The sequence below is a fragment of the Chryseobacterium flavum genome (assembly GCF_003385595.1).
In the GTDB taxonomy this organism is placed as follows: domain Bacteria; phylum Bacteroidota; class Bacteroidia; order Flavobacteriales; family Weeksellaceae; genus Chryseobacterium; species Chryseobacterium flavum.
In genome coordinates, this window is record NZ_QNUE01000004.1 from 288,358 (window position 1) to 342,489 (window position 54,132).

Sequence of the window (54,132 nt, forward strand, 5' to 3'; positions counted from 1 at the left end):
ATACAAAGGTCATATACACTGTTTCCCAGGCTCCTTTTGCCAAAAGAGAAATTACCGCATCACTAAGCATATCCTTTTACTGTATTTTGAATTTTATTCTGATTTAAATAATAGATCACCTGTTCGTTTTTTTCAGCTTCTCCCTGTAGCTGAAGTAAAAGCCTTCCGAAATTCGAGTTTCCAAGATATTCCACATCAGCTTTTAAAAGTTTGTATGGGATATTATATTGGGAATATAAGGTTGAAAGAAGCTCTTCAACACTGATATTTTCATTAAGTTCTATTTCGATCAACGGAAATAAACCCTCTTTAGGCTCTTTCTGAAGTCTGGCATTGAGTTCCTGTGGCAGAGTCATAATGTCTGAATTTATAAATTGTCGGATTACAGGATTTTCTTTATCCGAAATAATCTCGCTTAAAGTTCCTTTTGCTAATAATTTTCCTTTGTCTATGACGGCAACATGATTGCATACCGCTTTAATAACCTCCATTTCATGGGTAATCAGGAGAATGGTAATCCCTAATCTCTGATTAATATCCCTTAAAAGCTGTAAAATAGATTGGGTAGTAGCAGGATCCAGGGCACTTGTAGCCTCGTCACATAATAAAAGATGAGGATCGTTAGCCAGAGCCCGGGCAATTGCCACTCTTTGTTTCTGGCCACCTGACAGACTTCTGGGATAGTCATTTGCCTTATCTTCAAGCCCTACAATTTTCAGTAATTCATTGACCTTGGCCTTAATTTTTTCTTTACCATAGCGGTCGAGTTCCAAAGGAAGCGCTACATTATCAAAAACAGTTCTGGAGGAAAGCAGATTGAAATGCTGGAAGATCATTCCGATTTTTTTACGCTCTTCTGCAAGCTGCTTTGAGCTGAGTGTAGTGAACTCCTTTTTATTGATAATAATCTGTCCTTCATCCGGTCTTTCCAACAGGTTCACCGTACGGATCAGGGTACTTTTTCCGGCACCGGAAAACCCGATAATCCCTACAATATCCCCTTTATCTATAGTAAGGCTCACATCATCAAGTGCCTTAAAGGACTGTCCCTTCTGATGGAATGTTTTTGATATATTTCTGATTTCTATCATTCTGATGTTTTACGATTTAAATAGGCTGATATCTTTTGCCTGTTTTATTAAAAAACCTTCTTACTCTTCTTAATTTAACCTTTGATCTTTTTGAAAGCCTGAAATACCTGGTGACATTGGTCAGCAGTACTCCCAGCAATATGATGGATAAACCATAGAGCTGACTTCCGTTGATACTTTGATTGGCCACAATCCAGCCTGCAATAACCGTTACAATAGGGTTGATGTAGGTATGGGTGCTTACCAGAGCCGCCGGTTTCACAGACAAGAGCCAAATGTACGACAAATAAGCGATTATCGATCCAAAGAAGATCAAAAACAGAACTCCGGACCATGCCGATAACGGAACCGCAGAAACTGAAAAACCAGCCCATTCTTTTCTGAAAAAAGCAATAAGGAAAGATACTAATCCTGCTACAATAAGCTGTTGCGCAATATTCATAAAAGTAGACTGGGAAGCCGGATTTTTCTTTGAATATAAAGAGCCAAGTACCCATGTGATAGAACTTAATCCCAAAACAACAAATGCTGTAATACGCAGATTTCCGTCAACAGCTGCATGAACTGCATTAGAATGTACACTGCCTTTTAAAAAGAGAACTAATCCTATAAATCCTATAATCAAGCCTATTGGAATAAATTTATCTGAAAAATAATACTTCCAGTTTTTACGGTCAATTGCAATAAACCAGAAAGGACCTGTTGCGATGGAAATAGCAGCTTCAGATGCTGTTACATATTGTTCCCCCCAGGCAACAAGACCTGTTCCCCCTGTTAGAATAAGGGTGCCGGTAATAGCATTCTTTTTCCAGTTGACCATAGAATTTGCTTTTTCTCCTTTAGAAAGAAGATATCCGATCATCAGTATTCCTGCAACCAGAAATCTGAGCCCCGAAAGAATGAATGGCGGGAAACCCTTTAAGCCAAATGATATAGCTAAAAACGTAATCCCCCATATTACATAAATGTTTGTAAATGCCAATGGAATCAGCCATTTGTTTTTAGTAGTACTCATCAGTATATTTTTAATGTTGTTTTGTTATTAATAAAAAAGACTCTACACTGTTGTAGAGCCTTTAAAAAATATGTCATATAAAAGTAAGGTCATCCACAGTATTCATGTTGTACAGGCATACAGATACACATCATATTTTTGATGGTATGTTTCTTCATTGAATTATTTCTTAATTCTGCCTTCATTTTATTTTATTTCCTGAATACGTTTGCAAATATATAATATAATTTTTATTAGTCCACTAAAAAAGTAGGCTTTTTGAATATTAATTTATTGTTAATATATTAATGCGTTGAAAATCATAGCTTTAAAAATTTTTTTGTTTAAAATATTTTTCTCATTTTTTTTTGATTATACCGACAATGAAAATAAAATATCCATTTCTTTCATGTTGTCAAAAAGATAAAATAAATTCAATTTTTTAAGAATTGTGTAATAGGTGCTGATTCGTAAAATAAAATGATTTTAAATATTTTTAGTTTTAATACAGGATTTATTAACTCTCTGAAATACCCTTTAAGTTTACGTTTTTAAAATTTAAAATCAAATTTAACAATATTTATGACTAGTCATTGATGATTAGTCATTATATTTGAACATACATTTTATCTAATTTAAAAACATTTATTATGAAACGTTTTGAAAACAAAGTAGCTTTTATTACAGGAGGAAACTCAGGAATTGGTAAAGCGGTGGCAGTATTAATGGCAAGGGAGGGAGCAAAAATCGTTATTGCCGATATCAAAGAAAATAAAGAAACCCTGGAAGAAGTACTGAAAGAAGGAACAGATGCAAGATTTATTGCATGTGATGTATCCAGGGCTGAGGAGGTAGAAAAAGCGGTTAATGAAACTATTAAAGAATTTGGAAGTCTTGATGTGGCAGTGAATAATGCCGGGATCGTAGATGCTTCTCCTATCCATGAGAAATCAATAGATGAATGGCAAAAAGTAATTAATATCAACCTGAATGGTGTATTTTATGGAATGAAATATCAGATTACCCAGATGCGAAAACAGAAAAGCGGTGGTGCTGTAGTAAATATAGGTTCAATTATGAGTCAGGTTGCTGAATTTGGAATAGCATCATATGCTTCATCAAAGCATGGCTTGGTAGGGCTTACAAAAGTAGCTGCTTTGGAAAACGGGACCAATAATATCCGTGTCAATTCCATAGGTCCCGGATATATAGAAACTCCTTTATTGATGGACAATGCTGCACAAAGCGAAGAGTACAGATCTTATATGGAATCTAAACATGCAATGAAAAGATTAGGAAAACCTGAAGAAATTGCAAAAGCTGTCTTATTTTTGGCTTCTGAAGATGCAAGTTTCTGCACGGGAGCTTATCTCCCTGTAGATGGAGGCTATCTGATACAGTAATTAAATAATACAGAATGAAAGAATCAAAAACGGAGTCACTTCCACTTCGGAGACAGCTGGGAATTGCCATGGTAGAAACTTATAATAATGTCTATGAAAGATCCCAGGAATTTTTTGCAATGTACGGGCTTACCTCCCAGCAATATAATGTGCTTTCTATCCTGCATGATGCAGGAAAGCCTTTGTCTACTTCGGATATATTAAAAGAGATGCTGGAAAAGAATGCCGGAGTTTCCAGATTGGTAGACCGTTTGATTATCAAGCAACTTGTGGAGAAAAATGTCAATACTGGAGACAAGCGCCTTATAGATGTACACCTTACGGAAAAAGGGGAAGCTTTATACAAAAAAGTTAACCAGAACCTTTCAGGTGTAGATCATGTATACAGTGTGCTTACAGATGAAGAAGTGAATGTACTTATTGGTCTTTTGAAAAAGATGAAAAAAGAGTAGCTGTAAAAAACAGGTTGTATCTAAACAAAGATGAATACAGGGCTTGTTATGAATCTATTGTTTTTAACTCTTTTATTATTAAAAAATTCAGCGCTCAGCTGAATTTTTTTATTTATTAAACTAGTTAAATGCATAGGATTTTTGTTCACTGTAATTTAGCATAAAAATTAAAAGACATGGACAATAGAATATTAGGTCTGCATCATATTACAGCAATAGCAGACAATGCCAAAAGAAATTTAGATTTTTATACAAAAGTTTTAGGAGTAAGACTGGTAAAGAAAACAGTGAATTTCGATGATCCGGGAACGTACCACTTCTATTTCGGAAATGAAAACGGAACACCGGGAACAATCCTTACTTTCTTTCCGTGGGAAGGAATTGGTAAGGGAACCAATGGGAGCGGGATGGCTACCCACATCGGCTATTCAGTGCCGAAAGGAAGCCTTGAATTCTGGAAAAACCGTTTGAAGGCTTTTAATGTAGAAGTAGAAGAGGGTGAAGTATTTGGAGAAAAGATGATTTCTTTTACGGATCCGGACGGCCTTCAGTTACAGTTTATAGAACCATCAGGTGATGACAACAGAAAAGTTTGGACAACAGATGATATCAAGGACGAAAATGCACTGAAAGGATTCCATAACGTTACTTTAACTTTAAGGAAAGCAGAGCCTACAATCAAAGTCCTGACCGATATTTTAGGGTATGATCTGAAAAAACAGGAGGGAGAAAGATACAGATTGGCTACTGATGCTATTGATACCGCTAATCTGGTAGATATTATTGAAAATGATACCGTTCCTGCGGGAAGAAATGCAGCCGGTACCAACCATCATATTGCCTTCAGAGTAAAAGATGATAATGTTCTGATGGAATATCGTGAGAAAGTCCTCTCTGCCGGGTTGAGTATCACTCCGAAAATCAACAGAGATTATTTCTATTCATTGTACTTCCGTGAGCCGGGGGGTGTTTTATTTGAAATAGCTACCGATAATCCGGGATTTACAGTAGATGAGCCTTTGAATGAGTTGGGAAAAAATCTGAAACTTCCTGTTCAATATGAAGGAATGCGCGGGAAAATAGAAGAAGTACTGCCGAACTTATCATAGATCATCATCCAGGTCCGATAAAGATGCTAATTTTGAATTAAGAATTAAAAACAATAAAAATGGAAAAAACAGAAATAGTTTTAGAAGGGAGAAAAGGAGAAATCCAGCTTTTCTCAGACGATCATAAAGCAGGTAAAATGGATATTTCAGTTATTGGAAAAAAACTGACCGTTTACCATACAGAGGTGAGTCCGGAATACGAAGGGAGAGGTTTTGCAAAGATTTTACTGGAAAGACTGGTGTCTTATGCAAGAGAAAACGATTTAAAGATTCTGCCGCTATGTCCATATGTTCACGCTCAGTTCAAACGTCATCCGGAGGAATATAATGATGTCTGGTTAAAGGAAGAACTGTAGCTAATAGAATTGAGAGTGTAAGGCATTAAGCTTATCTGTCTTTTGCCTTTACTTTCATTATCCATGTAACCAATTACAAGAACACTTAACAATTTCAACATTATGAACCTTATCACAGGACTGCATCACGTTACGGCAATTACCGGCAATGCACAGGAAAATATAGACTTTTATACCGGCGTTTTAGGACTTCGTTTGGTCAAAAAAACAGTCAATTTCGATTATTCAGATGTTTATCATTTTTATTTCGGTGACGAATACGGAACACCGGGAACAATAATGACTACTTTTCCGTATGGTAAAGATCTGATCAATGGCAGACATGGGAAAGGAATGCTCAATACTACGGCTTTTTCAGTTTCCATAGATGCGCTGGATTATTGGACAAACCGTCTGGAACAGTTTAATATTCCTTTTAAGCAGCCTCAGCAAAGATTTTCTGATGAAGTTTTCATTTATTTTGAAGATTTTGACGGATTGGGACTGGAATTGGTTTTTAATGATAAGGATGAAAGAAAAGGATATTATAATGGTTATATTCCTAAAGATTACGCGATCAAGGGAATCCATCACGTAGAAATCTGGCAGGATGCCTATGAAAGAACGGCTGCCCTACTCACGACTCAGATGGATCATAAAGTAATCAAAGAAAGCCCGGACAGACTTAGGCTGGGAACAGAAAATATGCCGGGGAAATATGTAGATCTGCTTTCTGCTCCTAATGCCTTAAAAGGATTGGCGGGAAGAGGTACTGTTCACCACGTAGCCTTTGCTACTCCCGACGCAGCATCGCAGCTTGAAATGATAAAGAGATTAAATGCATACGGACTGGAACATACTGAAGTGAAAGACAGAAAATATTTCACCTCCGTATATTTTAAAGAGCCGGGAGGTGTTTTGTTTGAGATTGCCACTTCAGGTCCGGGTTTCGATGTAGACGAAGAAGCAGAGTTTTTAGGACAGGATCTGATGTTACCGCAACAATTTGAAAAAAGAAGAGAGCGTCTTACGGAAGTTCTTCCGGCAATTAATTATCCAACAGAAAAGTTCAGATAGAAATAATGAGTCATATTCTAAATATAAAAACAGCAGGTATACCATTAAATCAGGCAGAAAAAGCTTTGATCATGATTCATGGTCGTGGAGGAAGTGCTCAGGATATTTTAAGTTTATCCCAGCATCTGAATGTAAAAGATTATGCGCTGTTAGCACCGCAGGCCCTGAATCATACCTGGTATCCCTATTCATTTATGGCACCGGTAGATCAGAATGAACCCTGGCTTTCTTCAGCTCTGGAAATGGTGGCAGAAACAGTAAAAGCGGCAGTAGATGCAGGAATTAAACCAGAAAATATATATTTCTTTGGTTTTTCTCAGGGAGCTTGTCTTGCCCTGGAGTTTTTAGCCCGTAATGCTCAGAAGTTTGGAGGTGCAGCGGCCATTATCGGAGGAGTGATAGGAGATAAGATCAACCGTGAAAATTATAAAGGTGACTTTGCAGGAACTCCTGTTTTCCTGGGAACCAGCAACCCGGATTTTCATGTTCCGGTAGAAAGGGTATATGCTACAGCCAATATTTTAAGAGAAATGAATGCTGAGGTAACAGAAAAAGTATATGCCAATTTCGGACATTCCATCAATACAGAGGAAATTGAATTGGCTAACTCAATTATATTTAAATAGGTATTTTAACCGCAAAAGTCACAAAAGATATAATCAGGTATATTACGATGTCTGAAAATAAAACTTTGTGACTTTTGTGGCTAGCCATAACATTTAGGATCTAAAATTCTTATTTTAAAAACAAACGCAATGAACATCACACGCATATTCAGTGACGAAAGAGGAGAAACTCATTTTGAAAATATAGAAATTCCTCTTGTTGATCAGGGAGATATAGGTTTTCTTTCGGAAACTTTTGAAGTTAAAAAATTACAGTTCAGAAAAGTACCGGCAGACTATGATTTCGATTTTCATTGTGCTCCGCAGAAGCAATATATTGCTCTTTTAGACGGAGGTGTGGAAATAGAAACCTCACAGGGAGATAAAAGAGAATTCCAGACAGGAGAGATCCTTCTCGTAGAAGATGTTACCGGAAAAGGACACAAGACAAAAAATCTCATAAAAAAAGAAAGAACTTCATTGTTTATTTATATTTAAAGATACAAGTTGCAGTAAATTCCTGACCATTCTATTTTCTAACTTCTAAAATTATGCACGAACAACTACTTTTAATACTGGGGCTTTTATTACTCGTCATGATGCTGGTGATGCTGGCACAGCGGATTAAAATTGCTTATCCTATTTTTCTGGTGCTTGCCGGATTAGGGATCAGTATGATTCCCGGCGTACCTGTTTTAAAACTGGATCCGGAGATTATATTTCTAATTTTTTTACCACCTCTTTTATATGAAGCGGCCTGGTATACCTCATGGAATGATTTCTGGAAATGGAAACGTACCATTAGTCTGCTTGCTTTTGGTCTCGTATTTCTGACTTCCCTGGTGGTTGCCTATACTTCGCAGATGCTGATCCCGGGATTCACTCTGGCATTGGGCTTTTTATTGGGGGGAATTGTTTCTCCTCCGGATGCGGTTGCTGCCACTACCGTTTTGAAAGGACTGAAAGTTCCCAAACGTACCATTGCTATACTGGAAGGGGAAAGCCTGATTAATGATGCCTCTTCACTGATTGTTTTCAGGTTTGCGCTGGCTGCTGTGATGACGGGAGCTTTTTCAATGCATGAAGCAACAGGGCAGTTTTTTCTGGTAGCAGGAATGGGAATTGTAGTAGGAATCGCCGGAGCTCATATTTTCTATGCTATTCACCGGTTTTTGCCTACAACACCGGCGATTGATGCTGCTATTACGGTAATTACCCCTTATATCCTGTTTCTTTCCGCAGAACATTTTCATTTTTCGGGGGTAATGGCAGTGGTGAGCGGAGGATTATTTATGTCTTTCCGTGCGCATGAAATCTTCAAAACCGGAACCACAAGAATTAATATGACAGGGGTCTGGAACACCCTGATTTTCGTAATGAACGCCTTGGTTTTTGTACTGATAGGTCTTGAACTTCCCGATATTATCAATGGACTGGGTGAAACTTCATTAATAGAAGGAATAAAATATGGATTAATTATAAGCCTGATTGTTATTGCAGTACGTCTGTTGTGGATTTACCCCGTAGCTCATCTTCCCAGATGGCTCAGTGAAAAAGCCCGCCGGGATCCAAGCCCGGGATGGAAAAACCCTTTAATTATAGGCTGGGCAGGTATGAGGGGAGTGGTTTCACTGGCAACTGCCCTTTCAATTCCGGTTATGATGAATGAACAGTCAGAATTTCCAATGAGAAATCTGATCATTTTTATCACATTTGTCGTGATTTTTGTGACATTGGTATTTCAGGGGTTGACATTGCCTTTAATTATTAAACTGACAAAAATCGGGGAAATAGACCCTATTCTTCCTTCCCATGAACAGCAGGCCGGAATCCAGATGAGACTGGACAGACTTGCCGTTCATAAACTTGATAAAGAATACCATGAAGCAGTGAACAGTAATAACCTGCTTGAAAATCTTAAAAAAACTTTGGAAAGTGATATTAAACTTCATCAGAATCATTTAAGCTCTATTGAGATGTGTACCAACAGGCAAAATGATATGGCAGAATACCATAAAGTGATGCTGGACATAATTGCCTTACAGAGAAAAGAACTTTTTAAAATGAAACGTGAAAAGCTCTTCAGTGATGATGAGATCAGAAAAGCAGAATCGCAGCTGGATCTGAATGAACTGAAAATTACAGGAAACAAACATTTGTAGGAGTTATACATACAAGTTGGTGAGGGTATTAAAAGTGCCATTATTGAGATTTGGGATACAGGTTTGAACGTACAAAAGATTATGACTTTACGAATTCTTTTTTCTTTTACCTTTTCACAACAACCATAAACATTGAACAAAATGAAAACATTACATTTTTTAGTGATTGGAAAGAACCAGGAAATTCTTGATACTTTAAAAAAAATTATAGAAAATAATGAAGGCTGGACAGCAGAAATACAAAGTGATGAAAACTTCTGCTATGATTATATAAAAAATAATACGGTGGACATAGTCCTTTTAAGCTCCGGCTTAGAAGATGATTTTGAGAAAGATATAAAAATATTTTGTGCCGGTCTGGATAAAGAAGTTAAAGTAATTGATCATTATGGAGGAGGAAGCGGACTTTTAAAGAACGAAGTTTACAGTCTTTTTCCTAATTTGCAGAGGTAAACTCTGCATTATGTTTGAAAATATCATCAGAAATATTACCCGGTTCATCTCCATCACTCCGGAAGAAGAGAAAGTTTTTACAGATCTGCTGGTCTGTCAGTCGTTTCCCAAGAAAACAGTGTTACTGAGGGAAGGAGAGATTTGCCAGTTTGAAGGGTATATTCAGAAAGGATGCCTGAGAATGTATTGTCTGGATGATGATGGCACAGAAGTTACCCTTCTTTTTGCTATTGAAGACTGGTGGATCAGCGATATCGCATCATTCCAGGAACAGAAGCCTTCTAAAGTTTTTATCGAAACACTGGAAGATTCGGAAATCTATATGCTGAACCCGGCAACAAAAGAGAAATTACTGCAGGAAGTTCCAAAATTCGAAAGAGTTTTCAGAATGTTGGTCCAAAGGAATCTTACTACCCTGCAAAGCAGATTGGTAGATACCATTTCCAAAACGGCATCCGACAGATATCTGGAATTTATCAAAGTATACCCTTCCATTCCGCCAAGGGTAGCACAATATTATATCGCTTCCTACCTTGGGGTTTCAAAAGAATTTGTGAGCACCATCAGAAAACGTCTTGCCTCAAAAGAAAAGTAAGCTTCAGGTCTTAAACTCTCTTCTTAGTTTTGTTAACTCAAAGATCAACAGTAATAAAACAGTGAGATTCCTACAGAATGACATACTGTATGGATAGAAAAGCGTATTATTTGTCATTCCGTAGGAATCTAAGTATAGCCATTCTTAAACTAACGATCCCAAAAACTGCCAAGTCTTGAACTTTCACAAACGTGTTACTTTTATTCTATAACAGAGTGTAAATAACGACCTGAGAAAATGGAGCGTTAAAAAAAATGACTCTGTGAACGTTAAGAAAACTCGTATGTTTGAGTGCGGACGAAATCGTGATGATAAATATATATTGCTTCCGCACGAGTTTAGAGTTTTTAGAGAACAGATTTCATTTTTAGCGGAAGTTTCTAAGTATTGAACTTTTGGTTCATTTTGCTTCAAGGCAAAAGAACAGGAAAATATTTAATCATTAAAATTATATAATCAAACTCCCGGATACAAAAATTTCCTGAATTTTTTTGCTTTACAGTCATTTATTAAACTAGTTAAATGTGCAGGGTTTCTGATCTCTCTAAATTTGTCCTGTCAAACAAGAACAAACAACAATCTGATATGGACAGAAAAGATTTTTTAAAGAAAGGATTATTGGGGACAGGGATGTTTGTGGCCTCGGCTTCTCTGGCGAGCGCTATGAAAAATGAGATTGACGAGATCGAACCATTAGAACCGATCGGATACAATCATCTTCCCAATACAGAATCAAAAATAAAAGAAAACTCTGTCATCCACAGAGCAGACTCAAGAGGAAAAGCAGATCACGGATGGCTGTTGAGCAACCATACTTTCAGTTTTGCTAATTACTATAATCCTGAAAGAATGCATTTTGGGGTACTGAGAGTCCTGAATGACGATAAAGTGGAAGCAGGAAGAGGTTTCGGAACTCACCCTCACGACAATATGGAGATCATCAGTATTCCTTTGGAGGGCGATCTTGAACATAAAGACAGCATGGGAAATACAGCGGTGATCAGAAGCGGAGATATTCAGGTGATGAGTGCCGGAACAGGAATTATGCACAGTGAGTTCAATAAAAACAGCGATAAGCTTGTAAAATTCCTCCAGATCTGGATTTACCCGAAAAAAAGAAATGTGACACCAAGATATGACCAGATTACTTTAGACAAAACAAAAGGTCATAATGAATTTCAACAGATTCTTTCTCCCAATGCAGATGATGAAGGGGTATGGATACACCAGGATGCATGGTTTCATATAGGAACCTTTGACCAGAATAAAGAAACATTGTATCAGATCAGAAAAAAAGGAAATGGAGTGTATGCTTTCATTCTTAAGGGAAGTGCGGAAATAGGCGGAGAAACTTTGGAAGAGCGTGATGGGTTTGGAGTCTGGGACATCCGGGATATCAATATCAAAACTCTTAAAGAAGATACGGAAATTCTTTTGATGGAAGTGCCTATGACTCTTTAATATTTAATATGACTGAAAGTCTTTTGAATGGCTGATGTCATTTCAAAATAAAAGAAATAATGAACTTAGTTTCATTAATATTGTTGATTTCAGCCTCCTTTTATAGGGGGCTTTTTTGTATAAAATTTATAATTGTATATTAACAGTCCATTTATTTAGATGCAACGGGTTAAATATTTTTTAAAATTCTGAGATGCAAAGAACTGATAGATATTCCAATACTTTATATTTTTAGAATATAGTTTTTGTTTTTTCTTTCCTTAAGCTCCCGCCCTCAATTGATTTGTAATGTCAAAAAAAATCCCGATTTTTGCACTCCTTCAATAAACCAGAGTTCATGAAATTATGTATTGCCGAGAAACCCAGTGTTGCCAGAGATATCGCCAAAGTATTGGGCGCTACCACGCCTAAGCAGGGCTATATGGAAGGAAACGGCTATTGCGTGACATGGACGTTCGGACATCTTTGCACCCTGAAAGAACCTCACGATTACAGTCCCCAGTTCAAATCCTGGAATCTTTTTTCACTGCCGATTATTCCTAACAGTTTTGGAATCAAGCTGATCCCGAATAAAGGGGTGGAAACCCAGTTTAAAGTTATTGAAAAATTAGTAGAAGAATGTGATGAAGTCATTAACTGCGGGGATGCCGGGCAGGAAGGAGAACTTATTCAGCGCTGGGTATTGCAGAAAGCAAAATGTAACAAACCGGTTCAGCGTTTATGGATTTCTTCATTGACGGAAGATGCGATCAGGGAGGGTTTTGCAAGCCTGAAACCTGCGGAGGATTATAAAAATCTGTATCTGGCCGGAAACGCCAGAGCGATAGGAGATTGGTTACTGGGAATCAATGCGACGAGGCTTTTTACCAAGAAATTTGGAGGAAATAAAGCTGTTCTTTCCATTGGAAGGGTTCAGACTCCCACACTGGCAATGCTGGTTCAGCGTCAGAAAGAAATTGATGCCTTTACCACAGAAGAATACTGGGAGCTGAAAACCAGATATCGGGACGTCCTTTTCAGTGCAGCGATTGATCGTTTAAAAACATTGGAACGTGCAGAAAAAGGGCTTGAATACCTTAAAGTAAATCCATTCGAAATTGTTTCTTTCGAGATTAAAGAAGGAAAAGAAAAGAATCCACGGCTTTTTGATCTGACAGGACTTCAGGTGGAAGCCAATAAAAAATACGGATACTCTGCGGAAAATACATTGAATTATGTGCAAAGTCTTTATGAAAAGAAACATGTCACCTATCCGCGTGTTGATACCACTTATTTATCAGATAGTTTATATCCGAAAATAGCTGGGATTCTTCAAAAGATGTATCCTTATCAGGACCTGATTGCCCCGTTGCTTGAAGCTCCGATTCCAAAATCAAAAGCTGTTTTCGACGATACCAAAGTAACCGATCACCATGCTATCATTCCTACAGAAATTCCGCCTTCTCAGAATCTGAGCAGGGAAGAAAAGCTGATTTATGACCTGATTGCAAAACGTTTCATTGCAGTGTTCTACCCGGAATGTAAAATTTCAAATACATTGGTAGAAGGAAAAGTAGGAACCATTCCTTTCAAAACAAGTGGAAGGCAGGTTCTTGAAGCAGGATGGAGAGCCGTTTATGCTAAAGAACCCAAAGAAGAAAACACCGATAAGGAAAAAGAAAAAGAGGAAGAACAGACCATTCCTGAATTTATTGTAGGAGAAACCGGCCCACACGATCCAATGATCCATCAGGGAAAAACCACTCCTCCAAAACCATATACCGAAGCAACATTGCTGAGAGCTATGGAAACGGCCGGAAAACAGGTTGAAGATGAGGAGCTGCGTGAGATGCTGAAAAACAATGGTATCGGAAGACCTTCCACCCGTGCCAACATCATTGAAACCCTTTTCAAAAGGAAATACATCGAGAAGAAAAGAAAAAATCTGATTGCTACCCAAACCGGAATCCAGCTGATTGATACCATTGAGGACGAACTGTTAAAAAGTCCTGAACTGACAGGAGAATGGGAATCTAAACTCCGTAAAATTGAAAAAGGCGAGTATGAAGCCAATCTTTTCAAAGAAGAACTGATCCAGATGGTTACAGAGCTTACGGAAAAAGTAGTATACGGAAAAGGAAAAGTAATTACCCTTCAGGAAGAGGAAAAAGAGGTGAAGGAAAAGAAAAAAAGAGAACCTGCACAGAAAAAAGAACTACAGTCCTGGGAAGAAACAAAATGTCCGAAATGTAAAGAGCATAACCTGATCAAAGGAAAAACCGCAGTTGGATGTTCTGATTTCAAAAACTGCGGCTTTAAAATTACTTTTGAGATTTTTGGTAAAAAACTATCGGATAAACAGCTTTTAGACCTGGTTTTAAAGGGAAAAACATCCAGGCTGAAAGGGTTTACTACTCATCCGGGAGAACTTACAGAAGGTGTTTTGACTTTGAATGATGATTTTCAGGTACAACTTAGCTAGTGAATAGTAAATTATTCTGAAATTATCCTATCGGTATAAGTTTAATATATTGCTTTATAGTTGTGAAATTTCAACATTGGCTCTTTTCTGCTTGAAAAACTGAAAAACTGATCCAACGATAAAAAGCAGGAAAACAATCAGCAGAGTCTGCCCAATTATCGGGTCTTTGATATCTTTGGCTAAAGGATGTTCTATCGGAATCCTTGTGAAAGTCTCATTAATAGTAGGAACTAAAGATAGAAAAAAGCTGAATGACAATAAAAAATTCTCAAAATACCTGGCTCTACCGACTCCCTGTTTTCTTGAGAAAAGAAAGTACGCAACAGAGATTAAACCGATGATAAACAATGAGAATACATGACCAGCGTTGAAACCTCCGTTTTTTGAGATGCCCAATGCGGTAAGTGATGTAATGGCAGTGGCATAAAAGTAAACTTTTCCTGATAATTGTGCCAGATTGATTTTACCATATCTGATAAATCCTGTAACAGCCCCGATAAGGGCAGCGATACCAATAATGGTATGAAAAATTCCTAAACCTGATAAACTCATATTGATATTATTTAAAAATTAATACATTCAGTTTCAGAAGCAGGTATATTTTTATTCCCTGAAACTATGGTACAAATTTGCAACAGAAACAAAAAAATGATTTTGTGATTTGGTTCAAGTATTTAAGAGTTTGGTTCAACTCTTATTGAAATAAAAAATGTAGGGTTTCAGTTATTTTTCTTTCCGTTCCTGACGATATGCAGATGGGGAGATATTATATTTATCGCTGAAGTTTTTTGTAAAGGTGGCAAGATCATTAAAACCGCATTCATATGCTATATCGGTAATACGTTCATCTGATATCAGCAGCAATTCGGCGGATTTTTCCAGCTTTTTGTTTCTGATATAGCTGGCAGGAGTATCATTGTAGAGTTTTGCAAATTCCCTTTTGAAAGATGATAGACTGAGATTGCTTTGTTCTGCAAGCTGTTCTATGGTGAGCTGTGAAAATAAATTGGCTTCAATGATCTGCTTAAAGGAGTAAGTGGCTGGAGAGAAAAGCTGTGACAGAATCACTTGAATTGAACCCGCATTCTGTGACTGGGCGAGCAATAGCATGATCTCCTTTAGTTTAAGAATTAATATGTCCTCATTAATGAGCGAAGGATTTTCAAAATAAAAAAGCAATCCTTCCACATATTTTTGAATCAGAAAATCATTATTGATTTTCTCGCTTGATTTGTTTGAAACCGTATGTTCCGGTTTTTGTAATAATAAAGGTAATTCTCTGTCATAGATTCTTTTCAGGATGTCCGGATAGAAAGTAACGATAACGATCTGACAGTTATCTTCTGATCTTGAATGCTGAATATGCTTTCCGGAGCTGATACAGTTCAGAAACAGGGAATAATTCGTAGAAATATCAAACTCCTGCTCATCCGTTTTATATTGGAATTGTCCGTTAATGACATATAGAAAACAGGCTTGCTCCGAAACCGGAAAATCATATCTGAATGGACCTTTCAGATCAATTCTCTGTATCAGGGTCTTTCCAAACAATTCGTATTTTTTGTAATCATTCAGCATAATGAAGGAAATTTGTTTTTAAATATAAAAGTTTTCTGCCTGGATTTTTACTCTTTTGATGTTCCCTATTTAAATGAATGTTTAAATTTACATATAAATTGAATTTCATGACACCAGAAAAAAAGAAACTTATCACAGACAGTTTTAACCGTTCGGAAACTTTACAATTTTATAAAGCTGAACTGCTGGAAGTAGAAACTGATTTTATATCAATGAAAATCCCTAAAATGGAAATGATGACCAGAAAAGCTGGAATGTTCAATGGAGCAATGATTGCTTCCTTAGTGGATGTTTCTTCAGGATACGCAGCTGTGAGCCATTATCCTGAAGATTGTTATGTAGTGACGGTTGAATTAAAGGTGAATTATCTTCGTCCTGCAATGGGAGATGCCCTGGTTTCAAAATCTTATGTCATCAAAGGCGGAGGAAAAATAGTTGTGGTGAGAACGGAAATCTATGTTCAGACTGAAGGTTCAGACTCAGAAAGTCATGTAGCGACTTCATTAGTGACCATGATGAAAATAAAATAAGACATTAAGGTAAATACAAGACAAAATATCCTTAAATAAAGGGTTTCAAAGAATTATTTTTTTCCGGAATGGAATGGCTTTTGCTCCTTATACTCCATAAACATTAAAAAATAACTCAATGAACTTAATTATCCGATTATTTGTAACAGCAATTGTAGCTTATCTTTTAACTAAAATCTTACCGGGAGTACACTTTGAAGGATTTTCATCTGCCATTATTTTTGCTATTGTGCTTGGGGTTCTTAACATATTTGTAAAACCTATCTTAAGCCTGTTTGGACTTCCGTTAACGATCCTTACTTTAGGATTCTTTGCTTTGGTGATTAATGCCGGAATCATCCTGATTGCAGACTATTTCATAGACAGCATGGTAGTAGATGGTTTCTGGTGGGCATTTATCTTCAGTATATTATTGTCAATCGTAACTTCTCTGGCGAATTCAATGTTCTCAGATGGAGATTAATTGATGTATCAATACAATTCATAAATTCCGGCCGTATCTTCAGCCGGAATTTTTTTTAGAAATTAAGGTATTGCATACCGGAATAAGCTTTCAAAAATCTTTTTTCCTGTACCATATCAACTTTATTGTTAATTATGTCGGTAATTTTTATTTTAAATATTAACTTTGGCAATCTTTGAATTTAATAAAAAGGAATTATGGATCATTTGATTTTATAGTTCTGCTAAAAAATGAATATCAACATATGAAACTTAAGTACAGTCTGCTGGCTCTGGCAGCTCCGCTTTTAATGAACGCACAACAACTCATGACCCCTGAAATTCTCTGGACTTTGAAAAAAGTAGGAGTACAGGCGGTTTCTCCGGATCAGGCTTCCCTTATCTACAAAGTAGGGCAGGTAGATCTGAAAACAGAAAAAACAAAAAACGAGAACTATTTTCTGAATGTTCTTAATCATCAGTCTTCCAAAATTGATTTCGGTAAAAAAGCTCTGATCCAGTGGGATAAAAACGGGATCTATGCACAGGAAGGGGATAAAATTTATCTTTCAAAGGATGCCGGAAAAACATGGTCTGAATTCTATATCATTGGCGAAGCAGATAATATTGTTATTTCTCCGGACGGGAAGAAAATTGCTTTCAGTAAGCAGGTCTTGGTAGAGAAATTAATGGGGAAGGATAAATACACCGATACTCCTAAAACAACCGCACAGGTGTATACAGACCTGAATCACAGGCATTGGGATTACTTCAATGAAGGAAAATACAACCATGTATTTGTAGTGAGTACTTCCGATAAAGTAGAAGCAGCTAAAGATCTTCTGGAAGGGAAAACATGGGATTCTCCCCAGAGACCTTTCGGAGGGGCGGAAGATTTTATCTGGAGCCCGGATTCTGCACAGCTTTTGTATGTAACAAAACCTAAGAGCGGTAAAGAATATGCAACAAGCACCAATACCGATATCTTTGCTTATGATCTTGCTTCGGGAACAACAAAAAATCTGACCGAATCCAACAAAGGATATGATGTTAATCCGAAATTCAGTCCGGATGGTAAATCATTGATCTGGCAAAGTATGGCCAGAGATGGATATGAAGCAGATAAAAATGATGTGAAGATCATGGACTGGAAATCAGGAAAGACAACCAACCTTACTGCAGGCTGGGATGACAGTGTTTCAGGAGATGTACTCTGGAGCGGAGATTCAAAGACCATCTATTTTACTGCGGCATACAGAGGAACAAAACAGCTTTTCTCATTAGATCCGAAATCAGCAAAAGTACAACAGATCACTAAAGGAGATTTTGATGTCAATGAGATCTTTACAGACAATAAAACATCACTTTTAGTAGGAAGAACAGATGTAAACCATGCTACAGAATTATTCTCTGTAAACATTAAAAACGGAGAAATGAAGCAGGTTACTGAAGCTAACAAAGATACTTACGCTAAGCTGGCTCAGGGAAAATCTGAACTTAAAATGGTAAAAACTTCTGACGGTAAAGAAATGGGGGTATGGTTCCATTACCCGCCAAATTTTGATCCGAATAAGAAATATCCTACATTGGTGTATTGCCAGGGAGGACCTCAATCTGCATTAACACAGTATTTCAGCACAAGATGGAATTTCGCATTAATGACTGCCAACGGTTATATTGTGGTTGCACCAAACAGAAGAGGTATGCCGGGCTGGGGAACAAAGTGGAACGAGGAGATTTCACGAGACTGGGGCGGACAGCCAATGAGAGATTATCTGGCAGCTACAGATTATGCGAAAACTTTACCTTATGTAGATGGAGACAGAGTAGCGGCAGTAGGTGCAAGCTATGGAGGATACAGTGTATTCATGCTGGCAGGGATTCATGAAAACAGATTCAAAACATTCATTGCTCATGACGGATTATTTGATATGAAATCATGGTACCTGACAACGGAAGAGCTTTGGTTTGCCAACTGGGATATCGGCTCTCCATGGGAAAAACCACAGCCAAAAGCTTATACAGAATTCAATCCAAGTAATTTTGTGGAAAAATGGAACAAGCCAATTATGATCGTACAGGGAGGAATTGATTTCCGTGTTCCTTACGAGCAGGGGCAGGAAGCTTTCCAGGCTGCAAAATTAAGAGGATTAAAATCTAAGCTGGTGTACTTCCCGAACGAAAATCACTGGGTACTTCATCCGCAAAACGGATTGGTATGGCAGAGAGAATTCTTCGATTGGCTGAAGGAAACTTTATAGATTAAATAGAATAAAATATCATAGGAGCGGACTTAAAGTCCGCTTTTTTTATGATAAAAATCCAATGGTCTGAACAGGAGTATAATTAAAATCCGCATAATCTGCGAGGAATAAAATTTATATATTTGAATATGCAAAACCGTATTTCATCATTTCCACCCATTATTGATGCCCAATCTGAAATTATAATTTTAGGATCAATTCCCGGAGTGAAATCATTGGAAAAACAGCAATATTATGCCCATCCGCAAAACAAATTCTGGAAAATCATTTTTGAATTACTGAGTGAAGAATTTACTGATAATTATCCGCAAAGAATAGAAACCATTAAAAAACATCACATCGCACTCTGGGATGTAATCGATTCCTGTGAGAGAAAAGGAAGTCTGGATTCTGAAATCAGAAATGAAGAAGCTAACCGGATTGCCGAGCTTCTGGAAAAGCATCCGAATATCAAAGCCATTTTCTGCAATGGTGGGAAATCCTATAAAAACCTGCAAAAGTTATTAGGGAAAAACTATAAAATCCCCATCGTTTTACTCCCGTCCACAAGCCCGCTTCATACGGTTTCTTTTGAAAAGAAGCTGGAAGAGTGGAAGAAAATTCTTGACTTTCTGAAATGAAGGTTTTACAGATCTTTTTGAGGCAGCATATTTTTATTATTGTGTTTTTAACACTTTAGGGCACTTAAGAAAACTTAAATAACGCTGAATAAAAATGTACACTTAAGATAAAATCAAAAAAATTAAACTTAAGTGTACATTTTATATGTAAGGCTTGTTATTTAAATTGCTAAACTGTTTAATTCTTCATAAATTATTAAACACCTAAATATTCTCTCAATCCTTTCAACAGCTCCAGTTGGTTCTTCGTCCGGTCTAAATTATGCTCAGGATATTTTGTGGAATAATAAATACTTCCATTCAGATAATCCGTTAAAAAACGAAGTTCCTGGATATAAATGGCAACCTGTGCTGCGTAATCCAGATTCCCGGACTCTTCAGGAGTAAGCTTTTCCTTTAAATGGAACAGGAATCCTTCTTTTACGGTTGCATACATTTCAGGGTTGAAATTGTTTCTGGCATTTCCGTCATCTTCATGAGTTGTATTGGTATAAGACTGTATCATCGTTCCAAAATCATACAAAACAGTAGACATCATTACCGTATCCAGATCAATTACCGCTAATGGATTGTGATTCTGATCAAAAAGGATATTACTGATTTTTACATCTGCATGAATGATTCTTTTGGGGATCAGATTGTTTTTCTCCATTCCAATCCATTGATCGGGCAAGGACAGAAACTGGTTGGTGATTTCTATTTCAGTCTTTGCATTTTCTTTTAAATGAGCAGCTGCATTTTTTAGGGAGCTTTTATAATCAGCAATTCTTTTTTCAAAATTGAGAAAATCAGGAATCGGATCTTTAATGACTGGCAGTTTATCAGTATTTACGGTGTTAAGGAAATAACCAAATGTTTTGGCAGCTTCAAAAGCTGTCTGTAACGATGGAGCGGAAAGGAAAGTAACACTGTTTTCTATGAAATTGAGCATACGCCACGGATGGCCATCTGCATCTTCTATCAGAATCTTATGGGTAAGTGAAGGAATAGGTTCAATAATCTGAAACTGATAATTACCTGACCTGAGAATTTCATTGATCATTAAGTGATTATTGATGATCACTTCCGGCTGCCTGAAAACATGATTATTAATTTTCTGCAGGATAAATTTTTTACCCTGATCTTTATCCTCCAGAAGATAAGTTGTATTGATCAGCCCGTCAGTAACAGGTGTGAGATCATAATGATCTGTGCCGATAAATTCAAAAACAATATCTTTTAAGTCCATAAATTTTCCGGATATCTGTTGTTGCTGATTTCTGAAATCAGAAAATCCTTAATATTCTTCTTATCGTCGGCATACGTTACCCCCATCCATTGAGAAGGAGAAGCTTTTACCTTTACTTTTACCCTATCTTCCTTTATCATTCTCTGCACCGCAGAAGGAATATAAAATTCCTGTTTCGGAAGAGGGTCAGACTCGATGAAATCATAGAAATAAGCTTCCAGATAGCAGAAAATATGAGGATGGAAAATAAAAAAGTTCATGGAAACCAATTCATCAGGGTCCAGTTTAATATTTTTCCCGTTTTCAATGTAAACAATAGAATTATTTATTCTTTGAATAGAAGTCTGCTCCTCTATACTGATCAGATAATTTTCTGAATCCAGTGTACATATTCCTCTTGCTACCGCTCCGTTACCACTTAATGTTGTTCCCACAGGGTAGGCAATCATTCCCAACTGTGTATCTGAAATATGATGATGATTAATTTCATGAGCAGCTAACTGATAGGCTTCCTTTCCGTAGAAATCATCAGCATTGATCATGATGAAAGGTTCCTGTATTGCATATTTGGCACAAAGAACAGCGTGAGCGGTTCCCCATGGCTTTTCACGGTCCGGATAATCAAAACCTTCCAGTGAAATAGGAATGCTGTCTATTTCCTGATATACCCAATGCAGTTCAAAGTTCTTATTCTCTGAAATACTGTTAAGCCTTTCAATATAACTTTCAGGAATCAGCTTGTTGACAATAATAACCACTTTCCGGAAACCGGCTTCCAGCGCATCAAAGATAGAATACTCCAGAATCGGTGAACCGTTATCAAGTATCCCGTCTACCTGTTTGAGACCTTTGTACCGGGTGCCCAATCCGCCTGCTAATATAAGTAATGTCTTCTTAGAACTCATCAGTCATTCCGAATACAGGTTTACGGGTTTTCCATTTTCCATTGGTGAAATCAGGGATATCAACCACCTGGCCACCTTTGGCAATGGATTCTTCACTCAGTGGCGTAATTGAATACCATAAGGCAAGATCATACACATCCATCGGGAACTCTATATTTCTCTTAATGCACTCTATAAAAGTATTCATCACAAAGAAATCCATTCCTCCATGACCTGCACCTGCCGCAGTACTTTCAAATTTCTTCCACATAGGATGGTCATATTCTTTCATCCACTTTTCAGTATTTTCCCAACGGTGGCTATGGTTCATTGTTTTCTCAAAATAAATATGTCCCTGGTTGAAGTCCCCCCATCCGAAATCCTGCCACAATCCTTCAGTTCCCTGAACCCTGAATCCAAGATCATAAGGTCTCTGTAAACTTGTATCATGCGTAAGAAGGATGGTTTCCCCGTTCGCACAGGCAATCTGTGTAGTGACAATATCTCCCTGGTTGAACTTAACTTTTGCATTCGGATGATTTTCTCCTCCTTTGGCATGTTCGACGATATATTTATGTAAGCCTACAGATTTTGAGGAAAATGAGGAAAGTTTAGTTAAACGGTTTCCGCGGTTAATATCCATCATCATTGCTACAGGACCTAATCCATGTGTAGGATAAAGTTCTCCGTTGCGTTTTACATAATGTTCGGTTCTCCATTTTGCCTCACTGAAGCCCTTTTCTCCAAATTCAGCACCGGAATTGTATGGATTAATTCCGTCATTGAAAAGAACACCCCTCAGGTCATGCTGATAACCGCCTCTTCCGTGTACTAATTCACCGAACATTCCCTTACGGACCATATTCAGGATGGCCATAATATCCCTTCGGTAACATACATTCTCCATCATAAAGATAGGAACTTTTGTTTCTTCATACACCTTTACAAATTCCCAGCAGTCCTGAAGCTTTATAGCCCCGGAAACTTCCATGCCAACAATTTTTTTTGCACGCATGGCTTCCACCCCCTGTGTAAGGTGCCATTCCCAAGGCGTTGCAATCACAACAGCATCTATTGTTTTTAACTTTAAAAGATTCCGATAGTCATATTCCCCGTTGGAAAACTCCTGAGCTGCGGGCTTATTATTGTCTTTTAAGATTTTTTGGGAAGCAGCAAGCATTCTTTTCTCAGGATCTGCAAATGCTACAATCTCTACATCATTACGTTTTGCCAGTAATTTTACATGTTCCTGACCACGGAGACCTACACCGATAAAACCGACACGAACTTTTTTATCTGACTTAAAATCATTTGAATAGGCAAATAAAGAATTGGGAAGAACCAATGCACCAAAACCTGCTAAAGCAGCTGTTTTAATGAAATTTCTTCGTGAAGTGCTGTTGTCCATTTATTTTTTTTCTAAATATATTAAAACTTTTGTAAACGGCGATGGAATGGAATATCTGAGTTGTGAATTGAAGATTGAATAACGATTGAGAAGATCATTATTTTACTTTCTTATATGCAAGTAAAATTAAAAACTGACTCAGTTGCCTAAGTCAGTTTTTTATGAAATAATCTGGATAGTCAGAACTGCTATTTTTCCATATAATATACCTCTTCATAAGGCTGAATCAGTACCCATCCGTGACCTGAAAACTTCATCTGGAATTCCTCGCCGCTTCCTCTTCCGATAAGACTTTTAAAAGAAACGTTGGTTTTCAGTTCCGGGCTTAGGTTTCCGGACCAAGCAACAGTAGCATTAGGATCTGTAAATACAGGAGTTTCAGGAGTTACCAATAGAGTCAACGGATCTCCGTGAGTAGTAATGGCAATATGTCCTGTTCCTGAAAGCTTTACCTGAAAAAGACCTCCGGACATCATTCCTGCAATACTTTTCAGCATGGTAATATCACTTTTTACACTTTGTTCGTGGGCCAGAACATCATTTCCGTTCACGCAGACAGATTCATTATTCAGATATAAAATACGGACTTTCTTCCCGGAATCAGCTACATACAGTTTTCCTGTTCCTTCCGCTTTCATCAGCTTACTGCCTTCACCACTGATGGCTTTCTTCAAAAGATTGCCAATTCCTCCTGAAAGCATTCCCTGTCTTTCAAAATTGATATTCCCCACATAGCTTACCATACTTCCTCTTTTTGTCCAAACCGCCTGATTATTAAGATTGATTTCCAGAAGATGTTTGGTTTCCAGCTCAAAGTAATCCCTTTGTTGTGGATTCTCTTTTGTTTCATTGATAAATGCTTCTATTGAATACTTACTCATAATTATATTTTTAAGGTGTTATTTTTTGTATTATTACTTTAGTTTGTCGAGTTTATACTCTCTTTTGTTACTTTTAGGATTAAGATCCACAAATTCGTACGCTTCAAAACCGGCAAGTCTTGCTCTGAACATTTCAGCTGCTTTTTCTACCGACCAGTCTTTTGGGTAATGGAACCCTCCGAATTCCACATTGAAAATTTCTGCTTTAAAATCATGAGAAAACTCATCATCACCGGCATAAGTCAGTGCTATTTTACCGGTCCATGTAATATCATACCGGTTGTTATCTTTTTTTGAAAAACGGATCTGATGTCCTGCACAGCTGTCATGTCCAAGCAAATAAATATTGAAGGCAAAATCATCCATATCAAAATGTTGTCCGGACGGAAGGTCGTTGCTGAAAAGATCATTTTTGATAACAGCATCGAAATCCAGCTTTTCATCCAGACTGTTAATTCTGATTCCTTTTCCTTCACCCCAATAATTGGAAGATAGAGTACAGGCATGGTAATTTTCCCAGACTATTCTGGAGTCCCAGTCAGGCAGGTCTTCATCATCTTCTTCGCTGTTTTCATCATCATTTGCATAATAATTTTCCGTTTTTAAATGAAAATCAAACCAGATATACCCATTGTCATCGATCCGTCCGTTCCAGTTGAAAGTTTCAATTTTATGACCATCAGGATACGGATTATCAAGGAAATATATTTTGCTTACGGAGTCCATACTGAATTTAGTTTTTCCAAAAATACTATTTTTAAGCTTTGAAAACAGCCCGTAAAATCACGGTTTTTAATAAGACTGTAAATAATACTTGACAAAGGGGGCTTCAATGTCGTATATTTGCACTCCGAAAATTACACCTTGTAATTTCAATAATTTTTAAACCGTAATTTAAAAAATGAAAACATCAGATTTTAATTTTGATCTTCCTGCGGAATTATTAGCAGAACACCCATCAGAGCACAGAGACGAAGCGAGATTAATGGTACTTGATAGAAAAACAGAAACTATCGAGCATAAATTATTCAAAGATGTAGTAGATTATTTTGATGAGGATGATTTGTTTATCTTTAATAATACCAAAGTTTTCCCGGCACGTCTTTATGGAAATAAAGAAAAAACAGGTGCTAAAATTGAGGTTTTCCTTTTAAGAGAACTTGATAAAGAAACCAGAGTATGGGATGTTCTGGTAGATCCTGCAAGAAAAATCAGAATTGGAAATAAATTATTCTTCACTGAAGACGAATCTTTAGTTGCTGAGGTTATTGATAATACTACTTCAAGAGGAAGAACATTGAGATTCTTATTTGATGGTTCGTATGAAGAATTCAGAGCTAAATTAAAAGAATTAGGAGAAACTCCGCTTCCAAAATACATCAAAAGAGCTGTAGAGCCGGAAGATGCAGAAAGATATCAGACGATCTATGCAAAAGTAGAAGGAGCCGTTGCTGCCCCTACAGCAGGTCTTCACTTCTCCAAGCACTTAATGAAAAGACTGGAGATCAAAGGGATCAATTTTGCAGAAGTTACACTTCACGTAGGATTGGGAACTTTCAACCCAATTGAAGTAGAAGATCTGTCTAAACACAAAATGGAATCTGAAGAGATCATCATTGATGAAAAAAATGCTGCCATTATCAACAAAGCAGTAGAAGCTCACAGAAGAGTTTGTGCAGTAGGTACTACAACTATGAGAGCATTGGAAACTTCTGTTTCTTCAAACAAGAAAATCTCTGCTTTCAACGGATGGACCAATAAATTCATTTATCCACCTCATGAATTTGGAGTTGCCAATTCAATGATCACCAACTTCCACACACCGAAGTCTACTTTGATCATGATGATTGCTGCATTTGCCGGAAGAGATTTTGTAATGCATGCTTATGAAGAAGCTGTAAAAGAAAAGTATAAATTCTATTCTTACGGGGATGCAATGTTAATTCTATAAAAAAAGTAAAAGAGTCAGGTTAAAAATAATATAAGTAGAATGAGACAAAATGATTTACTTATCAGAACTTTTACGCTTTAGGAGAAGCAAGAGAAAGTCATTTCTGGCTTCGGGTTTTAGAAGAACTGAATGGTTATGATTCTGAAGAATTTAAAGCTTATTGACTGAAAGTAACGAGTTAAAAACATTTTGGCTGCAATAGTTAACAATACTAAATTTTAAGCTTTTCACTTTTAACCTGGCTCTTTAATATTATGAAAGATATCCGTACATTATCATTAGACCAGCTTAAAGATTACTTTGTATCTTTAGGAGAAAAGCCGTTTCGTGCGAAGCAGGTCTATGACTGGCTATGGAGCAAAAACCTCCATTCGATTGATGAAATGACGAATCTTTCGAAATCCCTTCGTGAAAAAATTTCCGAAGAATATACCATTAATCCTGTTTCCGTAGATCTTCTTCAAAGAAGCTCTGACGGAACCATCAAAAACGGAGTGAAGCTTCATGACGGGCTGATGGTGGAATCTGTTCTTATTCCAACAGAAACAAGAACAACAGCCTGTGTATCTTCGCAGGTAGGATGTTCATTAAACTGCGAATTCTGTGCAACAGCAAGACTGAAAAGGATGAGAAACCTTGAAGTTGCAGAAATCGTGGATCAGGTAGCCCTGATCGACAGTCAAAGCAGAATGTATTTTGACCGGCCGCTTTCCAATATTGTATTTATGGGAATGGGAGAGCCGATGATGAACTACAAGAATGTAGTGGAAGCGATCAGAAAGATCACCCAGCCGGAAGGACTGGGAATGTCTCCAAGGAGAATTACCGTTTCTACATCCGGTATTCCCAAAATGATCAAAATGCTGGCTGATGATGAACTTCGTGTAAAACTGGCCCTATCCCTGCACTCCGCTATTGAGTCAAAACGTAATGAGATCATGCCTTTTTCGGATAAATTTCCATTGACAGATATTATGGAAGCGCTTCAGTACTGGTATCAGAAGACCGGTTCAGTGATTACCTTCGAATATTGTGTATGGAAAGGAATCAATGACGGAGATGAAGATATTAAAGCTTTGATCAGATACTGCAAGCAGGTGCCTTCCAAAGTGAACCTTATTCAATATAATCCGATTGGAGACGGGAAATATGACCAGTGTAACAAACAGGCAGAAGAAGATTATATCCGTCAGCTTGAAAATGCGGGAATTACCGTAATGGTAAGAAGAAGCCGCGGCGGGGATATAGACGCAGCATGCGGGCAGCTGGCCAACAAAACCGCAGATTAAAATTTCCTTAAAAAAAGTTAACGTTTTCCCAAAATCATTGCTTAAAACCATACCTTTGCACAAATTATTGTGTGATGATGGACTTTTTTATGAACGAGGATGGGTTAGAAAGTGTATACGCATGGGCAATTCCGTTGCATGCTACCGTTATTTTAGCTGAAATGATTTACAGTCATGTTTCAGAGGCTAAATTATACAGCGGTAAGGATGTAGCGACCAATGTTTATCTGGCACTGATGAACTTTGGCCTTGACCTTATCATGAAGGCCTTTGCCATGGGAGTTATGTTCTTTTTTTACCATCACAGGCTATTTACATGGGATTTTACCATCTGGTACTGGCTGATCTGTTTTGTAATCACGGATTTTGCATACTATGTCCTGCACTATGTTGATCATCGCTCCAGAGCATTCTGGGCAGTTCATATTACCCATCATAATTCAGAATTCTTTAATCTGACCACCGGTTTCAGAAGCCCTGTTTTGCAACCGCTTTACAGGTATTTATATTTTTCCCCACTGGCATTTCTCGGATTCAATCCCTGGCATATTATGGTGGTATATGCGATCGGGCAGGTCTATGGAACCTGGGTGCATACGCAAACCGTAAAAAGTATGGGATTCCTGGAACATATTCTGGTAACCCCTTCCCATCACCGCGTACATCATGCCTGCAATATAAAATATCTGGATAAAAATATGGGAATGTGCCTGATCATCTGGGACAAGATTTTCGGAACCTTCGAAAAAGAAGATCCAAACGTTCCTGTTAAATATGGAATTTATCCAAAAATGCCTGACAATAAACCGGACACAGTGCTTTTATATGAATGGAGAAAAATCTGGAAAGATATTAAACAGCCGGGACTGAAGTTTACCGACCGGATCAATTATATTTTCAATTCTCCGGGATGGAGGCATGACGGGACAGGAAAGACTGTCAGACAATATCAGAAAGAGTATTTTGCAAAACAGGCTAAAAAGAAAGAGCAGCAAAATCAAAAAGAACAGAAAATTGCTTAACGCTAAGTTAATTTTAATAAAAATCTATAAGGAAGGACGGGCGGTAAGCCCGTTTTTCTGCTTTTATAAAGAAGACCGGAGTAATGGGAGCCTTTCCACAGATCCTGTATTCCGTTTGAAAGTTCTATTTTTACCGTATGAAAAAATTTTTTCTGCTTTTAACTCTTATAACTTGTGGATTTTCATTTTCACAACAAACTGATTTTCTGAAAATAAAAAAATACAAAATCAGTAATCTCAATGATGAAATCAAAGAAACCTCAGGGCTGAATATCCTGAACGGAAAATTATATACATTCAATGACAGTGGTAATACGCCTGAACTATTTGAGATCAGCAAAACTACAGGAAAGGTTTTAAATATCTTAAAAACAGATGCTAAAAATACGGATTGGGAGGCCCTCACTAATGACGGAAGTCATTTTTATATTGGTGATTTTGGTAATAATGACGGAAGCAGGAGACATCTTAAGATTTATAAGATTCCCTTTATTAATGACAGTCTGAAAAATAATCAGATCCGTGAAATCCTTTTTCACTATCCTGAACAGACGGATTATATTTCCCATTACTGGAAGACAGATTTTGATGCTGAAGCGATGGTGTACGCGAACGGAAAAATTCACCTTTTTACAAAAGAATGGATCTCAAAAGCTACAGCACATTATGTGATTGATCCTGATATTTATGATAAACAGGATGCTGTAAAAACGGAAGCTTTTGATACGGGTTTTATGGTGACGGATGCTGCTTATTTTGAAAATAAGCTGTATTTGGTAGGGTATACGAAGAAGACAGAAGTTTTTCTGAATATTTTTGCAGAGACCAGTCCGGGGATTTTTTTTAAAGATGCCCCAAAACATTACTATCTTGGCAGTTCGCTCTCAATAGGACAGATCGAGGGAATAGCGGTGGACGATAGCGGAATTTATATCTCAGGGGAAAAATTCAGGTCTCCGCTGGGGAGTACAAAACCGGCATTTTATTTTATCCCGAAAGAAAAACTCAGAGATTAATTTTTCTTAAAATTGAGCGAAAAAAATTATCTTTGTGAGAATTAATAATTATTCACCCAGCATTCGCAGATTGTGGCAAATACAGTAGAAGAGATTAAACGACCGATCAACGAGGAAATGAAACTTTTTGAACAGAAGTTTTATGAATCAATGCAGAGTAAAGTGCCTTTATTAGATAAAGTAACCCGCTTTATTGTCACAACCAAAGGAAAACAGATGCGTCCTATGTTTGTATTTCTTTGTGCCAAGCTGGTAGGGGAGGTTAATGAAAAGACTTACCGTGGCGCCTCCATGATCGAGCTGATCCATACGGCTACTCTGGTACATGATGATGTGGTAGATGAAAGTTTTAAACGTCGTAATTTCTTCTCTATCAATGCTCTGTGGAAGAATAAAATTGCTGTTCTGGTAGGGGATTACCTGTTGTCAAAATCAGTATTGTTATCTACTGACCATAAAGATTATGATCTGCTTGGTGTGATTTCAAGAACCATTCGTGAAATGTCTGAAGGAGAGCTTCTCCAACTGGAAAAAGCCAGAAAGCTGGATATCACGGAAGATGTTTATTATGAGATTATCCGCCAGAAAACAGCGACTCTGATTGCTGCATGTTGTGAAATCGGAGTTCTTTCCAATAATGCAGGTGAAACCCTGGCAAAAAAAATGCAGGACTTCGGAACATACACCGGAATGGCTTTTCAGATTAAAGATGATCTTTTTGATTACCTGAGTTCCAATGTCATCGGTAAGCCGGTGGGAATAGATATTAAGGAACAGAAAATGACCCTTCCCTTGATCCATACCCTCAAAATGGCGAACGATAAGGACAGGAAATACTACTTTGATACCATTAAACGTTATAATAATAACCCTAAAAGGGTAAAAGAGCTGATTGAGTTTGTAAAGAGTTCCGGGGGATTGGATTATGCCATTAAGGTGATGAAAGACTTTCAGCAGAAAGCGAAAGATATTTTAAATGAATTTCCGGATTCTGAAGCCAGAAAATCTTTACATATTATGCTGGATTATGTAATTGAGCGAAAATTTTAAATCAAATTATTCTCACGGTTACAATAATAACGGCTAATACTATACAAAATAAGGCGATTAAAAATAAATAATCCGCAATAGTCTCAAATCTGCTTTCTCTCTTTTCTTCTTTTGTTCTGATCGCCAGGAATGAAAAGAAACAGCTGCATGCAAAAAGCAGGCATGCAAGTCCGGCGAATTCGTCTAAATATGTATTATGACTGATTTTAGTGATTTTTAAAGAGGTAATAATAATCAATGAAAATCCTAAAAGATTGCTGGATGCATTAAGAATATGAGGTGACTTTTTTTCCATCTTTACAATTTTTTTCAAAATAAAGCACAATTTTTTTTATTATCAAATTTTTAAAAAAGATTATTAAAAATTAAAATTAATTTAAAAAGTGTATATTAGCAAAATACTTGAAGAATAAAAACTTTTATACTTAGCTATGCAAACAACCTATATTGAAACACAGCAAATATCCTTTCAAGATTTTAAAAATCAGATACTTGGCGATTACAAGTTAGGAAGGATCTCTCGTGAAATGTCTTATCTTGGAAGAAGAGAAGTCCTCACAGGAAAAGCTAAATTCGGAATTTTTGGGGATGGTAAGGAACTTCCTCAGCTTGCAATGGCGAAAGTTTTCAGAAATGGAGACTTCCGTTCAGGATATTACAGGGATCAGACTTTTGCATTAGCAGTAGATGCATTGACCGTTGAGAGCTTCTTTGCCCAGCTGTATGCAGATACAAGTGTGGAAAGGGAACCTGCTTCAGCCGGAAGACAGATGAACGGGCACTTTGCCACAAGAAGTTTAAATGAAGACGGAAGCTGGAAAGACCTTACAGCACAGAAAAATATCTCTTCAGATATTTCTCCTACGGCAGGACAAATGCCAAGGTTATTGGGATTGGCCCAGGCTTCTAAGATTTATAAAAGTGTAAAATTTGAAGGTTCCGAGAAATTTTCAAAAGAAGGTAATGAAATTGCTTTTGGAACTATTGGTGACGCTTCTACAGCAGAAGGTCATTTCTGGGAGACCCTGAATGCAGCCTGTGCACTTCAGGTACCTATGATTGTGTCCATCTGGGATGACGGGTACGGAATTTCGGTTCCTACTAAAAACCAGAGAGCAAAAGCTGATATCAGCGAAATGTTAAGTGGTTTCCAGAGAAAAGATGGCGAAAACCAGGGATGTGAGATCATCCAGGTAAAAGCATGGGATTATCCCGCACTGTTGGATGCTTATGCAAAAGCTGAGCATTTTGCAAGGACAGAAAGCGTTCCTGTGGTGGTTCATGTAGTGGAAGTTACCCAGCCTCAGGGGCATTCTACATCCGGATCCCACGAAAGATATAAAAATGAAGAGCGTCTTGCCTGGGAAACTCAATTTGACGGACTGGTGAAATTCAAAGAATGGATCCTGAATTATTCTATTGAAATTGAAGGAAAAGAAGAAGTAATCGCTACTGCTGAAGAACTGGCGGCTATTGATGAAGAGGCAAAGAAAATTGCAAAAGCCGGACAGAAAACAGCATGGGATAACTATCAGAAAACGATTACTGATTTAGTACAGACCATTTTACCTTTAGTAGAGAACCTTAAAGGTCAGAATACTGAAGTGGAAACATATATTACCCAATTTAATAAGCTGGTTTCCAAAGCTAAAAAAGATGTCTTTCATCTGGCAAGAAAAGCTTTATTGGCAACAAGAGGAACGAATTCTGCTGAAAGAAACCAATTAATGCAGAAATACAATGAGGTTTTTGAAATTGAAAAAGATAATTACTCTTCCCATTTATATTCACAGTCCCAATGGAAAGCCGAGAATGTAAAAGAAATCAAACCGGTCTATTCAGACAGTTCGGAAGATGTGGACGGAAGGGTAGTCGTAAGAAATAATTTTGATAAAATTTTCGAGAAATATCCTGAAACCTTAGTGTTTGGTGAAGATGCCGGAAATATCGGTGATGTAAACCAGGGGCTTGAGGGGATGCAGGAAAAATACGGTGCATTGCGTGTTGCAGATACCGGAATCCGTGAAGCAACCATTCTTGGACAGGGAATCGGGATGGCGATGAGAGGACTGAGACCTATCGCTGAAATCCAGTACTTAGATTATGTTCTTTACTGCCTGCAGGGGATGAGTGATGATCTGGCTACTGTACAATACCGAACAAAAGGAGGCCAGAAAGCTCCGGTAATTATCAGAACAAGAGGCCACAGGCTGGAAGGAATCTGGCATTCAGGTTCTCCAATGGCAGGTATTCTTAACCTTTCAAAAGGAATTCTGGTACTGGTACCAAGAAACCTGACCAAAGCTGCCGGATTCTATAACACAATGCTTCAGACAGATGAACCTGCGATCATCGTAGAATGCCTGAACGGATACCGACTGAAGGAAAAACAACCGGATAATTTAGGTGAATTCACCGTACCGGTAGGAAAGATTGAAGTTACAAAAGAAGGGACAGATGTTACGTTGGTGACCTACGGTTCTACCTGGAGAATTGTAACAGAAGCTGCCAATGAACTTGAAAAGCTGGGGATTTCTGCCGAAGTGATTGATATTCAGTCATTGATTCCTTTCGATTTATCTCACGAAATTGCTGAAAGTGTTAAGAAGACAAACAGATTGGTAGTAATTGATGAAGATGTAGAAGGTGGAACAACAGGATTTATCCTGCAACAGATTCTGGAAAAGCAAAAAGCATTCAGATATCTTGACTCGGATCCTTTAACGATTTCTGCAAATGATCACAGACCGGCATATGCAAGTGATGGTGATTATTTCAGTAAGCCATCTACAGATGATATGGTAGAAAAGATCTATGCCATGTTTAATGAAACAAATCCTCAGAAGTATCCTGCGATATTCTAATTGGGATTTTAGATAAATTTTGAAACCGCTTCCTTTTGGGAGCGGTTTTTTTGTTTAAATTAGTGATATGAATTTAAACTTTAGAAAAGTTGAAACTAGTAATTGGGAAGATTATGTTGTGTATCTTGATAACGTTGAAGTTGGATTAGCATCTGATAATTGGGGTGGTCAAGGTAGAGAGTTTAACATTTCATTTAATAGTAAAATTTTTGAAATCTCAGATAAATACACAATTTCTGATTTTTTTAAAGAAAATGTAGGAATATTTACAATATCAATAAACTTTGAAATTTTTAATAATTTAAGTTGGACTGATCAAGGCAGAACTTCGTTATGGTTTAAAGATAACAATAAAATTTTATTTTCTGTACTTCCAAATTTTATAAAATGGAATAAACCTTATGATATTATAACTTTTATCAAAAGGCTAAAATTAGTCTTAATTCCGTATGGATTTTCAGTTGTTTTTATTGATAATAATGATTTTTTAGATGAAGGCTTTAATATTTATTCTGATCTAGATTTAAATAAAAATATTAATCAGGAGTATCAAAATTTTCTTTCAATAATTGATACTGAAATTAAAAATATATTTGAAAACTCAAATTTAATAGGTGTTGATTCTATAATTAATAAATTTTCCTTTCCTCCTGAAATAAGACAAGCATGTGAACAATATTTAATTTATTTTTCAAAGTTTTTAGAAGACTATGGAATAGAAATAACGTCAATATTAGAAGCAAGGAATGATGATACTTTTTTCTCAATAAAACCTAAAAATTCAAATGAAGCATTATGTAATATTCGTAATTTGTTAAACTTTTATTTGTCACTTCCAGATACTCAAAACTTAGAAATAATAACTAAGGATTATAATGATATTAGTGTTCAACAACTCTTATCAAATATTTATCATTTAAAATCCCAATTAGTTTTAGCGCATTCAATAATTGAATCTAAAAATGCTACTATTGAAAGTTTGAAATTTAGCAATTTTCAAAAACAAACTTATATTGAACAAAATTTGAAAAATGAAGAAAAAACGTTGGATGGTCTAGTTACAATTCAAGAATTTGAATATAGTGGTTTAAAGTTTAATTTACCTGAAATTTTTAGAAGATTAAAAAGAGTGTTTACTAAATAATTAAATACTTAAGTAATAAGGCAATAACAATATAGCTTTTATAGAATTATTCCTCTTCCACCAAAGAAACCCTCAATCTATTCAAAGTATTCATCAGGGTAATGCTTGCCGTCAGCTCCACAATTTCTCTTTCTGTAAAATGCTTTATAAGTTTTGCTTTAGTGTCTTCCCAATCATCTTTGCTGTAAGTGAGAGCTTCTACCCATACTAAAAACAAGCTTTTGCAGCTCATTGAAGGCATTGGTATGGAGCCTGTTAATAATATCCTGTTCAATGCCGAAATCAGAAAGTTCTTTCGCATGATAACTGCAACAATACGCATAACCGGTACCCCTAAGTTCAACCAAGGCAATTAATTTTTCATCAATTTCGGATCTTCTGATGCTGTTGTGGGCTCTGTATAGATTTCCAATTGTTTTTTGCAATGTCTTTGTAATTCATAATGAAATTTTTCTGAAAATTTGCATCAAAAACGCTCCAGAACCTATATACTTACTTTTCCGTAATACACTTACCTTTTTGAAAGTGCAAGCAAAAAGTTATAAAACATTGACAGCCTTCTTATTTTTCACATCCTCATTCAAAAAAGTGCAATCTTTATCGGTATGCACTCCTTTCACCTGATATTTGGCTTCCCACTCTTCCAGTAAATATAAAATCGGTAACAAAGCCAGTCCTTTTTCTGTAAGAGAATATTCAACCCGTGGGGGCAGCTCTTTAAACTCTTCACGAATCACAAGTCCATCACTTTCCATTTCCCTGAGCTGATCCGTAAGTACCTTCCTGGAAATAACATTAATACGCACGGCCAGTTCTCCAAAACGCAGTTTCCGGTCTTTTATTACCAATACAATGATAGGTTTCCATTTGCTTCCCAGGGCAGCCATTGCTTTCCCCAAGGGACAGCTGTATTGCATTAATTCATTCTTTTTCATAAGAAGTTATTTATTGTTGGCCGTATAGAATCTGGTTTCATACGTTACTTTGATGTTACTAATGTAAGTTACTGCGAAGTTACCACTATTTTTTTAATAAAAGATACAAAAACAAACTATTATTAGTTACTTTGTGTAACAAATATAAACATCACGTACAAAATGAGCACATCATCATTATTTCAACCGTTTCAATATAAAAATTTACAGCTTAAAAACAGAATCGTAATGGCTCCTATGACCAGAGCACAGTCTGACAATGGAGTTCCTACACAGAATATTGCAGATTATTACGGAAGAAGAGCTGCTTCAGAAGTAGGATTGATTCTTTCCGAAGGAACCGTGATCAACAGGCCTGGATCAAAAAATATGCAGAATATTCCGGATTTCTATGGAACAGAAGCTTTAAATGGCTGGAAAAATGTAATTGATACTGTACATCATAACGGAGGCAAAATGGGACCTCAGATCTGGCATGTAGGAGATACAAGAATGTCAGAAGACTATCCTTTGGTTCCAATGGAAAAAGCTTCAACCATGACTATTGAAGATATCCAGGATACCATTGCACAGTTTGCAGCCTCTGCAAAATCAGCAAAAGATCTTGGTTTTGACTGTATTGAGATCCATGGAGCACATGGATACCTTATCGATCAGTTCTTCTGGGAAGTAACCAATATAAGGACAGATGAATATGGAGGTAAAACATTAAAAGAGAGAAGCAGATTTGCTGTGGATGTTGTTAAGGCGATCAGAGCAGCAGTAGGCGAAGATTTTACCATTATTATCCGTCTTTCCCAGTGGAAACAGCAGGATTATAAAACAAAACTGGCTTTTACTCCAGAAGAAATGGAAGACTGGTTATTGCCTTTAAAAGAAGCTGGCGTAGATATTTTCCACTGTTCACAACGCCGTTTCTGGGAGCCTGAATTTGAAGGTTCAGATTTAAACTTTGCAGGATGGGCTAAAAAAATTACTGGTCAGCCTACTATTACAGTGGGATCAGTAGGGCTGAACGGCGACTTCCTGAATTCTTTTGCAGGTCAGGGAACAGAGAAATCAGATCTTACAGAGCTGATCAGAAGATTGGATCATGAAGAGTTTGATCTTGTTGCTGTAGGGCGTGCTATTCTGCAGGACTACCAATGGGTAAAGAAGATCAAAGAAGGAAATATGGAAGAGCTTCTTGATTTTTCGGCGGAAAGTATGGGCGTATTATTTTAAGTGACCATTGAATAGCGGTTTACTTCACGGTTGATCTGAAAACAGGCAATAACTGTTGGAGTAATAGATATTCCTGATCACAATTCCATAATTCACTTTATTTTATATTTAATTTTTTCACCTATTTATTAAAAACCCGGCTTTCAAATTTCTGAAAGCCGGGTTTATTTTATGGACATTCCATGGTATCCAGAATACATTTCCACCGGGAAGGGAAGCCATTACTGCCGGGGATATAGCATGGTGTAGTGCCTTCAGGGCAGTCCGGCGCATTACCGCCATTAATGTTTTTCAATTCCCGTTTGGTTAATTTTTTCAGATTTTTCATAGGTAATAATTTGTTGATGATGACAAATATACTATTTTTTTTATGTGGTATATCGTATCTTAAAAATAAGCCCATTCCGGAATTCCGGAATGGGCTTTAACAGATTTAAATATCTAAACTGCCAGGCTGTGGATGGCAGAAATGATTGATGTTATAAACCAATATTTTTTGTTGGTTTCAGTTGTTTCAGAATACTTTTTGGAATGGCATTCTTATGAACCAGGATCGCTGTTGATTTGTATTCAACATAAGGTCTTGTTACATAAATATATCCTGCAAAATCATTGGTTACTCCCCATGAATTTTTAACCATATAATATTCTTTACCGGTCTGGTCTTTTGCCAAACCTACGATGTGCATACCATGGTCATCTGTTGTTGAAAGATTGTTAAGCGCTTTCTGACGCATATCTTCAGTAATGGTCTTATCTTTTTTAGGTTCTGTAAATAAAGTTTGTTTATTTTCAGCATTGATTTGTTCAAGATCCATATCCGGTACATAAGCCACCCCGTTTTTGTAGGAGAAATAGGGTTCGGAAACGTCCGTTGCCCAACCTACAGAATATCCTTTATTTACAGCGTTGTCAATAATTGCCGTAAGATCTTTCATCGGAACATTCCAGTCAGAATCATGGCTCCAGTTATCAGGAATCGGAACTACAAATTTCTGAAAATACGGGTAATCTTTATAGGAAGATAATTCTACGTAATCTTCAGGATTGATTCCTACCACTTCTTTAGCAAATGTTTTTGGAGTATAGTTTTTTCCTTCATAAGTAAAGTTAGCAGGTACTTTTCCTAAATATTCATCAAGAATCGCATCTACAGAATCCATCCAGTTGTCAGTAAGTTTTCCTTTTGAAGAAGCCTGAACAAGACTGTCAAGAACCGGTTTCAGTTTCCCCTGCATTTCTTTGAAGTTATTCGTAGTCTGTCCGGCTTTTAATCCTGTATACACATCCTGAGGAACTGCGCCGTATTTCCTGTACATATTGATTACATCGTGAAGTTCTCCTCCGTCACCCCAGCTGATGGCCCCATTATTCAGAACATATAATTTCGCTTTATCATGGTACGAGTTTCTTGCTGTAAAAATTTCAGCAAGATCTACAGGTTTTTTGCCCATTCTCTGCATTTCTGATTCAAGGAAAGAGTTTCCTGAATAGCTCCAGCAGGTTCCTGATGAACCCTGATTCTTTACAGAGGTTGCACCCACGTCCTTTAACGTTGTGAACTGAAAATTAGCATTTTGTGATTGGTTGTTTTTTAACTTGTTGATTAAGTCATCTTGGGCAAACATCATACTTCCTGCAGACAAAACAAAAAGTAATGATGCCATTTTCGCATTTTTCATTACTATAAAAAGATTATTTATATTAAGAGTCGTTGATAATAGAGATTTGTTACAGGGGGAAAGGTTAAATTTGGAATGCAAAAAATATGATAAGGTAAATCGTAAAAAGATTATATACTAATTTGCAAATTGTCTTTTTGCTAAAAAAAGTGATAATGTTTCCAACCCTCACAAAAATTTCTGCATCTATACTCATATAACTCCTGACTATGGAACGAGAATTATTACTGGAATGTCAACGTAACGACCGCAATGCACAGCGGAAGGTTTATGAGAAAATGGCGGGCAGACTGTATTCGGTCTGCAGACGCTATCTGAAAAACGATGAAGATATAGAAGAAGTATTGGCAGATACGTTCTATAAAATCTTCACGAAAATTACCCAGCTTCATAATCCTGGTACTTTTGAGGCCTGGGCAAGAAAGATTGCCGTTAATGAATGTCTTCAGAAGCTAAGGACGGGTAAAGCTTTATTTATTTCATTAGAAGAAAACCTTATCCATCCCGCAGAAGGAACTGCTGAGAACATCTCTTTTGAAAAAGATATTCTTAATCTGCTGAATTTTCTCCCCGAAGGCTGCCGGGCAATATTCAATCTTTTTGCTATTGAGGGATATCCTCACAAGGAAATAGCAGCCATGCTTTCCATCAGTGAAGGGACCTCCAAATCCCAGCTCAGCTTTGCACGGAAAAAATTACAGGAACTTTTGGTAAATCAAAACATTTAAACTTTTACGACAATGGAAAATAATCATATTGATCAACAATTCAGTGAAGCTTCCAGGCTTTCAGATGAACCGACGGTTTTTCCGGGTTTTGAAAAAGTTTGGGAAAAGATCGAAGAGAAGCTGGATCAGAAAAAAGAAAAAAGGAGAATTGTCCCATTTTGGCTCCCTTATGGAGTAGCTGCCAGTCTTATGGTAGGTTCGGGAGCTTTTTATTTTCTGAATAAGGAAGAGACATTACAGAGTAATTCATCAATGTTAACAGGTAGTATTATTAAAGAAACTGTACCGGATAATCATATTGCCCAAATTGATCATATAACGAAAGAAAATATCCGGAAAGAGAAACAGAAAATAGAACCTGCGACAGAGAAGGTGGCTGTTAATACGAATAAAGTTTCTGTTACCTCTTCCGATATTCTGCAGCCTGTTGCGTTGCCGTTAAACAGGTCTTCGTCTCCGGAATTTAATCCGGTAATTAATGAGTATCAGATACAAACTGATAAAAACAGCTCTCAAGAAAATGATACCCATGAGCGCACACAGGAAATTGAAGAAGTTGTGATGACTGCATTTGGAATTAAAAAAACAGCATCTTCTGTTACGGGTGCTGCAACGATATCCGGTTCCGGAAATATGGCTTCTCAGTCTGTAGCTTCAGCATTACAGGGAAGTGTTGCCGGCATACAGATAACTCCTGCATCAGGAATAAGCGGCAAAAGAAGAAATGAAATTAAAAATACCTCAGACCATCTGAATAAAGGATACTTTAACCGGAATGAAGGGCAGGTGATAATCAGGGGTGTAGCCTCTGTAAGACCGGAAAATCAGCCATTGTACGTTATCAACGGAGAAGTGGTTCCGGATGGTGTTTTCAGGAGCCTCGATCCCGGTAACATTGAAGATGTGAAGGTATTAAAAGATACTTCAGCTGCCGCCATATATGGGAGCCGTGGAGCGAACGGAGTTATTGTAGTGAAGACCAAAAAGCTTTCAGGGAAGGAAAAGAGAAAAATGAAGCGGCTTCAGGAAGAAATCAGCAGGCAAAAGCAGGTTTTTCCTATATCCGATAATGAGAGCTATGATGCTTTTGTTGAAAACCCGTTTGAACTTACCAATAATCAGCCGTTATCCACCTTCTCCATTGATGTTGACAACGCTTCTTATTCAAATATCAGGAGGATGATCAATAACGGCCAGCCGGTGGATAAAAACGCGGTCCGTATTGAAGAAATGGTTAATTATTTCAAATATGATTATCCTCAGCCTCAAAACGGGGTTCCGTTTTCAATCAGTACCGAATACAATGAAGCTCCCTGGAATCCCGGTCATAAGTTATTAAAGATAGGTCTTCAGGGAAAAAATATTCCGACAGACCATCTTCCGGCATCCAATTTTATTTTCCTTATTGATGTCTCCGGTTCGATGGATGCCCCCAATAAACTGCCGTTACTGAAATCTTCATTCAGGGTGTTGCTGAATCAGATGAGGTCAAAGGATAAAGTGGGAATAGTAGTATATGCCGGAAGCGCAGGAATGGTTCTGCCGCCTACATCAGCAGGAGAGAAGGAAAAAATTATCCAGGCTCTGGACCGTCTTCAGGCAGGAGGAAGTACGGCTGGAGGGGCTGGAATTGAGCTGGCTTATAAGCTGGCACAGGAGCATTTTGTAAAAGCCGGAAATAACCGTGTCATTATTGCAACGGACGGGGATTTTAATGTAGGAATGTCTTCTGCATCAGACCTCAAAACTCTTATTGAAGAAAAAAGAAAATCAGGAGTTTTTCTTACCTGTTTGGGGTTCGGAATGGGAAATTATAAGGATAATACCCTGGAAACCCTTGCTGATAAAGGAAACGGAAACTATGCCTATATCGATAATCTGCAGGAAGCCAATAAATTTCTGGGGAAAGAGTTTACCGGAAGTATGTATACCATAGCCAAGGATGTGAAGATTCAGATTGAGTTTAATCCTGAATTTGTACAATCCTACCGGTTAATCGGTTATGAGAACAGAAAACTGGAAAATGAGGATTTTGTTAATGATAAAATAGATGCGGGAGAATTGGGCAGCGGGCATACCGTTACAGCCTTGTATGAAATTATTCCCGCAGGAACAAGATCAGAATTTCTTTCAAAAGATAGTGAACTTAAATATTCCCGGGTATTTTCCTCCAACCAGTCTGGTGATGAGCTGGCAACGGTAAAATTCAGATACAAGAAACCGGATGAAGATACGAGCCGGGAGCTCATTCACGTTGTTAAAAATGCTGATCAAAAGATTTCTTCAGCAAGCAGGGATTTTAAGTTTGCTTCTTCTGTAGCCTGGTTCGGCCTGGTTTTAAGGAATTCAAACCTGATTAAAGGAAAAGATTTACGTGTTATTGAAAATCTTGCCAAAGAAGGGAAAGGTAATGATGAAGATGGATACCGGTCTGAGTTTCTGCGGCTGATAGAAACGTATAAAACGGGTCAAAAATAATCTAAAAAAGAAATTTCTCCGGAAATTTCTTTTTTTTGCCCCTGCCGGAATTTTCAGCGTTTATAATAAGTTGTAATCTGATCGTAAACACGACAAGTTCTGTCGCTTTGAGGGATTATCTTTGCCTATGTTAATCAAAATATACCTGCCACATGATTTATGATGAATCATCAGATATAAAATAAAATAATTCTTTCCCCTGTGAACTGAAAATCTTATTTTTGTGGTATTATAATAACTGTGCCTAAATTAAACACTGACATGAAGAATTTTACTATGGAGCATTCTGCTCTTTTTATTTCGAATCCGGATATTGATCATCTCTTTGATATCCTTTCCCCAAAACTCACAAAACCATAAAAACTTGTACAATTTGTATGCAGGTTGTACAATATTATGATTTTTGCGGAAGAATTATATAAATGTGTATGTAAAATTACAAATGAAATACACATAAAAACCTATTTATTTCATTTTTAAATTTTTATTTTTCAAAAAAATTCAAATGCCTATGAAAAAAATTTATCTAGGTGCATTGACGTTATGCACAGCCCTGGGTATGTCAGCCCAGGAAACGATCTGGCAGAAAGACATTAAATCTTCCACGCAGGATTTTTTGAGCCAGGTGACCACGACCATTGACCAGCAGTATTTAATTACAGGAAGCAGCATTCAAAGCGATAAGCTTCAGGCTCCGGGAAGTAAGCAGAATAACGGCTATGACTTCCACCTGGTGAAACTAAACCAGCAGGGAGAACAAGTCTGGGAGAAATACTTCTCCGGCCAGAACCATGACTATTTATCTGCAACAGTAGCCACGCAGGATGGTGGATTCTTAATTTCAGGAACCTCCTATTCGGGGAAAGGCCTGGATAAGAAAGAAGCTTCCAAAGGTGGTTCAGATATCTGGCTGATCCGTTTGAATGAATTCGGGGATGAACTCTGGCAGAAGACCCTGGGCACATCTTCAGATGAAGAAGCCAGGGCAGTGATCCAGACTACTGACTTAGGCTTTTTTGTAGCAGGAAACGTACACAACTCCCCCAAAGGCTATGGTTCCAAAGATGCCTGGATCATCAGATTGGATAAAGATGGAAAAGAACTATCACAACTTATTTTAGGAGGAAAAGGCCTGGATGAGGTAGAGAAAATGATTCCCACGAAAGATGGAGGAGTCTTATTAGGAGTGTATTCCAGAAGCTCCGGGATCCGTGATTCAGAAGTAAGGAATCCGGCTGATCCATCTGCCCACCGGAACTTGTCCTCTGCAGCTTCTACAGCCATAAGCTATTTGCCAAAAGCCAGCAGCAACTTCGGTGAAGGGGATTACTGGATCATAAAGTTAGATAAGAACGGAAAGGTGGAATGGGAAAAGAACTATGGCGGAGCCGGAGATGACCACTTACGGACCCTTTCTCTGAAATCTGACGGATATATTATCGGTGGTGAATCAAGATCAGAGAGATCCGGCAACAAGACCACAGGAATAGAAGAAGGCACAGACTTATGGCTGGTTGCCCTTGATGAACGCGGCAATGAACAGTGGCAGAAATCTTACAATTTTAAAAACCGTGATATTCTGATGGGAATGAATGTTCTTCATTCAGCAGATGATAAAGGAACCAGGGGAATTCTTTTAGGAGGCTACACCCAGGCAGAAGGAAGAATAGAAACCGGGGATGAAACCTTCTGGATGCTGTACCTGGATGGCAATGGCAATGAACAGTGGAGAAAGCATGTGAAAGGGGAATCTAAAAAGAAGGAGGAAAGGCTTTCAGATCTGAGGCTGAACCGGGATGGCTCGATTATCCTTGCAGGAACCAGTGCAGAAGAGCTGGGGAAAGAGAACTGGAAGATTATAAAGCTTGGAGACAAACAGGTAGACCAGCTGATCGAGAAACATGACATCAAGATCTATCCGAACCCGGTATCTGACTATGCCTATGTGGAAATAGGTTTTGCCTTTAAAGATGCTCAAATTACAGTTTACGATATGAGCGGAAGACAGCTTCAAAGCCTCACAACAAAGAATTCTGTACCGAAGATCAATACCCAGGCTTTGGTACAGGGAGCTTACCTGGTGACAATAAAAACTAATGATAACAAAACAGCGAATGCTAAACTGATAAAAAAATAAAATATAAATGAAGAAATACAATTCTAGAGGAATACTTTTACCTGCACTTTTTGTTTTTGCAAACTATCAGTCGCAGATTACCACAATTGAAAAACAAATTCAAAATATTGCAACACCTGAGATTGCAAGCATCATGAAATATGCAGATTTTCCTGAATTAAACTATATCGGAAAAACAAACATTTCTGTTCCAATTTATGATATCAAATTTGGAAAATTAAATATACCTATTGGCCTTTCTTATAATACAAAAGGAAATAAAGTTGCTGATATTGCTACATCTGTAGGGTTAGGCTGGAACTTAAACGCCACAGGGAATTTGACTGTAAAGGTTAACGATATGAATGACCTAATTGAATCTTATAGTTACTACACCACAGCAACATTTGAACCAGAATTATCTTTAGCGTGGCATAGACAAAGTAAAGGATATTTAAATATTGAAAGTCCAGTAGTTGATAATCTATGTATCAATAATAGGATCTGGGAAAATGATGATATATATATAGATTCAACCCCTGATTTTTATTATGTTAATGCTCCTGGGTTAACTGATAAATTTTATTTTACAAGAATAAATGATACCACTTTGCGGGCACACTTTCTCGGTTCTAAAGCAAAACTTAATAATACCCCTAATCTAACAACAAAAACTTCTTGTAAATCTCTTGAAGGTTTTCTTGGATATGGAGGAAGTGCTACCGTTTTCTATCAGATAGATAAATTTGAAATCACAGGTGAAAATGGATATATTTATACTTACGATAAACCTGAATCGTCTATTATAAATGATTATGCATCAAACTATTATAGCCACAATTCACTTCAGGTTAATAATTGGAATTTAACCAAGATTAAAGATCCTTTTTCAGGAAAAGAAGTTATTTTTGAATATGAATATTATTCTAATCCCTACGAACATTTAACACTTAGAACAGACGGCTATTTAAATTTTGGAAATTATCCGGTTGCTAATAATTTTGAATTAGGAACACGTACTACGAATGATAATGCCAATATGCCAATTAATAGATTGACCGGTTCTGTTTTAATACCCACCAGACTTAAAAAAATTATAACCAGTGAGGTAGTTGTAGAACTTTTATATGGACATAGCAGACTTGATTATCCAGGAAATGCATTGACCAATATTCAGATTAAGAATAAAAATGCGAGTATCATTAAACAGGTAAATTTTAGCTATGACTATTTTGATTCGGCAAACTGCACTTCTGGAAACTATGAATGTAAGCGCCTTAAACTCAATTCCATAACAGATTCATCTTTAGGAACTTATAAGTTTTATTATGATAGCAATAATTTTCCTGCCAGGAACTCTTCCAAAGTTGATTTTTTAGGATATTATAATAATAATGATTCTGATATTGTGTTTTCAAAAACTAATTTCCATGAATTTGATAATTTTTATCCTGACACAAAAATTTATTTTTATCCAACACTCCAAACGGATCAGCTGCTTCCATTTCCATTAATACATACAGGAGCATATGCCACAACAAATGGTGTAGATAGATCAGCGAAGCCCCTTTCTAAGCTAGGACTATTAAAGAAACTAGTATATCCAGCTGGTGGTTCTTTAGAATTGAGTTATGAAAATGATGACTTTATATACGATGGAGAAAAACATATTCTTGGAAGCACAAGAGTTAATAATATGAGATTATTTGATTCTAATAATGTTTTGAAAAAAGAAATTAATTATAAATATATTAATGAAAATAACACTTCCTCTGGCGAAATTAACTTCGTAACAACTCCTTCAAACATAGGAAAAACAGAGATCGCTTCGGGAATAGGTTTTAATACAGGAGCAATTATAGGATATTCAAGGATAATTGAAGAAGAGGTAGGCAAAGGATATATAGAAAGAAAATATTCTAATTTTAGTAATTATCCAGATAAGTTTATGCAATCTGATTATCAATTCACTGATCAACCTACATTAAATTTCCTGAAATTTTTAAAATTTCCAAGTTCGTATGTTCAGTCATTTGATGATAGAAGAGGAAAATTAATATCTGAAAGCTTTTATAAAGAAGGAGTAACCCTTCCGATTAAAAGAAGTTCTTACGAATATGATTACCAGGTAAAAGATTCGTTAAAGGTACAGAAAACATTTACCAGTTATAACGGGAATTACTATTCAGGGACCTATAAAGCTTCCAATCATGTTGTTACCTATTTTAATAATCTTAAAAAGAAAACTGAAGAAAACTTTTTCTCATCCACTAGTATCAAATTGGAAAACTCATATAATTATGATGATGCGAGATTAAAATATAGAAAAACTATCTCAGCTGATGATATTACTGAAGAGTATTATAGAAATGCAAAAGATAAAAATATTCAAAAGTTGATTGATGCTAATATATTAGATAGACCTGTTGAAATTGAAAAAAAATACAATGGTAAAACTTTAGCTAAACAAGAAACAAAATATGACAACTCAGCTAATTTGCTTCCAACTTCTGAGTTATCTTATGATTTGAAAACTATGTTAATGAGAACGGATATGACTTACGACAGGTATGATTCAAAGGGAAATTTGCTACAATACACTGAAAAAAGCGGAATCCCAACAACTGTTATCTGGGGGTACAGGCAAAGTCAGCCAATCGCAAAAGTGGAAAATGCAAATTATTCTCAGGTTATGCAGGCATTTGGGTTGAACGGAGATGATAATAACGCTTATTTAAATCTAGAAATCGTAAAAAAATCTGATTTACATTTTGATTCCATAACAGAAGCCGATTTGATTTCAAAACTCAAAGAGTTCAGTAAAAAAATAGAATTGAAAGATTGTATTATTTCAACTTATACCCATGCCCCTTTAATTGGAGTAAAAAGTATAACCTCCGCATCGGGCCATAGAGAAAGTTATAAGTATGATTTAGCAAATAGACTTGAAAAAATAGAGGATAGCGAAAATAAGACAATTAAGGAATATAAATATAATTATGCTCCTGCTATTTTTTATAATAATGAAAGAAGACAGGTTTTTACAAGAACGAATTGTGGTCCAGGAACATTACCTGAACCAACAACTTATGTTGTTCCCATAGGTAAATATTCTTCTACAATAAGCCAGGCAGACGCTGATCAAAAAGCTCAGACTGATGTAAATACTAATGGACAAGCTTATGCGAATACCAATGGCGTTTGTACCCCATATGTTTGTACAATTACCCCTGCTTACAACGTTTCAATTTATTATTCATCATTTCAAGAAACATCAGCTAATCATATAAATGCAATATTAAGCCTTCCGGTTACTGATCCCAATTTAAATTGGTCTGGGGGAGTATTTATTGGAACACTCCAAAACTTATGTACACCGAATTCATACAAAAATATCAGTGCTTATTCAGAAGGAACTTCTGCTACAATATCAATAGCACCAAACGGTGGTGTTACAGTTTGGCTAAGTGGAGGTGGAAATAATGGTGGGTCGGTGACATTTAATTTTGAATATGATAAATAAAAAACAAATCATGAAAAAGATGTTTACTCTAATAAGTGTATTGTTTATATTGCTGTCTTATGCACAAACAATACCAAGTATTACAGAAAATTACATTTACAGTAAAACCTATTTATCAGATCCTACTCTTGTAAACCCCAGAGTATCTGAAACGGTTCAGTATTTTGACGGGTTGGGCAGGCCGAAACAGGTGGTGAATGTAAAAGCTTCCCCTCTGGGCAGGGATGTGGTCACCCACATCGAATATGACCCGTTTGGAAGACAGGTAAAGGATTATTTACCGGTTCCCCAGTCCGGTACCTTGAACGGGGCAATCGTTCCCAATCCATTGGCCAATGCCACCCAGTCTGCTTTGTACGGATCAGAGAAGATTTATGCAGAGAAGGATCTGGAAAACTCCCCGTTAGACCGTATCCAGCAGCAGATCCAGGTAGGAAATGCATGGAGCAGTAAGCCTGTGAAGTTTACCTATGAAACAAATGTTGCGAACGAGGTAAAAAAATTCATTGCTACCGCAGTATGGTCAAACAGTACAACAGCTTCCAGTATAAGCAGTACTGTTGGATATTATCCAGCCAGCCTGTTGTATAAGAATACAGTGACTGACGAAGACGGAAATAAAACGATAGAGTTTAAGAACGGGAAAGGCCAGGTTATCCTGGTACGGAAAGTACTGAGTGCTACTGAAAATGCAGATACCTATTATGTGTATAATGACTATGATCAGCTTGCTTTTGTAATCCCACCCAAAGCAGCCGCCGCTTCCGATATAAGTACAGTATTGGCCGGCTTGTGTTACTGGTACCGTTATGATGGGAAAGGAAGGCCTGTACTTAAGAAACTTCCCGGTAAAAGCTGGGAATATACCATCTATGATAAGGCAGATCGTGTGATCATGACGCAGGATGCTGTTATGGGAGCCTCCAAACAATGGCTTTTTACCAAGTATGATGCTTTTGGAAGAGTCGCTTATACCGGGATATATACATCCGCGCAGGCTTATGGCCCTGCAGGAAGAGAAGCAGAACAGAAGCTGGTAGATAACCTTGGCATCAACAAGGTAACCAGAACTTCATCAGTTGGTTTTACAGATGTCAGCGGAATGCAGGTTTATTATGATAATAATGCTGCTACCAGCTATCCCAGTACAGGCATTAAGGTTCTGAGTATCAATTATTATGATAGCTATCCTCCCGGTTCCCCTGCGGTGACCAATGTGTTTGCCCAGCCCCTTCTGACGGATGATCCTTCGCAGGACCACAGTACAAAAGGACTTCCTGTAGCTTCGTATGTCAAGAATATAGAAGATGACAACTGGACGAAGACGTATACCTGGTATGATACCAAAGGAAGGATGATTGGTTCAAGAAGTATTAACCATCTTGGAGGATATACCGTACTTAACCACAAGCTTGATTTTTCAGGCACGATTCTTCAGACCAATACCTATCATAAAAGGCTGGCTTCCGATACCCAAAGAAATATCGTTGAATATTTCACCTATGATGCTCAGAACAGATTGACCATGCACCGCCATAAGGTGGACAGCAATCCTGTTGAGATCTTAGCCCAGAATAAATACAATGAACTTTCCCAGCTGGAAAGTAAGAAAGTAGGAGGAGTGGTAGCCACATCACCTCTCCAGCAGATTGATTATAAATACAACATCCGGGGATGGATGACCAAGATTAATGATCCTGCAAACCTGAACGGAAAACTGTTTGGCTATGAGATCCGTTATCATAACCCGGTCAATCCAACGAATGCAGCTGGCAGATACAATGGGAATATTGCCGAGATCGACTGGAATAGTAGCTCAGATCCTCTTCTTAAGCGTTATAACTTTGAATATGATCCTTTAAACAGGTTAAAAAATGCCTTCTATAAAGAACCGGTAACCGGAAATAGCGGTAATTTTGATGAATACCTTACGTATGACCTGAACGGGAATATTACCAACCTTAAAAGGACAGCGGTACCTCCATTACAGTTAACCCCTAAACTGGTAGACAACCTGGATTACCAGCTGAGTGGAAACCGTTTGACTAAAATTACAGAAAACGCTCTGAATGATACAGGCTATGAAGGCGGAAATAACATTATTGATTACGATGCAAACGGGAATATGATCAATATGAAAGATAAAGGAATTGGGAGTATTACATACAATTACCTTAATTTACCATATAATTTTTCGATTACTGAGAAAGATATTATGGGAAATTATGTCAATATTGGACTGAGTTATTTGTATCGTGCAGATGGAGTAAAACTGAGAAAGACCTATACTACCGGAGGAGGAAAAGGCCAGTCCACCACAAATATTCTGACTGATTATTTAGATGGTTTCCAATACAGTTACAAGGAGGTATTATCACCTTGTGAATGGTGCAGGACCAGTGTTGCTTATGAACAGGAAGCTTATAAAGGTGCAGATTTACTGGATCCTGGAACCATAACCCCTTCCTGGAATCTTGATTTTGTACCAACTTCTGAAGGGTTTTACAGCTTTACAGAAAATCGTTATATTTACCAATATAAAGATCATTTAGGAAATGCAAGGGTAAACTATGCAAAAAACAGCGCAGGTGTTCTTGAAATTACAGACAGCAACAATTATTATCCTTTTGGATTGAACCATATTGGTGGAGGTAAAGGTTTATTAGGAGGTTACCGAAATTATAAGTACAACGGGAAAGAGCTACAAGAAACAGGAATGTATGATTATGGAGCAAGATTATATATGCCTGATATCGGAAGGTGGGGCGTTGTAGATCCTCTGGCTGAGCAAATGCGCCGTCATAGCTCTTACAATTATGCGTTCAATAATCCAATAAGGTTTATTGACCCTGATGGAAGACAAGGGACTGATTGGATAAGACAGGATGGAGTCTGGCGATATGATGAAAAAGTTACAACAGTAGAACAAGCTCAAAAAATAAAAGGAGTAGATGGTTTTGCGAAGAACGGGACAGTATTTGCCAATGTAAGTGTAGATGGGGGAACTCCCTCTGCTTATGCACAGCTAAATGAAGGAGGTTCTATAACAAAGCTCGGAGCGGATGATCTTGCCTCTATGAATGTAGCTTTGAATTTACTTCCAATGTCTATGGGAGGAACTTCGACAACCTGGACTCAAGAGACATTCCAGATTTTTACTGGTGGGGCTAATGAAACGGATCCCAATACTATGAATAAGGTTTTACCTGGAGACAAGCTTGAAACAAACAATATGTTTGAGTATATATTGAATGGGTTTAATAGATCTAGAACTCCTAAAGGAGAAGATGGACTTTATCAATTTGGTATTGATATGCAAGGAATTGGAAATCCTTTTAATTTCAAGAGTAATGATAGTACTGCTTTAGTGGAGCAAATCTCAGATTCTCCATTTTCTTACTCAAGAGATACAATAAAAAAAGTACCTACTCAAACGAAAACCAATGATAGTATTATGTTTAATAATGCTGTTAAAAATGTTAATGATCAAAAGTTAAAAAACTATTATAATAGAATAAATTTTCTTGGCAAAAAATGGTAGTAAAAAATAATAAAAGAACAGCGAAAAATTTTTTTTTGCTTTTAATTATCTTTTTATTTTTTTCATGTAAAAAAAATGATAAAAAGTTTAGTAAACAAGTCAATATTCAGGATATTACTAATGAAGATAATTATGCAATTAGTAGTAAAAAAGAAAATGATTCAATAATTCTAATTAGTGGTGAGAGTAATCAATATACTTTGCAAGGCTATAAGAATGTTAAAAATAATGAAAAAATCGGATGGTGGAAAGTTAAGGATAAAACTAATGATTTTTTGTATGAGATTGAGTTTTTGTCTGTAAATATGGAAAAGGAAAATCAGATTAAATTTTATGAAAAAGGTAAATTGATAAATCGATTTAGTCAATATTATGATGTTATTTATAAGAATAATGGATATGAATTTAAATTTTATTTTCCAAAGTATAAAGATGAAAAAACCAGAGTGGAATTTAATTATATGACGAAAAATAATAATACTATTGAAGATAAAAGGATTGATTGTAAAACCGAAAATGGTTATTACATATGTTTTATTCCTGGGAAAAAAAAAGAAAAATCAATTGCTGGAGTTGCAACATTTTTTTCCGAAAGTGAAAATAAAAAAGAAACAACTTTTTCATCTGTAAGTATGTTTGTTAATAATTAAAGTTCCCTTGCAGGCATTGCTCTCACACGATATGAATCAGTCGATGTTAAAACAATACAACAGCAAAAAAATCAAAGGAGTTATTAGTGTTGGTTTTCTTTTCTTATTAATGTTTTGTAACAAGAAAGAAACGGATAGAGAAAATATTTCTGTACCTCAATCCGTAAAGTATATAGGAGGAAATGAAGGTGTAAGATTATCCGAAGAAAAGCAAAAGAAGGCTTTTGGTGAATGGAAACTTACGAACGTAATTTTTTTCGATGACAATAAAAAAACAGAAACAAAAATAAAAATTGATAAAAATGTTACTGTTAATGAACAAGGTGTTTTCGATGTAGAAAATAAATCAATTGCTAATAAGCACAATACTGTAGGAACCTATGAGTTTAAAAATTTGGACACTCTTAATACTGTCTATTATATTTTCAGTATTGATGATAAAAGAATGATGATGCAGACTTCAAACTTATTCAGGGTTGTTAATGGAAAAATGACAAAGCAGCGAGCAAGAATAAACCTATTTTTTGTGAAAGAATAAATAGAAAACTCCCCGCTGTGCAAAGTTGGGAGATTTTGCGCAGATTAAAATAAAACCCGCCGTTTCTTCGGTGGGTTTTGTGTTTTATACTGTAGCTACATTTTTCCAAAAAGACAGCTTTAGAACCTAGGAAATAATCCAGAGACACTTCCTGAGTTGTAAACAGAACTCCAACTGAGAAATGTTTGTAACTTTGAACTGATTAAAAAAAACTTGCCATTCTGATTGGAAATGTGAATTTAGATCTACTTTTAGCAGAAGTTTACAGCCCTAACATTAAACAAGGAGGAGTAGTTACTTCCTGGATTAATGTAATTACAGATTATCAAGGAAATTTAATAACAACATATCCAGTAGCACCATGAGCCATATTGTATTAAGAAAATGGGAAGAATTAAAGAAAAATGTAGAGCAAAGAAAAAATAAATTTAAATGAAAAGCTTTATATACATTCTTGAACATATTTATACAGACAAATCACATACAAATTGTAAGCTTTTAGGTTTTTTTGATGATTTAAGAGAATTAGAGAGAATTAAAAATATAGCATCAAAATTTTCTGGATTCAAAGATTATCCTAATGGTTTTACAATTATAAAGAATGAATTAAATAAAGTACATTGGAGTGTAGGATTTCATACTGTAGTGGGCGAAATAGGAAGAGATTATTTACCTGAAGAAGATTTAATTGATGATACTTATATCGTCCAAAATTTAAAATTTATCTTTAGTATTAGCCATATATATACTGTGGATTCTTCCACGGATGATGAAAGAATTATAGGTGTTTTCTCAAATTTAGCCATGGCTGAACAAGTTGTTGAACAATTAAAAGAGCAACCGGGATTTAAAGATTATCCAGAAAATTTTATTATAGATGAAATAGAATTAAATCAGCTTTTATGGTCTTCTGGATTTTAAAAGATTAGCTCACTGCACAGAGTCTGATTAGTTTTAAAGTTTTGGATTATATTCTCTATGAGAAAAGTAATGTTCTTTATTGGATGAATTCTATGAAATCCAACTTCTTCGATGAAGGGTTAGGCATGGAATTAATAAAACTGGGTATGGAAAATGGAAGAAACTATTAAAACTAACTAAGGAGGAGGAAGAACACCAGAAGCTCATATCCCAAAAACAGAATTTGATCAAACCAAAATGGCACCTTTTGAATAAAAATAATATTATGTATAACCTTTTTCTTATGAAGAAAGCTATGATGATAATATGATTCTCAATGATCCTAATTGGAGAAACATAGTATTATTTGCTAAAAGTCTGCCTTTAATCACTATCAAAACTTCAGAATAGTATAATTCCCGAGCTCCCCATGCTGGCGCGATCGTCTCGCTCGTGCCGGTAGATAAAATAAACCCATCGCAATTGCAATGGGTTTTGTGTTATATAATATTCTGTTTTGTATTAGAAAATAGGACTAACGCGCTGCAATATTTTTAAGTTTTACAGTTTAATAAAGTTGTCGAGAACGGGCAGGATATGTATTTTATCTTCATTGGGCATATTTTCCAGTTCGGATAATCTGAAAATCGTTATATTTAACTCAACAGAGTTAACTCATTTTAATAATATTGATTAACATATCAAAAATAGTTCCCTATCCGTGCTTTCGTTAGGATTTTATTTTTCTAAATGCAATTTTCACTGATTTATCAAGATCAGAATAGTACTTCTCTTTTTGTTTTGTTAATTTGTTTTCAAGTTCATAGCAATTCTTAATTACTGACAAAACAGAATTCAATGTCTGTAACTTAAACAATGAATAAAAGTCAACTTCCAGTGCTTGGCAGACTTTAATGAGAAGCTCCCAATTAGTACTATTTTCATATCTTTCTATTCTTCCAATGGTTGTACTGTTAGAACCTATTAGCAGTCCTAGTTCTTCCTGAGATAACTTTTTTTTAAGTCTTTCCAATCTGATTACACAACCAATCTGTAGGCCTAAAGCATGAATTTCTTCATTACTATATTCTTTCATATAGTAAAATTTGAAATATTAAATAATATTATTCGATACAAATTTGTATCGAATAAATGTTTTTTTACTATATTTGCAAAATAAGCTACAATAAAGTAGCTTTGCGATACTTCAACGAATAATAGAAGCTATTGCTTAGAATCTCGTATCAGAAAACTGGTAATTTTTAGCACACGGGAAAATAGGCAGAAAGCTCACGACCTAGGCGTGAGTTCTCTTATCTGTGTGCACGGTATACCAGTACCTCTGATGCAGATATTGTAGAGTCTCATGCCGTTTTTATTTTCATGCTGTCCCGTTTTCTACAACTATTTTCTAAGCCGCTTTACACATAAAGTATCATGATACTTACA

At 36.7% G+C, this 54,132-nt stretch carries 48 protein-coding genes (1 of these 48 only partly in view); 32 read left to right on the plus strand and 16 right to left on the minus strand.

From position 1 onward, the window contains the following. The 3 genes in view from metI to DRF59_RS06870 are tightly spaced (at most 16 nt apart) and all read right to left on the minus strand, a layout consistent with a single transcriptional unit that may run on beyond the window. Window positions 1–70 carry the start of a methionine ABC transporter permease MetI gene (gene metI / locus DRF59_RS06860; RefSeq protein ID WP_115958080.1) on the minus strand. The gene continues 587 nt to the left of window position 1, outside the view, so 70 of the gene's 657 nt are visible here — the first part of the coding sequence; it begins with the start codon at window positions 68–70; its stop codon lies off the left edge, out of view. Then, the gene (locus DRF59_RS06865) at window positions 63–1,091 is read right to left on the minus strand and encodes a methionine ABC transporter ATP-binding protein (protein ID WP_115958082.1); all 1,029 of its coding nucleotides are present in this window, start codon (window positions 1,089–1,091) and stop codon (window positions 63–65) included. The genes metI and DRF59_RS06865 overlap by 8 nt, the downstream gene beginning before the upstream one ends. Window positions 1,092–1,107: 16 nt before the next feature. Beyond that, window positions 1,108–2,106: an EamA family transporter gene (locus DRF59_RS06870; RefSeq protein WP_115958084.1), complete on the minus strand. Its 999-nt coding sequence runs from the start codon at window positions 2,104–2,106 to the stop codon at window positions 1,108–1,110. Between the two features lie 629 nt (window positions 2,107–2,735). Here DRF59_RS06870 and DRF59_RS06875 point away from each other — a divergent pair. From DRF59_RS06875 to DRF59_RS06930, 12 genes are all read left to right on the plus strand, one after another. Beyond that, window positions 2,736–3,488 (plus strand): SDR family NAD(P)-dependent oxidoreductase, encoded by a 753-nt coding sequence (locus tag DRF59_RS06875; protein WP_115958086.1) that lies wholly within the window; start codon window positions 2,736–2,738, stop codon window positions 3,486–3,488. Window positions 3,489–3,502: 14 nt separating this feature from the next. Beyond that, entirely contained in the window at window positions 3,503–3,940 is a 438-nt protein-coding gene (locus DRF59_RS06880; RefSeq protein ID WP_115958088.1) for a MarR family winged helix-turn-helix transcriptional regulator, read from the plus strand. A gap of 176 nt (window positions 3,941–4,116) precedes the next feature. Further along, window positions 4,117–5,049 (plus strand): ring-cleaving dioxygenase, encoded by a 933-nt coding sequence (locus DRF59_RS06885; RefSeq protein ID WP_115958090.1) that lies wholly within the window; start codon window positions 4,117–4,119, stop codon window positions 5,047–5,049. A 59-nt stretch (window positions 5,050–5,108) separates the two neighbouring features. Then, window positions 5,109–5,405, plus strand: a complete 297-nt coding sequence (locus DRF59_RS06890; RefSeq protein WP_115958093.1) for a GNAT family N-acetyltransferase — start codon at window positions 5,109–5,111, stop codon at window positions 5,403–5,405. 102 nt (window positions 5,406–5,507) lie between these two features. Further along, window positions 5,508–6,461 (plus strand): ring-cleaving dioxygenase, encoded by a 954-nt coding sequence (locus DRF59_RS06895; RefSeq protein ID WP_115958094.1) that lies wholly within the window; start codon window positions 5,508–5,510, stop codon window positions 6,459–6,461. Between the two features lie 5 nt (window positions 6,462–6,466). After that, window positions 6,467–7,087, plus strand: coding sequence for an alpha/beta hydrolase (locus DRF59_RS06900; RefSeq protein ID WP_115958096.1), 621 nt, complete (start codon window positions 6,467–6,469; stop codon window positions 7,085–7,087). A gap of 129 nt (window positions 7,088–7,216) precedes the next feature. Beyond that, the gene (locus tag DRF59_RS06905; RefSeq protein WP_115958098.1) at window positions 7,217–7,564 is read left to right on the plus strand and encodes a cupin domain-containing protein; all 348 of its coding nucleotides are present in this window, start codon (window positions 7,217–7,219) and stop codon (window positions 7,562–7,564) included. Window positions 7,565–7,617: 53 nt separating this feature from the next. Further along, a complete protein-coding gene (locus DRF59_RS06910; RefSeq protein WP_115958100.1) occupies window positions 7,618–9,228 on the plus strand; it encodes a Na+/H+ antiporter in 1,611 nt (536 codons plus the stop codon). A gap of 141 nt (window positions 9,229–9,369) precedes the next feature. Further along, window positions 9,370–9,681, plus strand: a complete 312-nt coding sequence (locus DRF59_RS06915) for a hypothetical protein (protein ID WP_115958102.1) — start codon at window positions 9,370–9,372, stop codon at window positions 9,679–9,681. Between the two features lie 10 nt (window positions 9,682–9,691). Beyond that, window positions 9,692–10,276 carry a Crp/Fnr family transcriptional regulator gene (locus DRF59_RS06920; RefSeq protein ID WP_115958104.1) on the plus strand — a complete coding sequence of 195 codons (585 nt, stop codon included), beginning with the start codon at window positions 9,692–9,694 and terminating at the stop codon, window positions 10,274–10,276. Between the two features lie 585 nt (window positions 10,277–10,861). After that, complete coding sequence (locus tag DRF59_RS06925) at window positions 10,862–11,737, plus strand: pirin family protein (protein ID WP_115958215.1); 876 nt, start codon at window positions 10,862–10,864, stop codon at window positions 11,735–11,737. A 337-nt stretch (window positions 11,738–12,074) separates the two neighbouring features. Then, window positions 12,075–14,198: a type IA DNA topoisomerase gene (locus DRF59_RS06930; RefSeq protein WP_115958106.1), complete on the plus strand. Its 2,124-nt coding sequence runs from the start codon at window positions 12,075–12,077 to the stop codon at window positions 14,196–14,198. A gap of 54 nt (window positions 14,199–14,252) precedes the next feature. Here the strand turns inward: DRF59_RS06930 and DRF59_RS06935 are convergent, their stop codons facing one another. Both DRF59_RS06935 and DRF59_RS06940 read right to left on the minus strand, forming a co-directional pair. After that, the gene (locus DRF59_RS06935; protein WP_115958108.1) at window positions 14,253–14,750 is read right to left on the minus strand and encodes a hypothetical protein; all 498 of its coding nucleotides are present in this window, start codon (window positions 14,748–14,750) and stop codon (window positions 14,253–14,255) included. A 171-nt stretch (window positions 14,751–14,921) separates the two neighbouring features. After that, a complete protein-coding gene (locus DRF59_RS06940) occupies window positions 14,922–15,776 on the minus strand; it encodes an AraC family transcriptional regulator (RefSeq protein WP_115958110.1) in 855 nt (284 codons plus the stop codon). 107 nt (window positions 15,777–15,883) lie between these two features. Here DRF59_RS06940 and DRF59_RS06945 point away from each other — a divergent pair, with 107 nt between their 5' ends. The 4 genes from DRF59_RS06945 to DRF59_RS06960 all read left to right on the plus strand — a co-directional run bounded on the left by DRF59_RS06945 (window position 15,884) and on the right by DRF59_RS06960 (window position 19,631). After that, entirely contained in the window at window positions 15,884–16,306 is a 423-nt protein-coding gene (locus DRF59_RS06945) for a PaaI family thioesterase (RefSeq protein ID WP_115958112.1), read from the plus strand. 118 nt (window positions 16,307–16,424) lie between these two features. Continuing rightward, window positions 16,425–16,769 (plus strand): phage holin family protein, encoded by a 345-nt coding sequence (locus tag DRF59_RS06950; protein ID WP_047378217.1) that lies wholly within the window; start codon window positions 16,425–16,427, stop codon window positions 16,767–16,769. Window positions 16,770–17,013: 244 nt separating this feature from the next. Continuing rightward, entirely contained in the window at window positions 17,014–19,008 is a 1,995-nt protein-coding gene (locus tag DRF59_RS06955; RefSeq protein ID WP_115958114.1) for a S9 family peptidase, read from the plus strand. 131 nt (window positions 19,009–19,139) lie between these two features. Then, window positions 19,140–19,631, plus strand: a complete 492-nt coding sequence (locus DRF59_RS06960; protein ID WP_115958116.1) for a DNA-deoxyinosine glycosylase — start codon at window positions 19,140–19,142, stop codon at window positions 19,629–19,631. A 196-nt stretch (window positions 19,632–19,827) separates the two neighbouring features. On the opposite strand, the gene DRF59_RS06965 is transcribed toward DRF59_RS06960, so the two are convergent. The 5 genes from DRF59_RS06965 to DRF59_RS06985 form a co-directional block, all read right to left on the minus strand. After that, window positions 19,828–20,859 carry a phosphotransferase enzyme family protein gene (locus DRF59_RS06965; protein WP_115958118.1) on the minus strand — a complete coding sequence of 344 codons (1,032 nt, stop codon included), beginning with the start codon at window positions 20,857–20,859 and terminating at the stop codon, window positions 19,828–19,830. Beyond that, entirely contained in the window at window positions 20,850–21,764 is a 915-nt protein-coding gene (locus DRF59_RS06970; protein WP_115958120.1) for a sugar phosphate nucleotidyltransferase, read from the minus strand. Before DRF59_RS06970 ends, DRF59_RS06965 begins: the two co-directional genes overlap by 10 nt. Further along, window positions 21,754–23,151 carry a Gfo/Idh/MocA family protein gene (locus DRF59_RS06975; RefSeq protein ID WP_115958122.1) on the minus strand — a complete coding sequence of 466 codons (1,398 nt, stop codon included), beginning with the start codon at window positions 23,149–23,151 and terminating at the stop codon, window positions 21,754–21,756. Before DRF59_RS06975 ends, DRF59_RS06970 begins: the two co-directional genes overlap by 11 nt. A gap of 188 nt (window positions 23,152–23,339) precedes the next feature. After that, window positions 23,340–24,032, minus strand: coding sequence for an AIM24 family protein (locus DRF59_RS06980; RefSeq protein WP_115958124.1), 693 nt, complete (start codon window positions 24,030–24,032; stop codon window positions 23,340–23,342). A 33-nt stretch (window positions 24,033–24,065) separates the two neighbouring features. Beyond that, window positions 24,066–24,758 carry a hypothetical protein gene (locus DRF59_RS06985; protein WP_115958126.1) on the minus strand — a complete coding sequence of 231 codons (693 nt, stop codon included), beginning with the start codon at window positions 24,756–24,758 and terminating at the stop codon, window positions 24,066–24,068. Window positions 24,759–24,933: 175 nt separating this feature from the next. Here DRF59_RS06985 and queA point away from each other — a divergent pair, with 175 nt between their 5' ends. The 5 genes from queA (at window position 24,934) to DRF59_RS07010 (ending at window position 30,360) form a co-directional block, all read left to right on the plus strand. Next, complete coding sequence (queA, locus tag DRF59_RS06990; RefSeq protein WP_115958129.1) at window positions 24,934–25,983, plus strand: tRNA preQ1(34) S-adenosylmethionine ribosyltransferase-isomerase QueA; 1,050 nt, start codon at window positions 24,934–24,936, stop codon at window positions 25,981–25,983. 254 nt (window positions 25,984–26,237) lie between these two features. Beyond that, on the plus strand, window positions 26,238–27,272 hold the full coding sequence (gene rlmN / locus DRF59_RS06995; protein ID WP_115958131.1) for a 23S rRNA (adenine(2503)-C(2))-methyltransferase RlmN: 1,035 nt from the start codon (window positions 26,238–26,240) through the stop codon (window positions 27,270–27,272). 74 nt (window positions 27,273–27,346) lie between these two features. After that, entirely contained in the window at window positions 27,347–28,294 is a 948-nt protein-coding gene (locus DRF59_RS07000) for a sterol desaturase family protein (RefSeq protein ID WP_115958133.1), read from the plus strand. Between the two features lie 137 nt (window positions 28,295–28,431). After that, on the plus strand, window positions 28,432–29,310 hold the full coding sequence (locus tag DRF59_RS07005) for an RNA-dependent RNA polymerase family protein (RefSeq protein WP_115958135.1): 879 nt from the start codon (window positions 28,432–28,434) through the stop codon (window positions 29,308–29,310). Between the two features lie 72 nt (window positions 29,311–29,382). After that, window positions 29,383–30,360, plus strand: coding sequence for a polyprenyl synthetase family protein (locus DRF59_RS07010; RefSeq protein WP_115958137.1), 978 nt, complete (start codon window positions 29,383–29,385; stop codon window positions 30,358–30,360). 1 nt (window position 30,361) lies between these two features. Here DRF59_RS07010 and DRF59_RS07015 read toward each other — a convergent pair whose 3' ends face one another. Beyond that, on the minus strand, window positions 30,362–30,655 hold the full coding sequence (locus tag DRF59_RS07015; protein ID WP_115958139.1) for a hypothetical protein: 294 nt from the start codon (window positions 30,653–30,655) through the stop codon (window positions 30,362–30,364). 136 nt (window positions 30,656–30,791) lie between these two features. Here DRF59_RS07015 and DRF59_RS07020 point away from each other — a divergent pair, with 136 nt between their 5' ends. Next, a complete protein-coding gene (locus DRF59_RS07020; RefSeq protein ID WP_115958141.1) occupies window positions 30,792–33,224 on the plus strand; it encodes an alpha-ketoacid dehydrogenase subunit alpha/beta in 2,433 nt (810 codons plus the stop codon). A gap of 67 nt (window positions 33,225–33,291) precedes the next feature. Then, window positions 33,292–34,368 (plus strand): hypothetical protein, encoded by a 1,077-nt coding sequence (locus DRF59_RS07025; protein WP_115958143.1) that lies wholly within the window; start codon window positions 33,292–33,294, stop codon window positions 34,366–34,368. A 46-nt stretch (window positions 34,369–34,414) separates the two neighbouring features. Here DRF59_RS07025 and DRF59_RS07030 read toward each other — a convergent pair whose 3' ends face one another. Both DRF59_RS07030 and DRF59_RS07035 read right to left on the minus strand, forming a co-directional pair. Next, complete coding sequence (locus DRF59_RS07030) at window positions 34,415–34,711, minus strand: carboxymuconolactone decarboxylase family protein (RefSeq protein ID WP_206606738.1); 297 nt, start codon at window positions 34,709–34,711, stop codon at window positions 34,415–34,417. 196 nt (window positions 34,712–34,907) lie between these two features. Continuing rightward, window positions 34,908–35,303, minus strand: a complete 396-nt coding sequence (locus DRF59_RS07035) for a winged helix-turn-helix transcriptional regulator (protein WP_115958145.1) — start codon at window positions 35,301–35,303, stop codon at window positions 34,908–34,910. A 162-nt stretch (window positions 35,304–35,465) separates the two neighbouring features. Here DRF59_RS07035 and DRF59_RS07040 point away from each other — a divergent pair, with 162 nt between their 5' ends. After that, a complete protein-coding gene (locus DRF59_RS07040) occupies window positions 35,466–36,527 on the plus strand; it encodes an NADH:flavin oxidoreductase (protein WP_115958147.1) in 1,062 nt (353 codons plus the stop codon). 169 nt (window positions 36,528–36,696) lie between these two features. On the opposite strand, the gene DRF59_RS07045 is transcribed toward DRF59_RS07040, so the two are convergent. Then, the gene (locus DRF59_RS07045) at window positions 36,697–36,855 is read right to left on the minus strand and encodes a bacteriocin-like protein (protein WP_157967439.1); all 159 of its coding nucleotides are present in this window, start codon (window positions 36,853–36,855) and stop codon (window positions 36,697–36,699) included. A 151-nt stretch (window positions 36,856–37,006) separates the two neighbouring features. Further along, window positions 37,007–38,209, minus strand: coding sequence for a C1 family peptidase (locus DRF59_RS07050; RefSeq protein WP_115958151.1), 1,203 nt, complete (start codon window positions 38,207–38,209; stop codon window positions 37,007–37,009). A 209-nt stretch (window positions 38,210–38,418) separates the two neighbouring features. Here DRF59_RS07050 and DRF59_RS07055 point away from each other — a divergent pair, with 209 nt between their 5' ends. The 8 genes from DRF59_RS07055 (at window position 38,419) to DRF59_RS07090 (ending at window position 52,704) form a co-directional block, all read left to right on the plus strand. After that, window positions 38,419–38,937: an RNA polymerase sigma factor gene (locus tag DRF59_RS07055; RefSeq protein ID WP_115958153.1), complete on the plus strand. Its 519-nt coding sequence runs from the start codon at window positions 38,419–38,421 to the stop codon at window positions 38,935–38,937. 12 nt (window positions 38,938–38,949) lie between these two features. Next, a complete protein-coding gene (locus tag DRF59_RS07060) occupies window positions 38,950–41,415 on the plus strand; it encodes a vWA domain-containing protein (RefSeq protein ID WP_115958155.1) in 2,466 nt (821 codons plus the stop codon). A 511-nt stretch (window positions 41,416–41,926) separates the two neighbouring features. After that, window positions 41,927–43,552, plus strand: coding sequence for a T9SS type A sorting domain-containing protein (locus tag DRF59_RS07065; protein WP_115958217.1), 1,626 nt, complete (start codon window positions 41,927–41,929; stop codon window positions 43,550–43,552). 7 nt (window positions 43,553–43,559) lie between these two features. After that, window positions 43,560–47,054 (plus strand): DUF5977 domain-containing protein, encoded by a 3,495-nt coding sequence (locus DRF59_RS07070; RefSeq protein ID WP_115958157.1) that lies wholly within the window; start codon window positions 43,560–43,562, stop codon window positions 47,052–47,054. Between the two features lie 10 nt (window positions 47,055–47,064). After that, window positions 47,065–50,595: a DUF6443 domain-containing protein gene (locus tag DRF59_RS07075; protein WP_115958219.1), complete on the plus strand. Its 3,531-nt coding sequence runs from the start codon at window positions 47,065–47,067 to the stop codon at window positions 50,593–50,595. Next, complete coding sequence (locus tag DRF59_RS07080) at window positions 50,589–51,245, plus strand: hypothetical protein (protein WP_115958159.1); 657 nt, start codon at window positions 50,589–50,591, stop codon at window positions 51,243–51,245. The genes DRF59_RS07075 and DRF59_RS07080 overlap by 7 nt, the downstream gene beginning before the upstream one ends. Window positions 51,246–51,288: 43 nt before the next feature. After that, entirely contained in the window at window positions 51,289–51,783 is a 495-nt protein-coding gene (locus tag DRF59_RS07085; protein WP_115958161.1) for a hypothetical protein, read from the plus strand. 432 nt (window positions 51,784–52,215) lie between these two features. Next, window positions 52,216–52,704, plus strand: a complete 489-nt coding sequence (locus DRF59_RS07090) for a DUF7336 domain-containing protein (RefSeq protein WP_115958163.1) — start codon at window positions 52,216–52,218, stop codon at window positions 52,702–52,704. Window positions 52,705–53,413: 709 nt separating this feature from the next. Here DRF59_RS07090 and DRF59_RS07095 read toward each other — a convergent pair. Further along, a complete protein-coding gene (locus DRF59_RS07095; protein ID WP_115958165.1) occupies window positions 53,414–53,779 on the minus strand; it encodes a helix-turn-helix transcriptional regulator in 366 nt (121 codons plus the stop codon). Between the last annotated feature and the right edge of the window lie 353 nt (window positions 53,780–54,132).

What these genes read in the sequence shown, in the direction of transcription:
- DRF59_RS07070 (WP_115958157.1), top strand. Translation starts at nt 43,560, where the DNA reads ATGAAGAAATACAATTCTAGAGGAATACTTTTACCTGCACTTTTTGTT.
- DRF59_RS07000 (WP_115958133.1), top strand. Translation starts at nt 27,347, where the DNA reads ATGATGGACTTTTTTATGAACGAGGATGGGTTAGAAAGTGTATACGCA.
- DRF59_RS06920 (WP_115958104.1), top strand. Translation starts at nt 9,692, where the DNA reads ATGTTTGAAAATATCATCAGAAATATTACCCGGTTCATCTCCATCACT.
- DRF59_RS06890 (WP_115958093.1), top strand. Translation starts at nt 5,109, where the DNA reads ATGGAAAAAACAGAAATAGTTTTAGAAGGGAGAAAAGGAGAAATCCAG.
- DRF59_RS06945 (WP_115958112.1), top strand. Translation starts at nt 15,884, where the DNA reads ATGACACCAGAAAAAAAGAAACTTATCACAGACAGTTTTAACCGTTCG.
- DRF59_RS06910 (WP_115958100.1), top strand. Translation starts at nt 7,618, where the DNA reads ATGCACGAACAACTACTTTTAATACTGGGGCTTTTATTACTCGTCATG.
- DRF59_RS06965 (WP_115958118.1), bottom strand. Translation starts at nt 20,859, where the DNA reads ATGGACTTAAAAGATATTGTTTTTGAATTTATCGGCACAGATCATTAT.
- DRF59_RS06880 (WP_115958088.1), top strand. Translation starts at nt 3,503, where the DNA reads ATGAAAGAATCAAAAACGGAGTCACTTCCACTTCGGAGACAGCTGGGA.
- DRF59_RS06930 (WP_115958106.1), top strand. Translation starts at nt 12,075, where the DNA reads ATGAAATTATGTATTGCCGAGAAACCCAGTGTTGCCAGAGATATCGCC.
- DRF59_RS07095 (WP_115958165.1), bottom strand. Translation starts at nt 53,779, where the DNA reads ATGAAAGAATATAGTAATGAAGAAATTCATGCTTTAGGCCTACAGATT.
- DRF59_RS06940 (WP_115958110.1), bottom strand. Translation starts at nt 15,776, where the DNA reads ATGCTGAATGATTACAAAAAATACGAATTGTTTGGAAAGACCCTGATA.
- DRF59_RS07020 (WP_115958141.1), top strand. Translation starts at nt 30,792, where the DNA reads ATGCAAACAACCTATATTGAAACACAGCAAATATCCTTTCAAGATTTT.
- DRF59_RS06900 (WP_115958096.1), top strand. Translation starts at nt 6,467, where the DNA reads ATGAGTCATATTCTAAATATAAAAACAGCAGGTATACCATTAAATCAG.
- DRF59_RS06915 (WP_115958102.1), top strand. Translation starts at nt 9,370, where the DNA reads ATGAAAACATTACATTTTTTAGTGATTGGAAAGAACCAGGAAATTCTT.
- DRF59_RS06935 (WP_115958108.1), bottom strand. Translation starts at nt 14,750, where the DNA reads ATGAGTTTATCAGGTTTAGGAATTTTTCATACCATTATTGGTATCGCT.
- DRF59_RS06885 (WP_115958090.1), top strand. Translation starts at nt 4,117, where the DNA reads ATGGACAATAGAATATTAGGTCTGCATCATATTACAGCAATAGCAGAC.
- DRF59_RS06985 (WP_115958126.1), bottom strand. Translation starts at nt 24,758, where the DNA reads ATGGACTCCGTAAGCAAAATATATTTCCTTGATAATCCGTATCCTGAT.
- DRF59_RS07065 (WP_115958217.1), top strand. Translation starts at nt 41,927, where the DNA reads ATGAAAAAAATTTATCTAGGTGCATTGACGTTATGCACAGCCCTGGGT.
- DRF59_RS06865 (WP_115958082.1), bottom strand. Translation starts at nt 1,091, where the DNA reads ATGATAGAAATCAGAAATATATCAAAAACATTCCATCAGAAGGGACAG.
- DRF59_RS07005 (WP_115958135.1), top strand. Translation starts at nt 28,432, where the DNA reads ATGAAAAAATTTTTTCTGCTTTTAACTCTTATAACTTGTGGATTTTCA.
- rlmN (WP_115958131.1), top strand. Translation starts at nt 26,238, where the DNA reads ATGAAAGATATCCGTACATTATCATTAGACCAGCTTAAAGATTACTTT.
- DRF59_RS07040 (WP_115958147.1), top strand. Translation starts at nt 35,466, where the DNA reads ATGAGCACATCATCATTATTTCAACCGTTTCAATATAAAAATTTACAG.
- DRF59_RS07090 (WP_115958163.1), top strand. Translation starts at nt 52,216, where the DNA reads ATGAAAAGCTTTATATACATTCTTGAACATATTTATACAGACAAATCA.
- DRF59_RS07080 (WP_115958159.1), top strand. Translation starts at nt 50,589, where the DNA reads ATGGTAGTAAAAAATAATAAAAGAACAGCGAAAAATTTTTTTTTGCTT.
- DRF59_RS07050 (WP_115958151.1), bottom strand. Translation starts at nt 38,209, where the DNA reads ATGAAAAATGCGAAAATGGCATCATTACTTTTTGTTTTGTCTGCAGGA.
- DRF59_RS06905 (WP_115958098.1), top strand. Translation starts at nt 7,217, where the DNA reads ATGAACATCACACGCATATTCAGTGACGAAAGAGGAGAAACTCATTTT.
- DRF59_RS07085 (WP_115958161.1), top strand. Translation starts at nt 51,289, where the DNA reads ATGTTAAAACAATACAACAGCAAAAAAATCAAAGGAGTTATTAGTGTT.
- DRF59_RS06975 (WP_115958122.1), bottom strand. Translation starts at nt 23,151, where the DNA reads ATGGACAACAGCACTTCACGAAGAAATTTCATTAAAACAGCTGCTTTA.
- DRF59_RS07075 (WP_115958219.1), top strand. Translation starts at nt 47,065, where the DNA reads ATGAAAAAGATGTTTACTCTAATAAGTGTATTGTTTATATTGCTGTCT.
- DRF59_RS07015 (WP_115958139.1), bottom strand. Translation starts at nt 30,655, where the DNA reads ATGGAAAAAAAGTCACCTCATATTCTTAATGCATCCAGCAATCTTTTA.
- DRF59_RS06895 (WP_115958094.1), top strand. Translation starts at nt 5,508, where the DNA reads ATGAACCTTATCACAGGACTGCATCACGTTACGGCAATTACCGGCAAT.
- DRF59_RS07045 (WP_157967439.1), bottom strand. Translation starts at nt 36,855, where the DNA reads ATGAAAAATCTGAAAAAATTAACCAAACGGGAATTGAAAAACATTAAT.
- DRF59_RS06960 (WP_115958116.1), top strand. Translation starts at nt 19,140, where the DNA reads ATGCAAAACCGTATTTCATCATTTCCACCCATTATTGATGCCCAATCT.
- DRF59_RS06875 (WP_115958086.1), top strand. Translation starts at nt 2,736, where the DNA reads ATGAAACGTTTTGAAAACAAAGTAGCTTTTATTACAGGAGGAAACTCA.
- DRF59_RS07035 (WP_115958145.1), bottom strand. Translation starts at nt 35,303, where the DNA reads ATGAAAAAGAATGAATTAATGCAATACAGCTGTCCCTTGGGGAAAGCA.
- DRF59_RS06970 (WP_115958120.1), bottom strand. Translation starts at nt 21,764, where the DNA reads ATGAGTTCTAAGAAGACATTACTTATATTAGCAGGCGGATTGGGCACC.
- DRF59_RS06870 (WP_115958084.1), bottom strand. Translation starts at nt 2,106, where the DNA reads ATGAGTACTACTAAAAACAAATGGCTGATTCCATTGGCATTTACAAAC.
- DRF59_RS07025 (WP_115958143.1), top strand. Translation starts at nt 33,292, where the DNA reads ATGAATTTAAACTTTAGAAAAGTTGAAACTAGTAATTGGGAAGATTAT.
- DRF59_RS06925 (WP_115958215.1), top strand. Translation starts at nt 10,862, where the DNA reads ATGGACAGAAAAGATTTTTTAAAGAAAGGATTATTGGGGACAGGGATG.
- DRF59_RS07060 (WP_115958155.1), top strand. Translation starts at nt 38,950, where the DNA reads ATGGAAAATAATCATATTGATCAACAATTCAGTGAAGCTTCCAGGCTT.
- DRF59_RS06980 (WP_115958124.1), bottom strand. Translation starts at nt 24,032, where the DNA reads ATGAGTAAGTATTCAATAGAAGCATTTATCAATGAAACAAAAGAGAAT.
- DRF59_RS06950 (WP_047378217.1), top strand. Translation starts at nt 16,425, where the DNA reads ATGAACTTAATTATCCGATTATTTGTAACAGCAATTGTAGCTTATCTT.
- queA (WP_115958129.1), top strand. Translation starts at nt 24,934, where the DNA reads ATGAAAACATCAGATTTTAATTTTGATCTTCCTGCGGAATTATTAGCA.
- DRF59_RS06955 (WP_115958114.1), top strand. Translation starts at nt 17,014, where the DNA reads ATGAAACTTAAGTACAGTCTGCTGGCTCTGGCAGCTCCGCTTTTAATG.
- DRF59_RS07055 (WP_115958153.1), top strand. Translation starts at nt 38,419, where the DNA reads ATGGAACGAGAATTATTACTGGAATGTCAACGTAACGACCGCAATGCA.